Origin of the sequence: Virgibacillus salexigens (genome assembly GCF_000723585.1) — a bacterium.
Lineage (GTDB): Bacteria > Bacillota > Bacilli > Bacillales > Amphibacillaceae > Virgibacillus > Virgibacillus salexigens.
Genome location: NZ_CCDP010000001.1, coordinates 2363296 through 2420966, shown reverse-complemented (window position 1 = coordinate 2420966; position 57671 = coordinate 2363296). Strand labels below are relative to the sequence as shown.

Below are 57671 nucleotides of genomic sequence, written 5' to 3'. Positions count from 1 at the left end.
TAAACTATTAGGGTTTGCAATTAATCAAGAGATCGAAAATGAGCGAATGAAATCAATGCTAGAAGACCGTCAGTTCCCTCAAGAATATACAGAAGGATTATACAATATTCATGAGACGACAGCGAACCTTGATATTGACAGTCCTCAAACTGTATTCCCTGTAGAAAACCGTGAGTTATTTAAATCTGGTTTAACGACGATTGTTCCAATAATCGGTGGCGGGGAAAGATTAGGCACACTAGTGCTTGGACGTCTCACAGAAAGTTTCAGTGAAGATGATTTACTACTAGCAGAATATGGTGCAACGGTAGTTGGTATGGAAATTCTTCATGAAAAGACGGAAGAAATTGAAATGGAAGCTAGAAGCAAAGCTGTTGTACAAATGGCAATTAGCTCCTTGTCATACAGTGAACTAGAAGCAATTGACCATATTTTTGAAGAATTGAATGGCAATGAAGGATTACTAGTGGCAAGTAAAATCGCTGATCGTGTTGGTATCACAAGATCAGTTATCGTAAATGCATTAAGAAAACTGGAAAGCGCAGGAGTAATTGAGTCTCGTTCTTTAGGTATGAAAGGTACGTACATTAAAGTACTTAACAACAATTTCCTAGTAGAATTAGAAAAATTACGTTCAAGATAAGTTGTAAAATTACATTTAATTTTAGCCAGAGCATAGAATGCTCTGGCTTTTTTGTCGTTCATAATTTTAGTGTCGAATTTATGAATATTTCAGGACTTTTTATATAAGGGATTTCTGTTACATATGAACTAGCAAACAAAAAGAAAATCAATTTTTCTTTCGTTTTTAACATAAAAAAGGCAATTTCACTTACACTTTAAAAGTGAATATTTAATGATTAGTAAAAAAAGGTAGATAAATAGTAAATATTACCTATTATAAATTAACCATATTTTGTTCTTTCTGAGGAAAATGTCGAAAAGTAATAGACTTTGTTAAATATATGACTTAAACTGTTCGTAGATAATTGATTTTTTTTGGCTGTTGTTAACAATTTGAAACAGGTACATTTTGGGAGGTTATGTTATGAGTTTATTTAGTGGAACAATACATACACTAGAAAATTCGTTAAATTACGCTACAGCAAAGAATCGAGTGATTGCACAGAATCTTGCAAACATCGATACGCCTAATTACAAAGCAAAAGATGTAGCATTCAAGAAAGTTTTGTCGGATGCATTAGATTCACCATTGCAAGCAAGACAAACAAATTCAAAGCACATACCGTTTAACCAAGAATCTACTAGCGTATACCAAACAGTTACTAATTCTGCTACATCTTATAACCATAATGGCAATAGCGTTGATGTAGATAAAGAAATGTCGGAGCTTGCTGAGAATCAAATTTATTACCAGGCGTTAACCGATCGGATTAATGGGAAATTTAATAGTTTACAAACAGCGTTAAGAGGAGGAAGCTAAGATGTCCATATTCCACGCACTCGAATCTAGTGCAAGCGCACTAACTGCTCAAAGACTACGAATGGATGTCATTTCCTCGAATATTGCTAATGCTCAATCTACGAGAGCAACGGTAAATGAAAATGGGGATTATGAACCATATCGAAGAAAAATGGTTACAATGCAGTCTGAATCAGCCAACTTTAAGTCTTTGTTAAACCGTGCGAAGAATTCTGGACAGCCAGGAGGAGTAAAGGTAACAGATATAACGGAAGACGAGACGCCGTTTAAATTCGTTTATAATCCTTCACATCCAGATGCGAACGAGAATGGATACGTTCAATTACCAAATGTCGAGCCTTTAAAAGAAATGGTAGATTTAATGAGTGCCACAAGATCGTATGAAGCGAATATTACGGCATTAAATGCGAGTAAATCAATGTTAATGAAGGCGTTGGAAATAGGAAAATAATCGAAAGGAGTATTCGTAATGATTCAGTCTATTAATAATCAAATACCGCAGCAAGCAGTACATAATAATGGGTTAGAAGCTCAGGCAACGGTGGGAGAAGCACAAGCTAATTTTGCGTCTATGTTGAAAACGGCCATTGATGGAGTGAACCAAACACAAGTCGCCTCTGACCAGCAAACAAAAGCTTTAGCTAATGGCAGTGTAGACGATTTACATAATGTGATGATAGCAGCACAAAAATCTAGTATAACATTAGAAGCGACCGTACAAATCCAGAAGAAGGTAGTAGATGCCTATAAAGAAATGATGAGCATGCAAGTTTAGTTGTTCACAAACAGTCAGAAAGGGTATTTACACTTAGCACGTTAGTGGGGGAAGTCATGAACGAGAAAATAAAAAAATTCAAAAACACTACTACGGCTTTCTGGACCGATCGTACCAAAAGTCAGAAGCGGATTTTTATAGGAACTATGATCATTATTGTACTACTTATTACGGCAATTTTATTATTTGCCTTTCATTCTAAGTTCGTACCGTTATACAACAACTTATCCGTTCAAGAAGCAGGGCAGATTAAAGCGGAATTAGATACACGAGGTGTTCCTTATGAATTACAAGAGAATGGAACAACAATACTGGTTCCTGATGAACAAGTAGATAGCTTGCTAGTTGATTTAGCAGGTCAAGGGATCCCTAATAGCGGCAATATTGATTATTCATTCTTTAGTGAGAATGCTTCATGGGGTGTTACCGAGAATGAATTTAATGTGATGAAGCTGGATGCAATGCAAACAGAATTAGCAAATTTAATGAAGGGAATTGACGGTATAAATGATGCTCAAGTGATGATCAATATGCCAGAGGAAGCGGTTTTTGTTAATGATACACAACAAAATGCAAGTGCTTCGATTGTATTGAATACAAAGCCTGGTTATCAATTTCAAGAAGGGCAAATTAATGGTTTGTATCATATGGTATCCAAAGCAGTACCAAATTTACCAATAGAAAATATAGCGATAACAAATCAATATTTTGAGAGTTTTGAACCTGGTAACACGACTGGAAATGTACAAGACACTTATACATATCAACAGCAGGTTAAGCAAGATATTGAGCAGGATATTCAAAAACGTCTACAACAAATGTTAGGTGCCATGGTGGGACTAGAAAATGTGATCGTGTCGGTTACTTCTGATATTGATTTTACGCAAGAGAATCGTACAGAAGAAATTGTCGATCCTGTAGATTTAGAAAATATGGAAGGTCTTCCTGTAAGTATTGAAACCATCCAAGAAACATATACAGGTGACGGTGCGGCTGCAGCTGGAAACGTTGGTACAAGCGATCAAGACACAGCAGGATATCAAGGTACAGACGAAGAGGATAATGGCGAGTATGAGATGGTGAAAGAGACGATCAACAATGAGTTCAATCGAATTCGAAAGAATATTGTTGAGAGTCCATACAAAGTAAGAGACTTAGGAATACAAGTGGCTGTGAACGCTGTGAAAAATGAGAATGGCAGTGAAGTAGAGTACTTAACACAACAAGAGGAAGCGACGGTGGAAGAAGGAATGAATTCCATTATGAATTCCATTATTACTACTTCTATCGATAGAGAATATGTAGAAAATATAGAACCTGAAGAGAAAGTATCGATTGTTTTTCAAGAATTCACAGGTAAGCAAACGGCATCATCAGCTACAACACCAGTTATTCCTGCGTGGGTTTATATCGTAGGAGGAATTGTACTTCTAGCAATCATTATTCTTGTGATTAAATTACTTCGCAACAGAAAAGCAGAAGAGGTTGAGGAAGAAATTGACAGCGAGGAACCAATTAATGTTCCAAATATACCAGAAAAAGAAGAATCTGAGTCAATGGTTAGAAAAAGACAATTAGAAAAAGTTGCAAAAGAAAAACCGGAAGATTTTGCGAAACTATTAAGAAGCTGGATCGGAGAAGATTAGGAGGTAGTTGATATGGTAAGACAGAGAGGCGTATTAACAGGAAAACAAAAAGCAGCAATACTTTTAATCTCCCTGGGTCCAGATGTTTCCGCACAAGTCTATAAGTATTTATCAGAGGAGGAAATTGAGAAATTAAGCCTAGAAATTTCCTCCGTAAAGAAAGTAGATAATGAATTAAAAGATGAAGTATTAGACCAATTTCATCAAATTGCTGTAGCACAGGATTACATATCGCAAGGCGGGATAGGTTATGCCAAGACGGTTTTAGAAAAAGCTTTTGGTAAACAGGAAGCTTCTAATATTATTAATCGGCTAACATCTTCCTTGCAAGTGCGTCCATTTGATTTTGCTAGAAAGGCGGATCCTCACCAGGTTTTAAATTTTATTCAAGGTGAGCATCCACAAACCATTGCATTAGTACTTTCTTATTTAGATGCTGAGCAATCCGGGCAAATATTATCTTCATTGCCACAGGAAATGCAAGCGGATATCGCGAAGCGAATTGCTACGATGAGCTCTACATCACCGGAGATTATTTCTCAAGTTGAAGAAGTCTTAGAAAAGAACTTATCTACCTCCCTGACGGAAGATTATACACAAACTGGTGGTATCCAAGCCGTTGTTGAAGTATTGAATGGTGTAGATAGGAGTACGGAAAGAACCATTTTGGATGCATTAGAAATTCAAGATCCGGAGTTAGCTGAGGAAATCAAGAAACGAATGTTCGTGTTTGAAGATATTGTTATATTGGATAACCGAGCCATTCAGCGGGTTATCCGTGAGGTGGAAAATGAAGACTTACGGTTATCATTAAAGGTTGCAAGTGATGAAGTAAAGGATATTGTATTTAAAAATATGTCTCAACGAATGGCGGAAACATTTAAAGAGGAAATGGAATATATGGGGCCAGTACGTCTTCGTGATGTAGAGGAGGCACAAACAAGGATTGTTGGGATTATCCGAAGGTTGGAGGATGTTGGCGAAATTGTAATTGCTAGAGGTGGAGGTGACGATATTATTGTCTAACGATACGAACCAATCAACTAGGCAAATTAAAATCAAGCCGGTCCATTTACTAACAAATCAAACATCAACCACGGATGAATTAGCGAGAATGCAGACAGATGTTAACGAGGAAGTTCATAAAGCCCAAGCACAATTAGAACACATAAAGGTAGAAAGTGAAGAGTTACTGAGGCAAGCTCGGGAACAAATTAATAAAGAAAAAGAATTGTGGCAGCATGAACGTCAGTCCTATATAGAAGAAGCGAAGAAACTAGGATATGAAGAAGGGTTCTCTACTGGTGAAAAGGAGAGTAGAAGCAAGTATCAAACTGATTTAGAGAAAGCAAATCAAATTATTACAGCAGCCAGAAGAGACTACCACTCGTTGATTGATGAAAATGAAGAAGCCATTTTAACACTTGCGATACATACAGCTGAAAAAATAATGAAGCAAATGATTAACCAACATCCCACATCATTCCTTCCTATTATTAAGTCAGCAATCAAAGAGCTAAAAGATCAATCCATTATTTCCATCTACCTTCATCCCAATCAATTTGAATTTGTACTTCAACATAAAGATGAATTGAAATCTATTCTTGAGAATGATGCAAAGCTATCCTTTTATGTGAATGAAGAATTGGATGAGTATGGATGTAAAATAAAACATCCATTCGGACAAATGGATGCAGGTATTGATACACAACTGCAAGAGCTTCGACAAGTGCTATATGAAATTGTGGGTGAAAAGAATCAATGAACGTGTCGACATATTTAGATGCTATTGATATGGCTGACCCATACAAGCGTTATGGGAAAGTTTTACGTGTGGTGGGAATTATGATCGAATCCAAGGGACCAGCTGCTAATGTAGGAGAAGTTTGCTATATTCATCCAGCCAAAAACCGTAATTCCCCAATCATCTCAGAAGTTGTCGGTTTCAATAATGAAAAAATTCTATTAATGCCATACTCTGAAGTTTCAGAAATTGGACCGGGCTGTCTTGTAGAATCTACCAAAAAACCATTAACTGTAAAAATTGGCAGAGGTTTGATTGGAAAGGTAGTTGATTCTTTAGGAAATGCTTTAGATGAAACGCCGTTACCAAAAGGATTGACTCATTATTTGACTGAACAATCTCCGCCAAACCCAATGCTTCGGCCGCCTATTGAGAAGCCGATACAAGTAGGTGTAAAGGCAATTGATTCGTTATTAACGGTTGGAGAAGGCCAACGAATTGGGATCTTTGCTGGAAGCGGCGTTGGTAAGAGTACATTATTAGGGATGATAGCTCGTAATAGCAGCGCCGATATAAATGTCATTGCATTAATTGGGGAAAGAGGTAGGGAAGTAAGGGAATTTATTGAAAAAGACCTCGGAGAACAGGGATTACAAAAATCAATTGTCGTTGTTGCAACATCTGATCAACCAGCGTTAATGCGAATCAAAGGTGCCTATACTGCTACAGCAATCAGTGAGTACTTTCGCGATCAGGGATATCGGGTGAATTTAATGATGGACTCGGTAACAAGGGTTGCTATGGCACAACGAGAGGTAGGGCTGGCTACAGGGGAACCACCAACTACTAAAGGGTATACTCCTTCTGTATTTGCTACATTACCAAAGTTACTAGAACGTACGGGAACTAATGAAAAAGGAACGATAACTGCCTTTTATACCGTATTAGTTGATGGCGATGATATGAATGAACCGATTGCTGATACAGTTAGAGGGATTCTTGATGGTCATTTTGTCATGGACCGTAAATTAGCAGAGCGTGGTCATTACCCGGCAATTAATATCTTAAAATCGATTAGTCGAGTAATGAATCAAGTTATTAATAGCACACATAAACAAACAGCTAATGAAGTACGGTCTCTAATTGCAGCATATGAAGAAAATAGGGAACTGATTCAAATTGGTGCTTACAAACGAGGTACAGATAAGGAAATAGATCGAGCCATTTCTTATTATCCAAAGATACAGTCGTTTCTCAACCAAGATATCTATGACAAAAGTTCGCTATCGGAGTCTATTGAACAAATGATGGATGTACTAAACGGGAGGTAAACATGAATGGCAGAAACCGTGGTTCTAAATAAACTATTACATGTCCGAGAAAGGGAAAAAATCGCTGCTCAAAAAGTATATCAGCAATCGATTGATTTCTTTGAAGCAATTGGAACACAACTATACGAGTTATTAAAAAAGAAAGAAGCAGCAGAGGCGTCTTATGAAGCATCACTTTCGGATATGACAACACTTGAAAAGTTAAGAGAACAGGTTAGATATATTGAAGAATTAAATCATCATATTGTCCGCTTGCAGGAAGAGGTTAATCAAGCAAGAAATAATATGGAGTCAAAACAAGAGCAGTTAACGAATGCGCATATCGAGATGAAGAAGTTTGAGAAACTGATTGAAACGAGAGAAAAGAATGAAATAGAAATACAGCAAAGAAAAGAAAAAGCATCAATGGATGAATTATCGATTTATCAATTCTTAAATCATAAAAATAGGTGAAGTGCATGGTCAAAAAATACGATACGGATAAGAAAAAAATGAATCCTGTTCTTTGGTTTTTATTTGCAATTGTCATTCCGATTACTGTCACAATTACACTTGTATTAATCATATTAAGTGTCGCTGGAATTGATGTAACAGGATGGATGAAGGAAAAAGCGAATGGGATTCCGGTTGTTTCGAATGTAATTGACACAGAAGATGAAGCAACGATACAGCATGAACAAGAACGCATCCAGAACCAATTAGACAAAAAAGATGCAGAAATGAAGCAACTTAAATCAGATCTTAATGATAAAGAAGCTGCGGTCGAACAATTAGAGCAAGAAATTCTTAAACTGGAAAATAGTCAGAAAGAAAATAAAGAATCAGAAACTGCTCAAGGTGAAGAAGAAATAAGTTCTGTTAAAACAATGGCTAATTCGTTTAAAGATATGGATAAAGAGCAAGCTGCATCAATTATTCAAAATTTAGATAATGAGATTGCCTTAGCCATATTAAAAGAAGTATCCAATGAAGTACGTGGAGAAATCCTTGAGGCAATGGATTCCAAGGCAGCTGCTGCATTAACGCAGCAATTTATTCAAAGTGAAAATTAACTTTTGATGAAGGTGAAAGGAGGTGAAGGCATGAACAATGGGGCTGCTCACATATTTCAGCAATTACAATCGTCACCGAAGTTGATGAATCCATCAAAAAACAGTCAATTATCGAATGAAGCGCGGCCATTTCTGTTTCAACAAATTCTAGGTAAACATCATGCTTCTGATGATACGCTAACAAAACAAGCATTTGCTAAGGGCGAAGCACCGCAGCAAGTTATGGGTGAATTACCCTTAATGATAACTGCGAAACAATGGGAGGATATCCAATCAGAAAGTTCTAAACAGGTTAATAAGAATCTGACTTTGGAAATGGAAAGTGCTTCTGAACAAGTCGAATGGATGGGACATGTCAATGGGTCGTCTGAAAAATGGAAGCATATCCAATCAGATAATGTATTTATGCAATTATTTGCTGAGGTGAAGGAAATACTTGGGTCTTTAACAACGATACAAGAAACTTCCAAAGTTGCTCCAAAAGTACTTCAGCTTTTACAGAAATGGACAAATGAAGTAAATAAAAATGGGGCCCACATTTCAAAAGACCAAATACCTTTGCTGTCTAAAACAAACTCCAAAGAAGCAGCTATTTGGCAAAATTTCGTCCAAGCTTTTGCAAAACGAAACCAATTAGTCCAAAAACAGCAATATAATAGCGACGCAAAAGTGACGGTTCAAGATGTGGCAAAGTGGTTATCGAATACGTTAGAACAACAAGGAATGAAGGATACTGTTGGAGGATTAGCTTATTCATCAACGGTTCCTAGTGCGAAAATTGAACAACATGCAATTTATATCAATCCGACTCAACAGAGCTCAAACAGCACGGGAAAACAATTCATGGAACAGTTTCAACATATTATTAAGTCCAGTCGATTTATGGCTATGCCTAATGGTACGAATCAACTCAATATATCGATAAGACCTCAGAACTTAGGGGAAATGATCATCCGTTTAACGCAAGTTGAGGGAGAAATGACGGTTCGAATACTTGTAAGTTCACAAGCAACGAAAGACATGCTTGAATCAAATATGCAGCAATTGCGCCATATGTTTTCTCCACAGCAAGTTGTTGTCGAGAAACAGGACTTCCAGTCGCAACAACCATCACAACATATGCAAAAACAGCCTGATACGAATTCAGAACAATATTCAGATCAAGACCAGCCAAAGGAAAACCTGGAACAGGAACAACAGGAACATCCATTTAATGATGATTTTGATACCCAATTGAAGGAATTACTAATAAACGAACAAGCATAGGAGGTGTAAGAAATGGCGAAAATTGATCCTTCATTATATTTAAACAACCAAGCAACTAGAACTCCTAGTCCCGATCTTGGGAAGGATGAGTTTCTTAAGATATTAATGACTCAATTACAAAACCAGGATCCAACCAATCCAATGGACGATCGTGAGTTTATTTCTCAAATGGCACAGTTTTCTTCGTTGGAACAGATGATGAATATGACGAATTCTATTGACACGCTCGTTCAAAGTCAGCTTGTCTCTCCAGTAATAAAGTACAGCCACATGATTGGTAAACAAATATCTTATCAAGCTTATGATGAGGAAACAGGAGAAAAACTTGATATTGAAACAGGTAAGGTAGTGGCTGTGAGTCAGCAAGATGGATGGGCGATATTAGAACTTGATAATGGAGAAAAAATCTATGCCGATGCTGCACTTGAAGTAAGAGATCCAACCGACTCTGAAAGCAATAATAATCAAGGTGATGAAGCAAATGAGTAATGTGGATCATCGGATTCACCAAATTTCAAAACATGCAATGCAACCTCTTTATAAAACAGATAAACGAACGGAGGGGGCAAGCTTTAAGGATATTCTTGCTTCACAGCAGCAAGAAATCAAAGGGCTGACTATTAGTAAGCATGCAACAGATCGATTACAGGAAAGAAATATTCAAATAACCGAAAAACAGTGGAGAATGATCGAAAACAAGGTAGCTGAAGCGAAGGAAAAAGGGATTACTGATTCTCTTGTTGTGCTGGAACAAGCATCTCTGCTAATTAGTACAAAGAATAATACAGTAGTCACCGCGATGGATCGAAATGATGCAATGAATAGAATCTTTACCAATATAAATGGAACAATCTTAATTGAAGAATAGGCTGGACCCTATTGGGAAGCCAATTAGCTGTTGACTGATGGATACAGTGTAGTTAAAAAATAACGAAAAGGGGTTACGAAGATGTTACGTTCAATGTATTCAGGTATTTCAGGTATGAAAGGATTTCAAACGAAGTTAGATGTGATTGGTAATAACATTGCCAATGTTAATACTTCCGGGTTTAAAAAAGGTAGAGTAACGTTTCAAGACATGATGAGTCAAACTACCGCAGGTGCTCAAGGACCGACAGCTGGTAGAGGAGGAGTAAATCCTTCACAAGTTGGTTTAGGCTCTCAGCTAGGGTCCATTGACAACATACACACACAAGGCTTCCGTCAAACAACAAATAACCCACTCGATCTAGCGTTAGAAGGTGATGGCATGTTCGTATTAGAGGGAAATGGAACGACTTATTATACACGTGCTGGAAATTTCTACTTAGATGATAATGGAGCTATTGTGAATGCAGATGGTTACTACCTTCAAGATATGAACAATGAAGCGATAACTATTCCAGAAGATGCGAAGAGTTTCAGTATCCAATCTGATGGTACCGTTAGTTATATTAATGCAGATGGGGAAAGTCAAGAAGCTGGTCAAATTGCTTTAGCAAATTTTTCGAACCCAGCCGGTCTTGAAAAAGCAGGAAGCAACCTTTTCTTAACGAGTGAAAATGCCGGCTATAATGGCATAACGACACCTGAAACAGAGGGTACTGCTTCGATCGTTAGTGGAGCTCTAGAAATGTCAAATGTTGACTTATCCGAAGAATTCACGGAAATGATTACTGCCCAACGTGGTTTTCAAGCAAATACGAGAATTATTACAACTTCTGATGAAATCCTTCAAGAATTAGTAAATCTAAAACGTTAGTAAGGGGGGAGGGGGTGTTTTAAAAGACACTCCCGCCTATAAGATGATTTCGTTAACACGTTTAAATGGAGAAGTTTTTACATTAAATGCAATTCTAATTGAACAAATTCAGGAATTTCCTGATACTACGATTACGTTAACAAATGGAAAGAAATTGGTTGTTAACAATAAACAAGATGAGGTACTCCAGTTAGTCAAGAATTACTATCAGCAAATCGGACTCGTAGTTACACAGAAGGAGGTCAATGACCAAAGTGAGTAGATTGGTGAAAACGATGATGATTTCAGTAGCTATATTAGCTATTGGCGGAATCGCTGCGTTCATGATCTTTTGGAATATGGATCCGAATAACCACAAAGGGAGTGCAGCATCTATAAAAAAAATAGAAGATTATGCTTATGAGACTCCCGAAATTACAACGGATCTTAATGATGACAGCTTTGTTCGCATTCAATTTCAAGTCATTACAGATAGCAAAGAAGCAAAGGAGGAGTTGGGTAACCGTGATTTTCAATTAAAAAATATACTGATCAAAGAACTAACTACAATGGAAGAGGAAGATTTCAAAACAGGTTTAACAAACTTAGAAGAAAAAGTAAAAACCAAAATTAATGAAGTAATGACGTCAGGGAAGGTCACAGATGTTTATACAATTAATAAAATCTTGCAATAAAATTACGTATTTGAACTCCATAATGGAGGTGAAATCAATTGGCAGATGAAGTTCTTTCTCAAAACGAGATTGATGCACTGTTATCCGCTCTTACATCAGGAGAAATGGACGCCGAAGAATTAAAGAAGGAAGATAAGGAAAGAAAAGTTCGAGTTTATGATTTCAAGCGTGCCTTACGGTTTTCTAAAGACCAAGTTCGAAGTATCTCGCGAATTCATGAGAATTATGCACGTTTACTGACCACTTTCTTATCTGCAAAATTAAGAACATATATTCATATTTCAGTTGCATCCGTTGATCAAATCCCTTATGAGGAATTCATTCGATCTATACCGAAAATGACGATTCTTAATACATATAGCGTTTATCCATTAGAAGGAAGACTAGTAATGGAAGTTAACCCTAATATAGCTTATGCCATGCTTGACCGCACACTTGGAGGAGCAGGAAGTGGTCTAAATAAAGTAGAGAACTTAACAGAAATTGAGACCATTTTAATGTCACAGCTGTTTGAAAAAGCAAGTGAAAAACTGAAAGAAGCCTGGGCATCTATTGTAGAGATTGATCCGGTCCTTGAAGAATTTGAAGTAAATCCGCAGTTTTTACAAATGGTATCTCCAAATGAAACAGTGGTTGTAGTCTCATTAAATACAACGATTGGAGAAGCTACAGGGATGATTAACATATGTATTCCTCATATTGTCTTAGAACCAATTATCTCTAAACTTTCTGTACATTATTGGATGCAAACATCTAGTAAGGACAGAGATGAGGCTGCATACGAGAAATTAACAAAGAATGTTCAGCAAGCAGCCATAGAATTAAAAGCTGTACTTGGTGAAACCGATATTTCGATAGAGGAATTTTTACAGCTAAATAAAGATGATGTGATTCGTTTAAATAATACGATAGAAAGTCCACTTACTTTAGCAGTAAACAACCAACCAAAATTCTTCGTACAACCAGGTACTTATAAAAATAGATTGTCTGTACAGATAATGGAAGAATTTAAAGAGGTGAACGAAGGTCATGAATGATGGAATGCTTTCTCAAGAAGAAATTGATGCACTATTGAAAGTTAGTGCAGAACAAGATAATGAATCTGACAATAAATCCGACACAGTGCAGTATTTAACGAGCATAGAAGAAGATACACTCGGTGAAATTGGAAATATTTCATTTGGTAGCTCTGCAACTACTTTATCAACGTTATTAAATCAAAAAGTTGAAATTACTACACCGAAAGTCTCTGTGATGGAGCAGCAAGAATTAGAAGCTTTTACATTTGAACCAGTTAGTATTCAAGTGAACTATGTGGAAGGCTTCACTGGGAAAAATGTGTTTGTAATTAAAGCCGAGGATGCTGCAGTTATTTCCGATATTATGCTTGGTGGTGATGGTACGAACCCCACAGATGAATTGAACGAAATTCATATTAGTGCGGTACAGGAAGCGATGAATCAAATGATGGGGGCCGCTGCTACGAGTATGTCTACGGTCTTTCAGAAAAAAGTAGATATCTCACCTCCAACCATTCATTTAGAAAATCCTGATAATCAATCGGAAATTGCCTTAGATGGAAACCCATTTGTTAAAGTATCGTTTCAATTAAAGGTTGGTAATTTAATAGATTCGAATATTATGCAACTAATGCCAGTCCAGTTTGCTAAGGAACTTGTTAATCAATTATTACATGAAGAACCAGCGGAGAAAGAATCTTCAGCTGCGTTGGAGCAAGTGGAGGTGCCTATGTTTAATCACGAACAAAGTCAATCACTTACATCCGAACAAAAAGATGAAACGCATGTTTTAGGGAATGCAACAACTTATCAACAATCGATCGAGCAAGCGAATTTTTCTGAATTTGAACCAATCCAATTATCTAATAAAACACAACGTAATCTAGACATGCTGTTAGATATTCCACTAAAAGTTACTGTCGAGTTAGGAAGAACCAAACGTTCTATTAAAGATATTTTAGAATTATCCTCTGGATCAATTATTGAACTAGACAAACTAGCCGGTGAGCCAGTAGATATTTTAGTAAATGAGAAATTAATTGCAACTGGTGAAGTTGTCGTTATTGATGAGAACTTTGGCGTGCGAGTTACGGATATTGCTAGTCCGACAGATCGAATAATGAAATTAAAATAATCAATGAATAGATTCATAGGAGGAAGTTAAAATGGCAAATCGTATTTTAATTGTAGATGATGCAGCTTTTATGCGAATGATGATTAAAGATATCTTAACAAAGAATGGATTTGAAGTAGTGGCTGAGGCGCAAGACGGAGGCGAAGCGGTAGAGAAGTTCGAGGATGTTTTACCTGATCTAGTCACCATGGATATTACCATGCCAGAGAAAGATGGAATAAGTGCTTTGAAAGAAATAAAAGCAAAACATCCAAACGCAAAAATCATTATGTGCTCAGCCATGGGACAACAGGCAATGGTCATTGATGCCATTCAAGCAGGAGCAAAAGATTTTATTGTTAAGCCATTCCAGGCAGAACGCGTGATTGAAGCAATTCAAAAGGCATTGCATGAATAAAGTGAGTGAAGAATATTGAGAAAATATATCTGTTTCTGTAGCATCATTTTATGTTTCTTTATTCTGATACTGACACCAAGAGAAATAGCTGCAGAAACAACATCTGTAAATGATTGTATTGAACAACAGAAAGATTGTGAACAAACAGAAGAAGCACCTACGTCGAATTCGGAAAATGAGAGTGAAGTGAAGACACAGACTGACCCATTATGGTTAAGTATGGTGAAGTTAGTATTTGCATTATTGCTCGTATTGGGACTGATTTATCTCCTGTTACGATTTATCAAAAAACGAAATGTTTTATTCAGTCAAGTGAAGACGTTGGAGAATCTTGGTGGTATATCACTTGGGCAGAATAAGTCCATACAAATTATTCGCGTAGGTAATAACTATTATTTAATCGGTGTAGGCGAAAATGTGGAGTTATTACGAGAAATTACAGACCAATCATTTATTGATGAATTAACTCGAAGAAATAGCTCCAATTCGGATGATGGATTCTTTTCATTGTTTCATAAAATAGGAGTAAATGGGAGACCCCATAGCTCAAAAGGAAAAGAAAGTTTTGATGGTCTTTTTGCAAAGGAACTGGATAAACTCAAGCAAAATCGAACTGACTTAATAAAACAATTCAACAAGCAAAAGGAAGATAAGCATGAATGAATTTATCGATATGTTTTCTGGTTCCGATCCGACAAATGTAGCAACTTCGGTTAAGCTTGTACTCTTACTCACAATTTTGTCACTTGCTCCGAGTATTTTAATTTTAATGACAAGTTTTACTAGAATCATTATTGTACTGTCATTTGTACGAACTTCTTTAGCAACGCAACAAATGCCACCGAATCAAGTGTTAATTGGCTTAGCTCTTTTCTTAACCTTTTTTATTATGGCTCCGGTGTTTAATGAGATTTACGACGAAGCCTTAGAACCATTATTTAAAGAAGAAATTTCGCTAGATGAAGCCTATGAAGGGGCTAGTTTACCCATTAAAGAATTTATGGCTGAACATACGAGACAAAAGGATTTGGCACTGTTTTTGAATTATGCTGAATTGGAGCAGCCAGAATCAGTACAAGCGATTCCACTTACTACGTTAGTACCGGCATTTGCCATTAGTGAATTAAAAACGGCGTTTCAAATGGGGTTTATGATATTTGTACCATTTTTAATTATAGATATGGCAGTAGCTAGTGTTTTGATGTCAATGGGAATGATGATGTTACCTCCTGTAATGATTTCATTACCATTTAAGATTTTATTATTTGTCTTAGTGGATGGCTGGTATTTAATTACGCATTCACTACTAGATGGTTTTTAAGAAAGCATTAAAGGGGGATCTATTCGATGAGCAGTGAGTTTGTTTTAAGTCTTGCTGAAAAAGGCGTATTTACAATCTTGTTAGTGACAGGTCCATTATTAATTTTAGCATTGGCGGTTGGATTGTTAGTGAGTATTTTCCAAGCGACAACACAAATACAAGAACAGACCTTGGCCTTTATCCCGAAAATTGTTGCTGTATTAGTTGGCCTGATTTTCTTTGGACCATGGATGCTGACGGAAATGGTAGAGTTTACTTCCGATTTATTTCAAAATATAAATCAGTTTGTAGGGTAATGTATGTTAGATGTTATTGATGTTAATAGTCTTCCAGTTTTTTTATTAATTTTAGTACGTGTTGTAGCCTTTTTTGCAACGATGCCATTATTCTCATATCGTACTATTCCTAGACCGTTTAAGCTTGGTCTTAGCTTCTTCTTGGCTTTCCTCATATTTTATACAGTAGATGGAGGAAGTATTGCCTTTGATGGGACCTATTTGTTTTTGATTATGAAAGAGGCGCTAGTGGGCCTTCTAATCGGTTTAATTGCCTATATCATTCTTTCCGCTGTACAAATTGCTGGTGGTTTTATTGATTTTCAGATGGGATTTGCAATTGCTAATGTAATTGATCCGCAAACAGGCGCTCAGAGTCCGTTAACCGGCCAGTATTTTTATATTATTGCTTTATTATTCTTATTATCGGTGAATGGCCATCACATATTAATAGATGGAATAGTAAATAGCTATCATTTTATACCTCTCGATAGGTTCATTCCTTTTCAAAACGAAAACATTGCTCAATTTGTAATAGAAACGTTTAATCAAATGTTTTTAATAGCTTTTCAAATAGCGATACCTATTGTGGGCTGCTTATTTCTTGTAGATGTAGCCCTGGGCATTGTGGCAAAAACTGTACCACAATTAAATGTATTTGTTGTTGGTCTCCCATTAAAGATATTCGTTAGTTTTGTAGCTTTATTGTTTTTTATGAGCTTATACGTTGTTTTAGTAAAGCATTTATTCGAAATACTATTCACTACTATTCGAGGTTTAATGCAATTATTCGGAGGTGGATAGCATGCAGCTAAAAATAGATTTACAGTTTTTTGCTGGGGAAAAGACTGAAAAGGCCACTCCAAAAAAGAGACAAGATGAACGTAAAAAGGGTAAGGTAGCTAAAAGCCAAGATGTAAATACCGCGATTTTATTATTATTTTCATTTATCGTTCTTTTTGTGTTTGGAAGCTCGATGAAGGATGGAATGACTTCCTTATTTGAACATACATTTACAGAATTCATTCATTGGGATGTTACAGAGGCAACGGTACATCAATTGTTTACTGGGGCTACTGTTGAAATTGCTAAAATCTTAGCGCCAATTATGCTGATTGCATTAATTGCAGGAATTGCCTCCAACTTTTTGCAAATCGGATTTCTGTTTACTACAGAATCGATAAAATTTGATTTAAAGAAAATTGACCCAATTCAGGGAGCGAAGCGGATTTTCTCCGTGCGCGCTTTAGTAGAATTACTAAAGTCATTATTAAAGATTGTTTGTATTGGTGCAGTTACGTTTGCGGTTATTTGGATTTACAAAGATGATATGATGATGCTTGCTTTTAAAACGCCCGATAGCGCCCTTGCTTTCTTTGGTCAGGTAACGATGGTGATGGGGATTACGGCTACAATTGTTCTACTAGTTCTATCTGTGCTTGATTATGTTTATCAGCGTTACGACTATGAAAAAAACCTGAGAATGTCAAAACAAGATATTAAAGACGAGTATAAAAATATTGAAGGGGATCCTTTAATTAAATCTAAAATAAAAGAAAAACAAAGGCAAATGGCAACTCGTAGAATGATGAGTGAAGTTCCGCAAGCTGATGTAGTTATAACAAACCCAACTCATTTTGCGATAGCGATTAAATACGATGAAGCAAAGGCAAGTGCACCTTATATTCTTGCTAAAGGTGCAGATGAAGTCGCCTGGAAGATTAAAGAAATAGCTAAGGCAAATGAGATTATTACTGTAGAAAACAAGCCGCTTGCCCGTTCCTTATATGGTTCGGTGGATATCGGTGAAGTGATTCCCGAAGAATTTTTTAAAGCTGTTGCAGAAATATTAGCTTATGTATACAAGCTGGAGAACAAAGTTTAGGCATTAAGGAGAGACCTCAATGAAAGCAAAAGACTTATCCGTCCTTTTAGGTGTTATTTTAATTATTATTATGTTAATTATTCCATTACCAGGATGGATGCTAAGTGTACTTATTCTATGTAATATTTCTTTGGCACTTATTGTAATTTTAGTATCAATGAATACACAAGAAGCTCTGCAGTTTTCTGTATTTCCAACACTTCTTTTGCTATTAACATTATTTCGTTTAGGTCTGAATGTTTCGACCACTCGATCCATTTTGTCGGAGGCAGATGCTGGAGGTGTTGTTGATACATTCGGTTCTTTTGTTATAGGTGGAAACCCCCTTGTTGGGTTCGTTGTTTTTGTTATTTTAGTGATTATTCAATTTCTTGTAATTACCAAAGGATCAGAGAGAGTTTCTGAAGTTGCTGCGCGTTTCACTTTAGATGCGATGCCAGGTAAACAGATGAGTATCGATGCTGATTTAAATGCAGGGTTAATCTCAGAACAACAAGCAAAGGAGCGCCGTGAAAAAATAGAGAAAGAAGCGGACTTTCATGGGTCCATGGATGGTGCCAGTAAGTTTGTTAAAGGGGATGCTATTGCAGGTATTATTATCGTTTTAATTAATATTATTTTTGGATTAATTATCGGTATGGTTCAAATGGATCTGTCATTTCAAGAAGCGATTAATACCTTTATGCGTTTGACCGTAGGGGATGGTTTAGTTAGTCAAATACCAGCACTTCTTATTTCTACTGCTACGGGTATTGTGGTGACCAGAACGGCTGGACAAGGCAATTTAGGTACGGATGTTACTGGACAGCTTATGCAATATCCTAAGTTATTATTTATTGCTGCGGGTACCGTCTTTTTACTAGGTTTAACGCCAATTAATTTCTTTTTAACAACGATCTTAGCTGGTTTACTCGCTTTAAGCGGATACATGTTATTAAAACAATCTGAAACAGTTATTCAACCTGATGTAGAGGAAGAGGATCAGACAGAGAGCTCTGCGATGAAGTCTCCAGAAAATGTCGTACATTTATTAAATATGGATCCAATTGAGTTTGAATTTGGCTATTCATTAATCCCGCTTGCAGATGCGAACCAGGGTGGAGATCTGCTTGATCGAATTGTCATGATTCGCAGGCAATTAGCAATTGAACTAGGAATTGTAATACCGGTCGTACGAATTAGAGATAATATTCAGTTAAATCCAAACGAATATCGTCTTAAAATTAAGGGCAATGAAGTCGCTCATGGTGAATTGCTACTTGATCATTATTTAGCCATGGCACCTGATATTGAAAATGATGACATGGAAGGGGTAAACACAACAGAACCAGCTTTTGGTCTTCCTGCAAAATGGATAAATGAAGAGGTAAAGGATGAAGCTGAATTATCGGGATACACCGTAGTAGACCCACCGTCCGTTGTATCGACTCATTTAACCGAGGTAATTAAACAACATGCGCATGAGCTACTAGGTAGACAAGAAACAAAACAGTTAATTGATCATTTAAAAGAATCTTTTCCAATTTTGGTAGAAGAAGTAACCCCAGAGCCCTTAGCAGTGGGCGAATTACAAAAAGTATTAAGCAAATTATTAAAAGAAAAAGTTTCCATAAGAAATTTACCTATCATTTTTGAAACACTTGCAGATTTTTCAAAGTTAACGAATGATACCGAATTACTAGCAGAGTATGTCAGGCAATCCTTATCTGCACAGATTACCAAGCAGTATACCGAAGCAGATAAAAGCCTAAAAGTAGTGACACTGTCAGCGCAGGCTGAAAAGGCAATCGCTGATAGTATTCAGCAAACAGAGCATGGCAGCTATTTATCAATGGAACCAGATATCCAACAGAAGTTGATTGAGCAGACACAAGGAGAGGTAGAAAAGCTAACGTTGCAAGAAGAAAATGCACTCCTCCTATGTTCACCAGCAGTACGTATGTATGTAAAACAATTAATCGAACGCTTTTTACCACAGGTGGTTGTCTTATCCTTTAATGAGTTAGAACCGAATGTACAAGTACAAAGTGTTGGGGTGGTGAATATTGCTTGAAGGTGAAAAAATATGTGGCTCATTCGATGCCGGAAGCTATGAAACAAATCAGAAAAGAGTTAGGTAAGGACGCAGTTATTCTACATTCTCGAGAGGTGAAGCGGGGGAGCCGTATCTTTGGGCTTGGCAAAAAAACGAAAATTGAAGTTGTAGCTGCGAAAGATTCTGACCCGCTGATTTATAACCAAACCCGTCAAGAAGGATTGACTGCAGAGAAACGGCAGGCGAAGGAACCAAAACAAGAATCTAACTCAAATGTATTAGAGGAATTACAACAAGTAAAAAAGCTTTTATTTCAATCTTCGCTTCAAGGTATCCAATACCCAGTTGATTTTCAAGTAGTATATAATCAATTACTTGAGCAAGAAGTTGAGGTTGAAATAGCAACCTCCATCATGGAAGCAGTTATCGAGCGAGAAAAAACAGCAAAGATCCATCATTCATCTTCTGAGCTTGCTGAAGAAGTGAATAAGGAGATTGAAAGGCGGTTGCAATCCACTCATTTTGAAGGTATATCAGAACAAAGTCAAATTATCTATTTTGTAGGGCCAACTGGTGTTGGCAAAACTACAACATTAGCAAAAATTGCTGCAACATCCAAATTACAGGAGCATAAAAGTATTGCCTTTATAACAACAGATACGTATCGAATCGCTGCTGTAGAACAATTAAAAACGTATGCTCAATTATTAAATGTACCTTTAGAAGTAGCGTATTCAAATGAAGAATTACAAAAAGCGATTATGAAATTCGCTGCCTATGATCTCATATTTGTTGATACTGCAGGTAGGAATTTTCGAAATGATCAAGATGTAATTAACTTCCAAGAAAGTTTACCAACGAACGAAGCATCCGAAGTATTTTTAGTATTATCCTTATCCGCTAAACCAAAGGACATTCTAGATATCTATGATCAATTCAGAAGTATCGCAATAAAAGCAGTTATTGCTACGAAAATGGATGAGACGAGACAATATGGAAGTTTATTAAATATTACTTTAGGAAGAAAAATAGGGATTGCCTATATTACGAACGGGCAAAATGTACCTGATGACATAACGCGACCTGATGCCAAAATGATCTCCAACTTTATCTTAGGTGAACATAATGAAACATGATCAAGCGGCGATACTTCGTCAAAAGATGCAAACGTTCAACCAACCGTATAACTCAAAAACGATAGCTGTACTAAGCGGAAAAGATGGAGTTGGAAAGTCGAATATAACCGTTAATTTCTCCTTGGCGCTAATAGAGAGCGGTAAAAAAGTTCTGGTTGTTGATATGGATATAGGAATGGGGAATATTGATATTTTATTGGGGTTGCAGGTAGAAAAAACAATGATTGATATGTTCGAGGATAATCTTTCTCTTTTTGAAATTATTCAGACCGGCCCCCGAAACCTTGACTATATCGCAGCAGGTTCAGGTTTATCTTCTATTTTTTCCATGAAGGATCATCATAAACAACTGTTTTTCAATCAATATGGCCAAGTTATAGGTCTTTATGATTACGTTATATTCGATATGGGGGCTGGAGTCACCCGGGATGCAATGTCTTTCGTGTTAGCATCAGACGAATGTTTTATTGTAACCACACCAGAACCAACAGCTATTACTGACGCATACAGTATGATAAAACATATTCTTCATTATAATCATACCATTCCTATACAGGTTATAATGAACCGCTCCCAATCAGGGAACAAAGGTTGGAAGCTGTTAGAACGGTTTACAAAGGTTGTCGATCAATTTCTTCATGTTCAAATTGGTGCATTAGGTGTACTTCCATATGATAAAACGGTAAATCAGGCAGTTATTAACCAGACACCGTTTTTCGTTGAAAAAGAAAGGTCTACTATTTCTAAAGCGATGAGGAAAATGGCAGGCGATTATCTTAAAACACAGAATAATAGACAGGATTTCACTTCCTCCTCTTTTTTACAGAAGTTAAAACAGATCGTGAAAGAAAGGTAATCTTATATGCACTTCATACGAGTTATTATTATTGATGATTCTGCGTTTATGCGTAAGGTCCTTACAGACATGTTACACAGCGATGATCGAATAGAAGTAGTTGGTACAGCTAGAAATGGAGAGGATGGGCTTAAAAAAGTAAAAGAGCTGCGCCCTGATGTTGTCACGCTGGATATTCAGATGCCAATTATGGATGGGATTACAACGCTAAAGGAGTTGATGAATCTATATCCAGTCCCTGTAGTTATGTTGTCCAGTGCTACGAATGATTCTACGAAACAAACAGTCCAAGCCATCTCAAGTGGCGCAGTAGATTTTATCGAAAAACCTTCTGGTCCAATATCTTTAGATATTGAGTCAATGAAACAAGATATTATTCAAAAAGTGGTTATGGCTTCAAGAATAACCTTTCCAGTCGGTGAACGAAGTAAAAACAATAGAATGACTGTTTCAAAATTAGAAGCATTCTCTACGAACTACAAAAAAAATATTGTAGCAATCGGAACTTCTACTGGCGGCCCGCGAGCGTTACAACAAATTATCGCTCGTTTACCAGCAACAATTAATGCTCCGATCCTTGTCGTACAACATATGCCTGCGGGGTTTACAAAGTCACTTGCCATACGATTAGATCAATCATCTGCACTGAAGGTAAAAGAGGCGATTCACGGTGAAGTTATAGTGAATGGCACCGTATATATAGCACCTGGTAATTTACATATGAAACTTAAAGTCGTTGGAGCAACTACCTCAATTGTTCTTACGAAAGAAGCGGTGGTAAATGGACATCGTCCCGCTGTTGATACGTTATTTCATTCGCTTGCTGAAATAGAAAGCGTGAATAAACTAGCGATTATTCTAACGGGAATGGGAAGTGATGGGACGAAAGGAATAAAAAAATTAAAGGAAACAGACGAAAACACGATGGTTATCGCGGAGTCTGAAGAGACGGCGATTGTACATGGAATGCCAAAAGCAGCGGTTCGGACAAATTTAGTTAATCAAGAATTGCCTTTACTAGAAATAAGTAGGTTAATTACCAAATTAGTATAAATGGAGGGGAAATAGGTGGATACAACGGAATACTTGGGTGTCTTTATTGATGAAAGTAACGAACACTTAGAAGTTTTGTATAATCAATTATTAGTGTTAGAAAAGAAACCGCAGGATAAATCGATTGTTGAAGAAATATTTCGTGCTGCTCATACATTAAAAGGGATGTCTGCCACGATGGGTTACAATGATCTAGCTAATTTAACACACAAGTTAGAAAATGTGTTTGATGCAATTAAAGAGGGCAACGTAGTCGTCAATGCCGAAGTAATTGATATTTTATTTGATGCAGTTGATCATCTGAATGCAATGGTAGAACATATTTCTACTGGGGGAGATGGATCCCGTAATGTAGAACAAATTGTTGATCAATTAAAGCGGATTGAAACAGATGAAGCAGTGACAATATCCAGTACAAGTAAAACATCAACCATTGAAAAAAAGAAGCAATATTTGCAGGAAGTAGATGAATTTGAGTTAACCATATTAAAAGAATCAGCTGATCGTGGATATACGAATTTTGAAATAACAGTAACATTAAGAGAAGACTGTTTATTAAAAGGTGCGAGAGTATTTATGGTCTTCGAGGTACTCGAAAAAATGGGAGAGATTATTAAATCGGAGCCTAGTGTTAATCAGTTAGAAGAAGAGGAATTCGATCAATCATTTACCGTTTTATTCATATCGGAACATTCAAAAGCGTATATTGCGAGCAGTATCAACAAAGTCTCGGAGATTGAAAAAGTGGATGTTTGTCCTTTCTCTGTTACAGCTTATGAAGAAAATCTGGAAAAGTCGAAGGAACTGAGAAATCAAGAGAAAGAGACAACCAAGGATATCACTGATGGGACAAAGAACCAGACGAAGACTGCTACGCATAAAACAGTCCGTGTAAATATTGAACGATTAGATATACTAATGAATTTATTTGAAGAACTTGTTGTGGATCGAGGAAGATTAGAGCAATTAGCAGTTGATTTAGAACATGCTGATTTACAAGAAACAGTAGAACATATGTCACGTGTATCGAATGATTTACAAAATATTATCCTAACGATGCGTATGGTGCCAATTGAACAAGTATTTAATCGATTCCCAAGAATGATAAGACAATTAGCAAGAGATTTACAGAAAGACGTGGACATAGAAATTATTGGTGCAGAAACAGAATTAGATCGAACCGTCATTGATGAGATTGGGGATCCTTTGGTTCATTTAATTCGAAATGCAATTGACCATGGTATTGAGAAGCCTGAAGAGCGACTAACAAAAGGGAAACAAGAAAAAGGAACCATAAAGCTAGAAGCATATCATAGTGGAAATCATGTATTTATTGAGATAAAAGATGACGGGGTCGGCATTAATAAGGAGAAAGTTTTATCAAAAGCATTGAAGAAGGGGATTATTACAGAAAATCAAGCTGAATTATTAACGGATCAACAGGTGTTTGAGTTAATTATGGCTAGCGGATTTTCTACAGCTGATACAGTTTCAGATATATCAGGAAGAGGTGTGGGGCTAGATGTGGTTAAGAATACGATTGAGTCATTAGGCGGTCGAATTCAAATCGATGCTAAGCAAAATCAAGGTTCGACATTCTCCATTCAGCTGCCATTAACACTCTCAATCATTTCCGTTTTACTGATTGAATTGCAACAAGAAAAATATGCGATACCACTATCCTCAATTATTGAAACGGCAATTATACATCGAGATGACATTATGCATGCACATAACACAAAAGTAATTGACTTTCGTGGGAAAGTCGTCCCGCTTTCTTTTCTTAATGATATTTTTGAGGTACCTACTACAGATGAAGAAGACCCGTACCTTTCTGTAGTAATTGTTAAAAAAGGGGAGAAGTTGACAGGGTTAATTGTCGATTCCTTTATTGGACAGCAAGAAGTTGTACTAAAATCATTAGGAAACTATTTATCCAATACATTCGCTATCTCAGGAGCAACCATTCTTGGAGATGGGGAAGTTGCTCTAATTATTGATAGTAACTCTTTAATTAAATAAGATGGAGGGATTAACATGGAAAATGAAGTAATGAGTAATCGAAAAGTAATTGTTTTTCAACTAGGAAATGAGGAATATGCAGTATCTGTATTACAAGTAGGATCAATAGAAAGAATGATTCCCATTACCAGAGTTCCGCAAACAGCAAATTTTGTGAAAGGTGTCATTAATTTAAGAGGAGTAGTCACGCCCATTATCGATTTGCGGTTGCGCTTTGGGATGGAGGAATCCGCTTTTAATGAATCTACACGAATTATTATTGTTTATGTAGATGACATGGAGGTTGGCTTAATCGTTGATGCAGCAAATGATGTGATCGATATTCCGGAAAGTGAAATAGAGCCAGCACCAGAAGTAATAGGGTCCGTTGATGCGGATTATATTGAAGGTGTAGCCAAACTAGAAACTCGTCTACTTATACTTCTTGATTTACAGAGTGTATTAACAGAAGATGAAATTCACGAATTAAAATCTGTTGAAGGATAGTAGAAATGGAAATATCAAACTTAACCATGTTACAAAAAGATGTTCTGCGTGAGATTGGTAATATTGGAGCAGGAAATGCGGCAACTTCTCTTTCTAAGTTAGTTAATAGAAGGATTGACATGCAAGCCCCGGTAATCAAAATGGTGAATTATGAAGAAATAATGGGTTTGATAGGCGGACCTGAAGAAATTATAACGGCAATTGTTTTTCGAATAGAAGGGGAGGCACCAGGAACAGTATATTTCATCTTATCGGTTAACGAAGCAGAAAACTTAATTCAAGAGATCATTCAAAAGCCAGAAGTGAAATTATCGGATTCGCCATCTAATACATTAGCCATTTCGGTCTTAGAAGAAGTAGGTAATATACTAACAGGTGCTTATATATCAGCTTTATCTGATTTGACACAGATCAATATGTACCCATCTGTCCCTTATTTTAGTTTAGATATGGCTGGAGCAATATTAACAGCAGGCTTAGTAGAGTTATCACAAATTACTGACTGCGCGATTATTATTGATACAAAAATGAACCCTTCTACTTTACAGGATGAAATTAACGGTAGCTTTCTATTTGTTCCCGATCCAGATGCATTCCATGAACTATTTCAGTCCTTAGGAATTAATGAACATGAATAAAACAGAGAATGTAATTAAAGTCGGCATTGCTGATTTACATGTTATAACAGTTCCGAATATAATACGCACTTCTGGTCTAGGTTCTTGTATTGGAGTAGTGATTTATGATGAGGGTATACAAGTGGCTGGCTTAGCGCATATCTTATTACCCAATTCAAAGCTTGCTAGACAAAGTAATGCCAACCCATATAAATACGCGGATACAGCTATTGAATCTTTAATTCATCAACTTGTGGCAAATGGTGCCCGAAAAGATTATTTAAAGGCAAAGATTGCTGGAGGAGCGCAAATGTTTCAGTTCTCTAAAGGGTCTAATTTAATGAGTATTGGTTCTAGGAATACAGAAGCTGTTCAAACACAATTAAGTGACCTTCATATTCCAATTATTTCTTCTGATGTAGGTGGTAACACTGGAAGAACGATAGAATTTGATCCAGCAACAAGTAAGTTGAAGATAAGAAAGGTAAATTGTGAGGCTGTCTATATATAATTGCTAAGTATATTGTAAGAGGAGTGAATGGAATGACCGTAAATGAAACTCTTCATGAACAGAAACTATGGGATTATTGGGTAAATGATCAAGATCAAAATGCTGCTAATATGCTAATTGATAAATATATGTATCTAGTAAGTTTCCATGTGGAGAGAATTGCAAGTCATTTGCCGAGTAATGTTCAAAAGTCAGATGTAAGGAGTTTTGGGTTAATTGGGCTATACGATGCATTAAAGAAATTCGATGTAAGCAGAGAACTGAAATTTGATACATATGCCTCTTTTCGAATTAAAGGCGCAATCATGGATGGATTGAGAAGGGAAGACTGGTTACCGCGATCATTACGGGATAAAACCAAAAGAATTGAACAAGTATCTCAACGATTAGAGCAGGAAAAAAATCACAATCCAAGCGTAGCAGAAATTGCAGAGGGAACAGGAATGTCAATTAAAGAAGTAGAAGCTGCTATTCGTGACTCACTTGTAGCGAATATCCTTTCAATTGAAGAAAAACCGAATGATCAGAAACTAAAATTAAAAGAAGGAATTGGTTACACGATCCCTGATGGCACAGCAACTACTCCTGAGGAAGAATTACTAAAAAATGAATTAAAAGAGGAATTAATGGAAGGAATTACTTCGTTGAATGACAATGAACAACTGGTTATTAGTCTTTTCTATCACGAAGAATTGACGTTGACGGAAATTGGACAAGTACTCGGATTAACCACGTCTCGAATCTCACAAATACACAAAAAATCGATCGTAAAGTTACGAGCGACTTTGCAAAAGATACAAGCCTTATCTTAATCGCTTGCGATAAATTTGTTTACACATAATAGTATAGAAATAAAGCTCAAAGGGAAGGATTTAATGACTTCATTCTTATTAATTATTAGTTTTCTGTTACATGGTATCTCTTTTATCACCATCTATTATTTGTTAAAGTTAAGTCGATCCCAACAAGTGAATGCCAATGAATTACAAACACTATTGGCATCTTATCTAGATGAAATTAAAACGGAAAATCAGCATCTAGAAAGACAGCTATCACAGGGAGTTACAAATGAGGCCAATTATTCGAAAGAGCAAATAGCTGCTAACCCGGATGCAGCAGGTGAACAATCAAATGAAGAAAATATAGACTTGCCTATAAGCGAAATGGATCAAGTAGAAGCCTCGCTACAAGCAAGAGTATTACAAATGTATTCAAATGGAAAATCAATTACTGAAATTGCTAGAGAGTTAAATTGTGGAAAAACAGAGGCAGAATTGATAATTAAATTTCAGTATCACCAATCCATTCGTTAAATAATGCCATTTATTACGAAAATTTGTCATTACTACTTGATAACCTTCATGCATTATGATATATTATTTTTTGGTGTGAATACTATGTTCATAGAAAGAACAAGTACGTAATTACACACGTTCAGTAATTTATAATTAGGGTGCCTTTGATTGAAAGGTCTGTTTATGAAGATGATCTGAACGGAGGATAAAAACCAATTAGGAGGAATTTTTAATGTCAGCAATTTCAATGAAACAGCTGCTTGAAGCTGGTGTGCATTTTGGACATCAGACACGTCGCTGGAATCCAAAGATGAAAAAGTACATCTTTACAGAACGTAACGGAATCTATATCATTGACCTACAAAAAACAGTGAAGAAGGTTGATGAAGCATACAATTATGTGAAGGAACTTGTTGCAGATGGCGGAACCATCTTGTTTGTTGGAACGAAGAAACAAGCGCAAGATTCTGTTCGCGACGAAGCAACGCGTTCTGGAATGTTCTTTGTGAATCAACGTTGGTTAGGTGGTACACTTACGAATTTCCAAACAATCCGTAAACGTATTAACCGTCTAAAAGACATTGAGCGTATGGAAGAGGACGGTACTTTTGAAGTACTACCGAAAAAAGAAGTCGTTGATTTGTTAAAAGAAAAAGATCGTTTAGTTAAATTCCTTGGTGGAATTAAAGAAATGAACAAATTACCTGATGCGTTGTTTGTTATTGATCCACGTAAAGAACGTATTGCGATTGCAGAAGCACATAAGTTAAACATTCCAATTATCGGAATTGTGGATACCAACTGTGATCCTGATGAAATTGATTATGTCATTCCAGCTAATGACGATGCAATTCGCGCAGTCAAGCTTTTGACTTCAAAAATGGCGGATGCTATTTTAGAAGTGAAACAAGGAGAAGAAACAGAAGTAGTTGAAGCTGAAGAAGAGCAAGTGGTAGCTACTGCTTCTGAAACTGAACAAGAGTAATTCAATTGAAAGGTGAGGGTGATAAGAGGATGAGAGCCTTTTATCACCCTTTTTAAAGAAAACATTGTCTATTTCTTAAGGAGGATTTTTGAATGGCTATTACTGCAAAATTAGTAAAAGAGTTACGTGAAAAAACTGGCGCAGGAATGATGGATTGTAAAAAAGCACTACAAGAAACAGATGGAAATATTGAAGCAGCCGTTGACTATTTACGTGAAAAAGGTATTTCTAAAGCTGCCAAAAAAGCAGATCGCATTGCTGCTGAAGGGGCTACCCACATCGCCGTTGATGGTAATGTTGCTGTATTACTTGAAGTAAACTGTGAAACGGATTTCGTAACAAAGAATGATCAGTTTAAACAATTGCTTCATGACTTAGGAAAACAATTGCTTAACAAACAGCCAAATACGGTTGAAGAAGCGATGCAACAAGAAATGGAAGGCAGCGGAGAAACTGTCGAAAACTTTATTAATTCTGCAGTTGCAAAAATTGGAGAAAAACTTTCCCTTCGTCGTTTCACTGTCTTAACGAAAACAGACAATGATGCCTTTGGTGGATACTTGCATATGGGTGGACGTATTGGCGTACTTACATTACTAGAGGGAACAACGGATGATCAAGTAGCTAAAGATGTTGCTATGCATGTAGCTGCAGTAAATCCTCGTTATGTTTCTCGTGATGAAGTATCTGAAGAAGAAGTCAATAAAGAACGTGAAGTACTGAAAACGCAAGCTTTAAATGAAGGTAAACCAGAAAAAATTGTTAAAAAAATGGTTGAAGGCCGTCTCGGCAAGTTCTTTGAAGAAATTTGTCTGCTCGATCAAAACTTTGTAAAAGACCCTGATCAAAAAGTGAAAACATACGTAGCGGATAAAGGTGCCTCTGTGAAGACCTTTACTCGTTATGAAGTTGGCGAAGGTATGGAGAAACGAGAAGAAAACTTCGCAGATGAAGTAATGAATCAAATCAAAAAGTAAATTATTGGTCAGGTAGGGAGCACATTTGTTTGTTGTTCCCTATTTCTCCATATATCCTCAAAACAATCAACTACAAAAAAATATTTTCTATGGAGGTTATTATGACAACAGCTCGTTACCGTAGAATCGTACTTAAATTAAGTGGAGAAGCTTTGAGTGGCGAAGAAGGGTATGGCATTGAGCCTAAAATAATTCAGTCCATCGCTAATCAAGTCAAAGAAGTCGCAGAACTAGGTGTAGAAACTGCTATTGTTGTAGGTGGTGGCAACATCTGGCGTGGCAAAGTTGGCAGTGAAATGGGTATGGATCGTGCTACTGCTGATTATATGGGAATGTTGGCAACAATCATGAATTCGCTCGCCCTTCAGGATGGACTTGAAAATATTGGCATTCCTACTAGAGTACAGACATCAATTGAAATGCGACAAGTAGCAGAGCCATACATACGAAGAAAAGCAATTCGTCATTTGGAGAAAAAGCGTGTTGTCATTTTTGCTGCTGGTACTGGAAATCCATTCTTTTCAACAGATACAACTGCAGCATTACGTGCTGCTGAGATAGAAGCAGAGGTTATTTTAATGGCTAAAAATAATGTGGATGGAGTTTACACCGACGATCCTAAGATTAATAAAGATGCAGAGAAGTATGAAAACCTATCTTACATGGAAATGCTTAATGAAGGGCTCGGTGTCATGGATTCTACTGCTTCCACATTATGTATGGATAATGATATCCCATTAGTTGTGTTCTCAATCATGGAAGAAGGAAATATTAAACGCGTGGTCCAAGGCGAAGTTATTGGAACCACAATAAGGGGGAAATAATGATGTCTGATGACATTATGAAGCAAATGAAAGACAAAATGGAACAAGCTGTTCAAGCTTTTTCAAAAAATTTAGCTACGGTTAGAGCAGGTCGAGCGAACCCGAATTTATTAGATAGTGTTTTTGTAGAGTACTACGGAATGAATACACCGCTAAATCAGTTGGCGTCTGTAACAGCTCCGGAGGCGAGATTACTTGTAATTACCCCATTTGATAAATCAGCGATTTCAGATATTGAAAAGGCGATACAAAAGGCTGACTTGGGAATTTCACCATCAAGTGATGGTAATATCATTCGGATTAATATCCCGACGTTAACGGAAGACCGTCGTAAAGATATAGTTAAAGTGGTAGGCAAGTATGCAGAAGAAGCAAAAGTACAGGTCCGAAATATTCGCCGAGAAGCAAATGATCAATTGAAAAAAGCGGATGGGCTTTCTGAGGACGATGTACGTGGTGCACAAGATAATGTACAAAAAGCAACAGACAACCACATAGCTAAAATAGATCAACTAGCTAAAGATAAAGAAAAAGAAATTATGGAAGTTTAGTCCAAGACCATGTAAAATAAGATGTATTAGCCCTCTTGTTTAAGGGGGCTTTTGTATTCTTACGCAAAAATCGTTATAATATTAAATGATTTGAGTGAATAACGATGATTTATCCAATGGATTTCATAGAATCAACATTTACGACATATAGATAATATGGTAGAAATGACATGGATAATCAACAGCATTCGGAGGACAAAAAATGTCAATAAGACTTCCTTTTATAAAAAATAAACAAAAAGAACTAAGTCAATTAACTACAATTGATAAAGAGAATACTCCAGATCATGTAGCTATCATCATGGATGGAAACGGAAGATGGGCAAAACAAAGATCTTTACCGAGAATTGCTGGGCATAAAGAAGGTGTTAATTCAGTTGTAAAGGTGGTAAGGGCAGCTCATCAATGCAATATAAAAGTGTTAACACTCTATGCATTCTCTACTGAAAATTGGAAAAGGCCAAAAAAAGAAATTGATTTCTTAATGAAATTGCCGAAGGAATTCCTGCATGTTCATTTACCGGAATTAATGGAGAAGAATGTGAGGATTCAAACAATAGGGGATTTTGAGGCTCTCCCCAAGCATACGAAGGACACCATTCAACATGCAATGAATAAAACGAAGAATAATGATGGATTATTGCTTAATTTTGCTTTAAACTATGGAAGTAGAGACGAAATCATGCATGCGATCAAGAAAATTATGGAAGATGTTAATGGAGCAAAAATTTCAATTGATTCCTTAGATGAACAAGTTTTTTCAAAGTATCTGTATACGCGAGGGCTTAGTGACCCTGATCTATTAATCCGTACGAGCGGAGAACAGCGGTTAAGTAATTTTCTGCTATGGCAGTTAGCTTATACAGAGTTTTGGTTCACAGATGTTCTATGGCCAGATTTTTCTGAGGAAGTATTTCAACAAGCAATTGAGGAATATCAACAACGTCAACGACGCTATGGCGGAATTTAGGTGAGAATCGTATGAAACAACGGATTATAACAGCTATCATAGCACTAATTTTGTTCGTACCCTTTGTCATCATTGGAGGGACGCCGTTTAATCTCTTTGTTTATGTAATGGCAACAATTGGTTTTTTGGAATTAATTAGAATGGGGAGTATTGCAAAGTACTCGATCCCTTCTTTATTAGGAATCGGTCTTTTATGGACCTTTTTATTAAGTGAACGTATAGACTTAGCTTGGTTAACAAAATCAGACATCCTTATGTTAATTGTACTTTTACTATTATCGTACACCGTCTTAGTTAAAAACAAGTTTACCTTTGATCATGCAGGTGTTGTCTTACTTTCTGCTATCTACCTAGGAATGGGTTTTTATTATTTAACTATTGCTAGAGGAGAAGGGATAGAGGGCTTAGCTACAATCTTATACATCTTTTTAATTATATGGGCAACAGATACAGGAGCTTATTTTTTTGGACGAGCTTTCGGTAAACATAAGCTATGGCCAAAAATAAGTCCAAATAAGACAGTAGAGGGTGCATTAGGTGGTGTAGCACTCGCAGTACTAGTCGGTGTTATTTTTCAGTTTATTTACCCAGTCGAGAACACATTCATTGGAATTATTTGTGTATCCATATTGGCATCGGTTTTTGGGCAAATTGGTGATTTAGTTGAATCTGCGTTTAAGCGGCATTATGGCGTGAAAGATTCCGGCAATGTTCTTCCTGGTCATGGAGGGATTTTAGACCGATTTGATAGCTTATTATTTGTGATGCCTATTTTACATTTCGTTGGATTTTTTAACTAAGCAATGACAAATATTTAGAGTTGCAAGGGAATATAATGAGAATGAAGCTATAAAAGATTAATACTTCTTTAAAGGAAGGTGCTCTATTTGACTACAGTTATCGCGTTTATATTGATGTTCGGGCTACTTGTATTTATTCATGAATGGGGCCATTTAATTTTTGCTAAACGCGCTGGAATGCTGGCTCGTGAATTTGCAATTGGATTTGGCCCGAAAATATTCTCGTTCACCAAAAATGAAACAGTATATACCATTCGTCTCCTTCCGATTGGTGGATACGTAAGAGTAGCTGGTGAGGATCCAGAAATTATAGACTTAAAGCCAGGTCATCATGTCGGTCTTGAGTTTAATGAATCTGGAAAAGTAGATAAGATAATCGTCAATCATAAATCAAAGCATCCAAATGCTCGAATTATTGAGATTGAAGAATCAGATTTAGATCATAAACTACAAATTAATGGTTATGATGTAGATGATCAAGAGGAAAGGTTATGTTTTGAAGTTGATCCAAAAGCATCATTTGTGATGGACGAAAGGGAAACACAAATAGCTCCTTATGACCGTCAATTTGCTTCTAAATCAGTTGGACAAAGGGCAATGCAGTTGTTTGCTGGTCCAATGATGAACTTTGTGCTTGCGATTGTTATCTTTTTAATCCTTGGTGTTATTCAAGGTGTCCCTGTTGAAGAAGCGAAAATGGGACAAATACAACCAGATAGCCCTGCACAAGAAGCAGGTATAAAAAGCGATGACGAGATAATTCAAATTGAAGATCAACCTATTTCAACATGGGAAGAATTCACTACGATTGTACGAGATAATCCTGGTGAAGAGTTAGATATAGTTGTTCAACGTGAAGGAGATGAAGTACCATTAACAGTAGTACCTAAAGAAGTACCAGCTACGGAAGGACAACCGGCATTTGGCCAAATTGGTGTTTACCAAGCGTTTGAAAAGTCACTTTTAGGTACGGTCACATATGGTTTTACACAAACTTTTGATACAACAAAACTAATCCTGACAAATCTAGGAATGTTAATTACTGGACAATTACCGATCGAGACGCTTTCTGGTCCCGTTGGAATCTACGATGCAACGGATCAGATAGTGCAAACTGGCTTTATGAACTTCCTGATGTGGACAGCGATGTTAAGCATTAACTTAGGAATCGTCAACCTAGTACCATTACCAGCGTTAGATGGTGGGCGCTTATTATTTGTTGGCCTGGAAGCGGTGCGGGGAAAACCCATTTCTCCCGAAAAAGAAGGTCTCTTTCACTTTGTGGGCTTTGCATTGTTAATGCTACTCATGATTATTGTAACTTGGAACGACATTCAACGATTATTTTTATAACAATTGAAACGAGAAAACCCTTGTCAAAGATGTGCAGGCAGGGGTTTTCCATCTTTATAATAGATGTGTTATTTTAAGACTAGAGAATCATTTGATTCGTTGACGGTACAGGAGGATGAAAATGAGTATTTCAAGGAACGAGAAAATGGATGTACTGTTAGAACAATTACAGATCTCAGATGATCATTTACCTTATTTCTCTGGCAGCTATTTAAATAAATTGGAAGTGTATAAACAGACGAAATCATGGCATTTTCATATTTATACAAAACAAGTACTTCCTTGGGAAGTGTATCAAGTTTTTAGTAGTAAATTAAAAGAGAGCTTTCAGCAAATAGCGGAAGTGGATTTATTTATTGAAGCAGAAGATAAAACATGTGATGTAGAAACAACTTCAAAGTACTGGCAGCATTTTATACAATCATTTACCAACCTTTCACCTGCCTACAAAGAAATGGTCCAGAACCAAACTCCTCGGGTTGAAAATAATAATATTATGTTAACTGCAAGAAATGAAGCCGAGGCTACGGCTTTAAAAAAACGTTTAGAGGAAACATTTAGGCAGTATTGCTCCAAGGCAGGCTTGTCCACGTATTCTTTACGAATTGAGGTCAAAACCGAAGAAGCAGATTTTCAAAAGTTTAAAGAGCAAAAAGCATTAGAAGATCAGCAACTCGTTCGTAAAACTGTTCAAGAGAAGGAAAAGCGTGATCAGAATAAAACGCAAAATGACAATAAGCCAGTTATGCTTGGCTATAAAATTCAAGATGAGCCGATTTCGATGGAAGAAATCCTTGAAGAAGAGCGTAGAATTACCGTGCAAGGCTATATATTTTCCGCTGAGATTCGAAAATTACGTTCAGGTCGTAGTCTACTAATTATAAAGGCTACAGACTATACGGATTCACTACAAATTAAAATGTTCTCTAAAGGCGATGAAGATGCTGAAAAATTTGAAGCTGTTAAGGAAGGCATGTGGGTTAAAGCAAGGGGCAGTATTCAAACAGATATGTACACAAATGAATTAGCCATGATGGCTAATGATATACATGAAGTAAAAGTAGCCCCCCGTAAGGATCTTGCTCCAGATGATGAAAAGAGAGTTGAGTTGCATGCTCATACGACAATGAGTCAAATGGATGCGGTAGTCTCACCAGCAAATTTAATTAGTCAAGCAGCGAAGTGGGGACATAAAGCAGTTGCCATTACGGATCATGGTGGAGTACAAGGATTTCCCGATGCATATGCAGCAGGTCAGAAACATGATATAAAAGTGCTGTATGGAGTAGAAGCAAACCTAGTCGATGATGGTGTACCTATCGCCTATAACGAAAGTGATTTGGATTTAGAAACAGGTACATATATTGTATTTGACGTAGAAACTACTGGATTATCTGCAGTGTATGACACTATTATTGAGCTTGCCGCAGTTAAAGTTCACCAAGGTGAAATCATAGATCGTTTCGAATCTTTTGCTAATCCACATCATCCACTATCACAAACGACGATAGACCTTACTGGGATTACAGATGATATGGTAGAGAATGCACCTGAAGTAGACGATGTAGTAAAAGACTTTCATGAGTGGATGGGTGATGGTATTCTCGTAGCACATAATGCTAGCTTTGATATGGGCTTCTTAAATCAAGGTTTTAAAAAAATAAATTATGAAAAAGCTAGCAATGCTGTTATTGATACATTGGAATTGGCAAGATTCTTATTCCCACAATTAAAAAATCATCGATTAAATACATTATGTAAGCATTTAGACATTGAACTTACCCAGCATCATCGAGCCATTTATGATGCTGAAGCAACGGGCTATTTATTGTGGAAACTAGTACAAGCATTGTTGAAAAAAGAAATTATAAATCATAATCAACTTAATAATCATATGGGAGAAGGAAATGCTTATCAACGATCCCGACCATTTCACTGTATTTTACTGGCTCAAACACAAGAAGGGCTTAAAAATATTTATAAATTAGTATCACATGCACATATTGATTATTTTTATCGCGTTCCACGAATCCCGAGGTCGTTAGTACAAAAAATGAGGAATGGGATTCTTATTGGATCAGCATGTGATCAAGGCGAAGTTTTCGAAACGATGATGCAAAAATCCGAAGAAGAAGCTGAAAGTGTTGCTGATTTCTATGATTATATTGAGATTCAGCCACCAGCAAACTATTCCCATTTGATTGAAAAAGACCTCGTACAAAATGAAGCACAAATCATGGATATTATTAAAAAACTAGTTAAATTAGGGGAACGCATAGAAAAACGTGTGGTAGCAACAGGTAATGTGCATTACCTTGATGATCATGATAAAGTCTACCGACAAATTTTAGTAGCTTCTCAAGCTGGAAATCCATTGAATCGAGTAACATTACCGGAAACACCGTTCCGAACAACAAATGAAATGGTAGAAGCTTTTCATTTTCTCGGTGCAGAGAAAGCGAAAGAAGTAGTTGTTACCAATACATCACTGATCGCGGAAGAAATTGAATCTGTTTCGCCAGTGAAAGATGGCTTGTACACACCTACGATTGAAGGTGCAGACCAAGAAATGCGTGATTTATGTTATGCGCGTGCGAAAAAAATTTATGGGGAACCTGTTCCCGAAATTGTTACGAATCGATTAGAAAAAGAATTAGAAAGTATTATCGGTCATGGATTTGCAGTAATCTACCTGATTTCCCATAAACTTGTTAAAAAATCGTTAGATGATGGCTACTTAGTAGGCTCACGTGGATCGGTTGGATCTTCTTTTGTAGCAACGATGACCGAGATTACAGAGGTGAACCCATTACCTCCACATTATGTATGTGAAACCTGCCATTATAATGAGTTTATTACGGACGGTTCAGTTGGTAGTGGATTTGATTTACCGGATAAAGAATGTCCTAACTGTCAAACACCACTTACAAAAGATGGTCAAGACATACCTTTTGAGACGTTTCTTGGATTTAAAGGGGATAAGGTTCCAGATATCGATTTGAATTTTTCTGGTACGTATCAACCCCGCGCCCATAATTATACAAAAGAGCTGTTTGGGGTGGAAAATGTTTACCGTGCAGGAACAATAGGTACAATAGCTGAGAAAACAGCATATGGCTATGTGAAAGGATATGCGTCCGATAAACAGCTCGTCTATAAAAATGCAGAGGTAGATCGACTAGTTCAAGGTTGTACTGGGGTGAAGCGAACGACTGGGCAGCACCCTGGTGGAATCATTGTGGTACCGGAAGACAAAGAAATTTTTGATTTTACACCAATTCAATTTCCTGCTGACGATCGTACAAGTGAATGGAGAACAACCCATTTTGATTTCCATTCGATTCATGACAATTTGTTAAAGCTAGATATTTTAGGACATGATGATCCAACCGTAATTAGGATGCTTCAAGATTTAAGCGGAATAGATCCTAAAACCATCCCCACAGATGATCCTGATGTCATGACGATTTTTTCGGGTCCAGAAGCACTTGGGCTAACTGCAGATCAAATTAATTGTAAAACAGGAACATTGGGTGTTCCTGAGTTTGGAACAAAATTCGTACGACAGATGTTAGAAGATACGAAACCAAATACATTTGCAGAATTAGTGATCATTTCCGGGTTGTCGCATGGTACAGATGTATGGCTAGGTAATGCGCAAGAGTTAATAAATGATGGGATATGTGAATTACCTGACGTTATCGGATGTCGTGATGATATAATGGTATATCTCATGCATAAAGGGTTGGACGCTTCATTAGCATTTAAAATTATGGAATTTGTACGAAAAGGGAAAGGCTTGCAGGATGAATGGATAACAGAAATGAAGAAACATGATGTACCAGATTGGTATATTGAATCTTGTAAGAAGATTAAATATATGTTCCCGAAAGCTCATGCTGCCGCCTATGTTTTAATGGCTGTACGAATTGCCTATTTCAAAGTACATCATCCGATTTTCTTTTATGCTGCATATTTTACTGTTCGTGCTGATGATTTTGAATTAGATACGATGATTAAGGGTTCTCAAGCTATTCGTAAGCGTATGGAAGGGATTACTGCTAAAGGAAACGATGCATCTCCAAAAGAAAAAAGTTTATTGACCGTTTTAGAAATTTCATTAGAAATGTGTGAAAGAGGCTTCTCCATCAGCAAAGTTGATTTATATAACTCTAGCGCTACAGAATTCATTGTTGATGGTGATAAACTAATTCCGCCATTTAATGCTGTAGATGGCTTAGGAACGAATGCTGCTATTAATATAGTAAAAGCAAGGGAAGAAGGAGAATTCTTATCAAAAGAAGATCTTCGTGAGCGTAGTAAAATATCTAAAACGGTATTAGAGTATCTAGATAATCATGGATGTTTAGAAGGAATGGCAGAACAAAATCAATTATCTCTTTTTTAAATAGGAAGCATAGATTAGTAGAAAAAATCATGTTTATTATAAACCGAACTTGGAAATAGTGATAATAGAGCTGATAAGCTTGCGTGGTTTGTAACCGTATGGTATACTTATTTTGGTAAGTAATGATACGAACTTTTTGAAAGAGTGGGTCTATGCCCACTCTTTCTTCATACCTCTTTTCAACTTTTGTTTATTGCCCCCTTGCCACAACTCTCGGCAGGGGTTTTATATTGAAATAAGGTTATGAAAATGAAAATACAAATAGTTGTCTATACTAGTATGTAAAAACAGCATAAAGGAGGATATGAGTTGAGTTCTCAAGTTATTAAAACAACTGAAGAATTAGTTCTTCCTATCCTGGAACAAAAGAATCTTGAGTTAGTTGATATTGAATATGTAAAAGAAGGTCAAAATCGTTTTCTCCGAGTTTATATTGATAAGGATGGTGGTGTCGATATTACAGAATGTGGAGAGGTATCTGAGGAACTAAGTGAGAAGTTAGATCAAGCAGACCCAATTACGAATGCTTATTTCCTAGAAGTATCTTCACCTGGTGTGGAACGACCGTTAAAAACGAAGGAAGACTTTGAAAAACATGTAAATCAAAATGTTTATGTTAAACTGTATGAGCCAATCGATGGCGAGAAAGTGTATGAAGGAATACTTAAGGATTTTCAAAACAATGTATTAACCATTGAATATAAATCAAAAACGCGTAAATTATCAGTAGAAATTCCATATGACAAGGTGGCTAAAGCCAGACTTGCTGTTACGTTCTAAAGGGGGAGAAAAAAGGTGAGCACGCAGTTGTTTGATGCAATTGATCATTTAGCAAAAGAAAAAGGTATTGATAAGGATATTCTATTGGAAGCGTTAGAAGCAGCTCTAATTTCTGCTTATAAAAAGAACTTTAAATCAGCGACTAATGTTCGTGTTGAGTTGAATGAAGAGACTGGTAAAATGGGTGTGTTTTCCAGAAAAACGGTTGTTGAAGAGGTAGATGACAATCAAGAAGAAATAACCGTTGATGAAGCAAAAGAAATAAATCCTAATTATGAAGTCGATGACGTTGTAGAAGTTGAAGTTACACCGAAAGACTTTGGGAGAATTGCTGCTCAAGCTGCTAAACAAGTAGTTACACAGCGAGTAAGAGAAGCTGAACGCGGTGTCATCTTCTCGGAATATTCAGATCGAGAAGAAGATGTAATGACTGGTATTATCCAGCGGAAAGATTCTCGATTTGTTTATGTGAACTTAGGAAAGATTGAAGCTAAACTTGCCGAAGCGGAACAAATGCCAACTGAAGAATATTATATACATGACCGAATTAAGGTATTTGTTACAAAAGTAGAAAACACGAGTAAAGGTCCACAAATTTATATTTCTAGGTCGCATCCAGGTCTATTAAAACGTCTATTTGAGATGGAAGTGCCTGAAATATATGATGGTATTGTTGAGATTAAATCTGTTGCAAGAGAAGCTGGAGACCGCTCAAAGATATCTGTGCATGCGCCAGATCCTGAAATAGACCCAGTTGGTTCTTGTGTTGGACAAAAAGGACAACGTGTACAAACGATTGTGAATGAATTAAAAGGCGAAAAAATAGATGTAGTCGAATGGTCAGAGGATCCGACCGTCTATGTATCAAATGCGCTAAGTCCGTCCAAAGTTGTTGAAGTATTAGTTGATGAAGAAGAAAAAGCAACAACCGTAATTGTTCCTGATTATCAACTATCATTAGCAATTGGGAAACGTGGTCAAAATGCGAGGCTTGCTGCTAAATTGACCGGCTGGAAAATTGATATTAAGAGTGAATCAGAAGCGCGTGAAGAGGGGCTTCTAAATGAAGAAGAAGCCTACTCTAATAACGAAGAAGACATTTTTGAATAAGGGGGATATGACGTGGCACAGAAAAGAAAAATCCCTACTCGGAAATGTGTAGTTACAAATGAATTGAAACCAAAAAAAGAATTAATACGCATTGTGCGTAACAAAGAAGGAGAAGTCTTTGTTGACCCAACAGGAAAGAAAAATGGGAGAGGCGCTTACCTATCTAAAGATATAGGCGTAATTGACAAAGCTGAAACTTCAAATATTCTTAGTAGACATCTCAATGCGGAAGTGGATGCTTCATTGTTTGATGAGTTACGAGAGTTTGTGAGTAATCAAAATGAATCAAAATAAATATTTAAATCTTATAGGTTTAGCTTTTCGTGCGGGTAAATGTTCAATTGGAGAAGACTCCATTCTTAAACATATCCGATCAAATCGTGCAAAGCTTGTCTTGATTGCAAATGATGTTGGTCCTCAAACAAAAAAGAAACTAACAGACAAATGCAAATCCTATAATGTTCCATTTGCCATAGTTGATGATAGAGATACACTGTCTAATGCTATTGGAAAAACCCATAGAGTAGCAATTGCCATTTTAGATGCAGGGTTTGCTGATAAGATAAGATCGTTACTTGGGTAATAAATTCGGGGGTGAACGTATGAGTAAAATGCGTGTATATGAATATGCAAAACAAAATAACATATCCAGTAAAGAGGTAGTATCCTTTTTAAAAGAGCAAGGCGAAGAAGTAACAAATCACATGTCAACGATATCTACAGAAGTGGTAACAAAATTAGATAATCAATTTAAGAAAGCTAAACAGCCAGAACAAAAGGAAGCGCCGAAACAACAAGATGCAAAACCGGCTGGTAAGAATGGTTTTCATAATACGCAGAACAAACAGAAACAGGCACCAAAAGATCAAAAGAAAAAACCAAATAAGCCAAATAAACATCAGCAAAAACCTCATGGGAAAAATCAAAAAGGTAAAAAAGGCAAAGGGAGTAATAAGCCTGCTGGTAAACAACAACAGCAGCAACCTGAAAAGAAAGAGACACCGAAGCAAATTACTTACCATGGTACGTTAACGGTAAGTGAATTAGCAGAGAAATTGAATAAAGAGGCTTCGGAAATAATTAAAAAATTAATGTTTCTAGGTGTAATGGCTACTAAAAACCAGGATCTTGATGATGATTCAATCGAACTTATATGCGATGAATTTGGGGTAGAAGTTGAGAAAGAAATTATTTTAGAAGATACTGATTTTGATAAATATATTAAAGAAGATAAGCCTGAGGATTTGGTAGAAAGACCAGCAGTTGTCACTATTATGGGGCATGTTGACCACGGGAAAACGACACTCTTGGATTCCATCCGTCATACAAAAGTAACTGCAGGGGAAGCTGGTGGAATCACACAGCATATCGGTGCCTATCAAGTAGATAATGATGGCAAAAAAATCACGTTTCTTGATACACCTGGTCATGCTGCCTTTACTAGCATGCGTTCACGTGGTGCGCAAGTAACAGACGTAGCAATTCTAGTAGTAGCCGCTGATGATGGTGTTATGCCGCAAACCGTTGAGGCGATCAACCATGCTAAGGCTGCAGAAGTACCGATTATCGTCGCTGTAAATAAAATGGATAAAGAAGGGGCTAACCCAGATCGTGTGATGCAGGAATTAACAGAATATGAACTGGTTCCCGAAGACTGGGGTGGAGATACTATTTTTGTGAACCTTTCAGCAATAAAAGGGGAAGGTATTGATGATTTACTAGAAATGATTGTACTTGTTTCAGAAGTAGAAGAATTAAAAGCCAATCCGAATACTACTGCATTTGGAACAGTTATTGATGCCCAACTTGATAAAGGGAGAGGCTCTGTTGCTACCCTACTTGTTCAAAACGGGACATTACATGTAAGTGATTCGATTGTTGTAGGAAATACGCATGGGCGTGTTCGAGCGATGGTAAACGAGCTTGGTAAACGTGTTACAGATGCTGGGCCATCGACACCAGTGGAGATCACTGGATTAAACGATGTTCCTCAAGCAGGTGATCAGTTCCTTGTCTTTAAAGATGAGAAAAAGGCGCGTCAAATTGGGGAGGCCCGTCAACAAAAACATATTCAAGAAAATCGAAGTGAACAATCGAAAGTTAGTCTAGATGATTTATTTGAACAAATTAAACAAGGTGATATGAAAGAAATTAATATCATTATTAAAGCAGACGTACAAGGTTCTGCAGAGGCGCTTGCTTCTTCTTTACGAAAAATTGAAGTAGAAGGCGTCAATATTAAGATTATTCATACTGGGGTCGGTGCAATTACGGAATCAGATATTATTCTTGCAGCTGCTTCAAATGCGGTCGTGATCGGATTTAACGTACGACCTGATGCAAATGCGAAGAAGGCTGCCGAATCTGAAAAAGTAGATGTAAGGCTTCACCGAGTTATATACAAAGCAATCGAAGAGATCGAAGCAGCGATGAAAGGTTTACTTGATCCAGAATATGAAGAAAAAGTAATTGGCCAAGCTGAGGTAAGAGAAACATTTAAAGTTTCGAAAATAGGTACGATTGCGGGTAGTTATATTACAGATGGAAAACTAACCAGAGATTCAGGTGTACGCCTCATTCGCAATGGTGTTGTGTTATTCGAAGGCGAAATCGCAGCATTAAAACGATTTAAAGATGACGTCAAAGAAGTAGCCCAAAATTACGAGTGTGGCGTAACAATCAAAAATTTCAATGATATTAAAGAAGGAGATGTCATTGAAGCATTTGTAATGGAAGAAATTGAGCGCAAATGATCCTATATGCTGAAGTAGAGTGCATGTTGTATGAGGGACGTTCTTTAAAGCAAAAGCGCTCCGTTATTAAACGGTTAATCTCGAAGTTAAAGCATGATTTTAATGTAGCTGTTACTGAATTGGATTATCATGACTTGTGGCAACGCACAAAGCTTGGCATTGTGACAATTTCTACCGAGCAGAAACATGCAGAACAAGTGATTCAGGGAGTATTACGCGTAATTGATTCATATACTGAACTTGAACGAACAATTACCGATGTGGAAAAAATCTAACTTACAGCTCCCTTGTTCTGTAAGGAGTTCAATGACGAGGTGATGGAAATGGCAGATTTACGTTCAAACAGAGTAGCTGAACAAATGAAAAAAGAGCTTGGTGAAATTTTAACTCGAAAGATCAAAGATCCACGCGTGGGATTTGTGACGGTAACTGATGTGGAAGTTACTGGTGACCTGCAGCAAGCTAAAATATTCATATCTGTATTAGGGGATGAAAAACAAAAGCAGGACACATTATTAGGCTTAGCAAAGGCAAAAGGGTTTATCCGCTCTGAAATAGGCCAACGGATTCGTTTGCGAAAGACACCAGAGTTAATGTTTGAATTTGACGAAGCTTACGAATATGGAAATCGAATTGAAACCATTCTTCGCGATTTAAATAAATAATGTCTTCAAAAAATCTGACCTATGATAGGTCAGATTTTTCCTTCATCCCAGTAAAGAAAATGGAGGTACTATAATAGATGAATGGAATATTGTCGTTATGGAAGCCGAAAGGATTAACTTCTCATGATTGTGTGGTTAAAGTAAGGAAATTATTCCAAACGAAAAAGGTTGGTCATACTGGCACATTGGATCCAGATGTAGAAGGTGTATTGCCAATATGTATTGGACAAGCTACTAAAATTGTACCCTTCTTAACAGACACCAGAAAAACATACACGGGTAAGTTAAAATTAGGCATATCAACCGAAACGGAAGATGCTTCTGGCGATATTGTAGATAAAAAAAAGGTAACTACGTTCCCAAGCTCAGGTCAAACAAAAGCGGTTTTTCAAGGATATACTGGTTCCATTAAACAAAAACCACCAATGTATTCTGCAGTAAAAGTAAAAGGCAAAAAATTATACGAATATGCTCGGGCAAATGAAGTTGTTGAACGGCCTGTGAGAGATGTAACTATATTCAAGTTAGAACTTATTCAGCAAGAAGAAGAAGAGAATTGCATATCTTTTCGGGTTGAATGTTCAAAAGGTACCTATATACGCACGCTTTGCGTTGATATTGGTAAATCAATTGGATATCCTGCTCATATGGTCTCATTAACAAGAGAAAAAACCGGTGCATTTTCAAAGAAAAATGCAGTTACATTTGCTACAATAGAAGAGGCAGTCGAACAACAGAAAGAATCTGAACTTTTATATCCCTTACAAAAAGGGCTTTCTCATCTTGATTGCCTTTATGTAAACCATGAGCTTATGGAAAAAGTACTTCATGGACAAAAACTAATCCGTACGAATGAAATGCATACGGATCCATTTACGGTAATGTATCAAGATAGGGTTCTAGCTATATACCAGGTTCATCCTGAAAAACCAGCGTATATAAAGCCAGTTCGGGTTTTCAGTAAATAATAAAAGTGCAGGTGAAACACGGTGCGAACATTTGAATTAAAATACCCGCATTCTTTAGCTTTGGCAGATCTACCAGAGACTGTAACAGCAATTGGTTTCTTCGATGGCATACACAAAGGACATCAACATGTTATCCGAACTGCTGTCTCAAAAGCAAAAGAAAAAGGTATGGAAAGTGCTGTTATTACATTTTATCCGCATCCCACTGTCGTATTAAAAAAAGATGTACAGCACGTCAGATACATAACTCCCTTGCGTGAGAAAAAGGAAATTCTTAAAAGGCTGGGTGTCGATCGACTTTATATCATTAATTTTAATCATGACTTAGCAGCTTTATCACCACAGGATTTCGTTGATCATTTTATTAAAGGCCTTCACATCAAACATGTTGTAGCTGGGTTTGATTTTTCCTATGGTCATAAAGGGAAAGGAAACATGGATACAATTGCAGAACACGCTGCGAATGCGTTTACAACTACCACAATTAGTAAAGTAGAATTAGATGATAAAAAAGTCAGCTCTACAAGAATTCGTGAGTTGTTAAGCATAGGAAATGTTAAAAAGGCGAATGAATTGCTTGGTCGCCCACTGACAGTGGATGGTATCGTTGTTAAAGGGGAACAGCGGGGAAAAGAAATGGGGTATCCAACTGCGAATATTGATACAAATACAGAAGCGTTGCTACCCAAACCAGGAATATATGCGGTAAAAGTTATATATAAGAATGAAAAATATGAAGGAATGGCAAGCCTTGGATTCAACCCTACCTTTGATACCGGTTTAACCGAACCTGTACTCGAAGTGAATATTTTTGATTACAATAATGACTTATATGGTGATGAATTGTTTGTAGAGTTTCATAAATTCATACGTGATGAAGAAAAATTTGCTAGCATAGAGCAATTGATCACAGAATTAGATCAGGATGAAGTAATAAGTCGTAGTTTTTTTTCCAAGCCGCATTAACGAAATTACTTGCATTTTTGCTAAAAAAATTGTACGATAAGGTACGTGGAACCATCGCTTGGCAAAACGTAACTCCGACGTTTGCTAGGGGAATGGGGATAAAAATAATATTAGGAGGTGAGCCAGATGGCTATTACACAAGAACGTAAAAATGAAATTATTAATGAATACAAAATTCATGATACGGACACTGGTTCTCCAGAGGTACAAATTGCTGTACTTACTGAAGAAATTACCAAATTAAACGAACATTTACGTGTTCATAAGAAAGATCATCATTCACGTCGTGGTCTTTTGAAAATGGTTGGTAAACGTCGTAATTTATTAAATTATTTACGTAATAAAGATGTTACACGTTACCGTGAACTAATTAAAAATCTTGGCCTACGCCGATAGATGTAAAAAGCAGGAGAGATCCTGCTTTTTTTATACATTAAGAACATTCTCTATCTAACCCGCTTTTGTCTTAAAACATGTTTAGATCGTTGGTAAGAAATTAGATGGCAGATAGTTACTGTGTAAGCTTTTTTACATGAAAATTGACATTTTATCGTATGGATCTTATCCTTTTCTTTTACTTTCTTGCACCTATTTGTATAAAATAGTGCATGGGTGATTGTTTAAAAGGTGTGTAATCATAAAAATAGTTAATTATCTACATAAAATTTACAATCATGCTTATAAACTATAGAATGAAGGTTAGAATGGTTAATTGAAAGGAGTACTTAAACTAATGGCAGAAGAAAAACACCTATTTTCTACCGAAATTGCCGGTGAAAAATTTACCGTCGAGATAGGCGAGTTAGCAAAACAAGCAAATGGCGCTTGTATGGTACATTATGGTGATACGTCTGTATTGTCTGTAGCAACTGCGTCAAACGAACCAAAGGACCTGCCCTTCTTCCCGTTAACGGTAAATTATGAAGAACGGCTATATGCAGTTGGCAAGATCCCAGGAGGGTTTATTAAACGAGAAGGAAGACCAAGTGAGAAAGCTATTTTGTCATCACGATTAATTGATCGTCCGATTCGTCCATTATTTCCAGATGGCTTCCGAAATGAAGTACAAGTAATTAGCACCGTTATGAGTGTAGATCAGGATTGTCCATCTGAAATGGCAGCGATGATTGGATCATCGATTGCATTAAGCGTTTCTGATATCCCTTTTGCGGAACCAATTGCTGGCGTAAACGTTGGTCGTGTTAATGGTGAATTTGTAATTAATCCTACCATCGAACAAGAAGAACAAAGTGATATTGAACTAACCGTTGCTGGTACGAAGGATGCCATCAATATGGTAGAGGCAGGAGCTAACGAAGTACCTGAAGAGGTAATGTTAGAAGCAATTATGTTTGGTCATCAAGAAATTGCTCGTTTAGTTTCCTTCCAAGAAGAAATTGTACAAGCCGTTGGAGCAGCTAAAAAAGAAGTTATTTTATTTGAAGTTGATGATGAGCTGGCTACAAAAGTTGAAGCTGAAGCTTCCACAAAACTGCTCAATGCAATTCAGGTGAAAGAGAAGCATGCGCGTGAAGAGGCAATCAGTGCGGTGAAAGACGAAATTCTCGAAGCTTATGATGAAGAAGACAAGGAACAATATACACAAGTCAAGGCTGTTCTTGACAAAATCGTTAAGGAAGAAGTACGCAGACTAATAACGAAAGAAAAAATTCGCCCTGATGGACGTAAAATTGATGAAATTCGTCCATTGTCTTCACGAATTAATGTATTACCAAGAACACATGGATCTGGATTATTTACAAGAGGGCAAACCCAAGCGTTGAGTGTTTGTACATTAGGCGCTCTCGGAGATGTTCAGATATTAGATGGGCTTGATTTAGAAGAGTCTAAACGATTTATGCATCACTATAACTTCCCTCAATACAGTGTAGGTGAAACAGGACCGATTCGAGGACCAGGTCGTAGAGAAATTGGTCATGGTGCATTAGGTGAACGTGCTTTAGAGAAAGTCATTCCTTCTGATAAAGACTTCCCTTATACTATTCGTCTTGTTTCTGAAGTGTTAGAATCAAACGGTTCGACATCACAGGCTAGTATTTGTGCATCTACGTTAGCGATGATGGATGCTGGAGTTCCAATCAAAGCACCTGTTGCAGGTATAGCTATGGGGTTAGTTAAATCAGGAGACGATTACACAATTTTAACTGATATTCAAGGAATGGAAGATGCCTTAGGAGACATGGACTTTAAAGTAGCTGGAACTGCTAAGGGTGTTACTGCATTACAAATGGATATTAAGATTGAAGGTCTTTCTAAACAAATATTAGAAGAAGCATTAACTCAAGCAAAACACGGACGTATGCAAATCCTTGATTCCATGCTTGCAACGATTAAAGAACCAAAAAATGAACTATCTGAATACGCTCCTAAGATTTTAACGATGAAAATTAATCCAGATAAGATTCGTGATGTTATTGGCCCAAGTGGTAAACAAATAAACCAAATCATTGATGAAACTGGTGTTAAAATTGATATTGAACAAGATGGCAGTGTGTTCATTTCATCTACAGATGCAACGATGAACGATAAGGCGAAAAAGATTATCGAAGATCTTGTACGAGAAGTAGAAGTTGGACAAATGTATCTTGGAAAAGTGAAGCGTATTGAGAAATTTGGAGCATTTGTTGAATTATTTAAAGGAAAAGATGGGCTCGTCCATATTTCAGAATTGGCCGAGGAGCGAACAAATAAAGTGGAAGATGTCGTTTCAATTGGCGATGAAATAATGGTTAAAGTCAAAGAAATTGATAATCAAGGCCGGGTTAACCTTTCTCGAAAAGCTGTGTTAAAAGAAGAGCGGGAAAGAAAAGAAGCTGCAGAATCTCAATCCTAATAATGAACGAAAACAAGAAGCTGGCCGCCCAGTTTCTTTTTATTTTTTAAAAATGGAGATGCATACAAACGCTACAAAGTTAATCATACCTTGTCCCTCTTACTCATATATATGAGTCAAGGGAGGGATATGGATGTACAGATATCGGCAATTGATTCATTTTTTTGTATTTATCATTTTAGTCGGATTAACGTTTGATTTAGGGACAACTCCTGTTGCAAATATAAAAGAAACACCAGAAATAATGGAAGCCGTGAAAACAGAAGATGTGTTATATAAGGAAATTGAAGCAAAGGCGAGGGAATTTGAAGAAGCGCCCCAAAATGCTTATATTGATAGAGTTTGGAAAAAAACACCTGGAAGAAATGGTTTACAAGTCAATATTGAAAAGTCCTATGATAAGATGAAAGATAAAGGGGAATTCGATAAGTCATTATTGGTGTTTGATCAAGTTACTCCTGAAAAAAATTTAGAGGAATTACCTGCATCGCCTATTTATCGTGGTCATCCAGAAAAACAAATGGTGGCATTTTTAATTAATGTCTCTTGGGGAGAGGAATATGTACCTGAAATTTTATCTGTATTAAAAGATAATAATGTAAAAGCTACGTTTTTTATTGAAGGAAAATGGGCAAAGAATAATGCTGAGTTAGTAAAAATGATTCATGAACAAGGGCATGTCATTGGGAATCATGCATATAATCATCCAGATATGTCTAGAATGACAAATCAGCAAATTTTGGATCAAATCGTTCAAACGAATGATATTATTAAAGCAATAATTGGTAAAAGCCCAAAGTGGTTTGCACCGCCAAGTGGCAGCTTTAATGAACATGTGGTTCAAGTTAGTCATGAATTAAACATGCAGACGATACTATGGACCGTCGATACAATTGATTGGAAGAACCCATCCGTTTCTGTTATGATTAACCGAGTTAATACTAAAATCCATCCAGGTGCAACGGTGTTAATGCATCCTACAGAAGCTACAGAACGAGGTCTTGATTCGCTTATTAAGGCAATTAAAGCGAAAGATTTTAAAATCAATACGATTGAGAAGCTTATAGAATCCCAACGATAACATCTAGCTAATCACTTAGGAGGAAAAATCTTGATAGAAAAACATTCGTGTAAAAACGGTTTACGTGTCGTATTAGAACGTGTACCAGCAGTTCGTTCAGTAACCATTGGTATATGGGTGTTAACTGGATCTAGAAATGAAACAGAAGATAATAATGGCATCTCTCATTTTTTAGAGCATATGTTCTTTAAAGGAACTAAGAATCGTTCCCCTCAAGATATCGCAGAAGAGTTTGACGCAATTGGTGGACAAGTAAACGCCTTCACGTCTAAAGAATATACATGCTTTTATGCAAAAGTTTTGGATACACATAAAGATGCTGCATTAGAAATCCTTGCAGATATGTTTTTTAATTCCACATTCGATGAAGATGAAATGGAAAAAGAAAAGAAAGTAGTATATGAAGAGATTAAAATGTACGAAGATACACCAGATGATATTGTACATGACTATTTAGCAAAAGCGTCATATGGTAGCCATCCTTTAGGGTATCCAATCCTAGGGACAGAAGGGCATTTAAAGTCATTTACACCAGAAAAGCTAAGAAATTATATGAATAAACGATATACACCAAAGAATATTGTGGTTTCAGTAGCTGGAAATGTTGATTCTTCATTTATACAGTCCATCGAATCATTTTTTGGCAGTTATCAAACCTCGAATCAACCTACGGAAATTACAAAACCAACATTTATCAGTGGGAAAATCGAGCGTCAAAAAGATACGGAACAAGCACATCTGTGTATGGGATATGATGGTCTAGCTGTTGATGATGAAAATATTTATAGTTTAATTATTATGAATAATGTCTTGGGAGGTAGTATGAGCTCAAGGCTATTTCAAGATGTAAGAGAAAAACAAGGATTGGCGTATTCCGTTTTTTCTTACCATTCCTCTTTCATAGATAATGGCTTATTAACGATTTACGCAGGAACAGGGAACGATCAATTAGAACGTTTAACCGACGTCATAAATAAAACAATCGAAACATTTATTTCAAATGGGTTAACCGATAAAGAATTACAAAATAGTAAAGAACAATTAAAAGGGAGTTTATTATTAAGTTTGGAAAGCACAAACAGCCGCATGAGTAGGAATGGGAAGAATGAATTAATCTTACATGAACATCGTACATTGGACGAGATGGTACAGGTTATCGATGCGGTAAATCATAGCTCCATACAGCAAGTAATGGAAACGTTATTTAAACAAGATCCCTCCATCGCTTTAATTGCTCCAAGTCGATAAAAATAACCTATATCAACATAGGTTGATTTTTTTTGCATATACTTGGTAATAACCACGTTAAGAAGGGGTGAAGAGCGGTTTGCGGTATAAAGATATAAGTGGCAAAGAAATTGTTAATGTAAATGAAGGATCACGATTAGGTGTTTTAGGACAAACTGACCTAGAAATAAATGAAAATACCGGTCAAATCGAAGCATTCATTATTCCGAATTATAAATGGTTTGGTTTGAAAAAAGAAGGAGAAGAAACAAAGATTCGCTGGAATGCAATTAAAAAAGTTGGCGAAGACATGATTATTATTGATACGGAGAAAATAAACTAAAAAAGAATGAGAAAAACATAAAATCTTTTATAGGCTGGTGTCCCGACAGGGGATACTAGCCTTTTTTCTTGTCCATATACGAAAACCTAATCACTAACATGCTTCAGGCACATAAGCTATAAAGAAATATGAATTAAAATTGTACGTTTGGAGGGTGTTCACAAGAATGAGTCAAACAATTGCAGTTATTGGTGGAGATGCCCGTTATCTAGAATTAATTCGGCAGCTTCAAGCCTTGACTGAAACCACAATTGTGCTTGTTGGTTTTGATAAATTAGAACAAGGGTTTACTGGTCTTAAACAATTAGATATATATGATGTCGAACCAAGTAAGCTAGATGCTGTTGTGTTACCAATAACTGGTATTGATCAGGCAGGGCGTGTAGAAGCTGTTTTTTCTGAAAAACCAATTTATTTAACATCTGACTGGTTTCAACAATTGCAAGAGTCAACGCTCGTATTTACTGGGATTACGAATAGCTATTTAACCGAAGCAGCAGAAAAAGCTTCCATTCAATTGATACCATTATTAGATCGAGATGATGTTGCTATTTATAATTCGATACCTACAGCAGAAGGTACCATAATGATGGCAATTGAGCATACTGATTTTACCATCCATTCCTCTCGGGTAATGGTTGTCGGTTTTGGAAGAGTTGGCAACACCGTAGCTAATAAATTTTCTTCTTTAGGTGCAAAAGTATCTGTAAGCGCAACAAGGATTAAAGATTTAGCACGTATTACAGAAATGGGGTTAACAGCAGTACCATTAGAAGCATTAGCTGATCATATGCAGGAATGTGATTTATTAATTAACACGATTCCTGCTCCAGTCGTTGAAAAAGATGCAATGAAGCATTTACCATCCCATGCTGTCATTATTGACTTGGCATCAAAACCTGGTGGTACAGATTTTCAATATGCAAATCAACGTGGGATAAAAGCAATATTGGCTAAAAGCTTACCGGGTATTGTTGCTCCAAAAACCTCAGGGAAAATTCTAGCAGATGTTATCAAACAATTTATAACGAAATAAGAGTTAAATTGCTTTTTAAAAACATAATAACGAACATTCAGAAAGGCTGTATTAAAGCCATTCTGAATGAAGTTTTATGTCACTCACACTAGATGAATGATAAACCTTTTGGGAGGCGATTAGATGGATTTAGCAGGTAAAAGAATTGGATTTGGTTTAACAGGATCGCATTGCACATATGATCAAGTTTTTCCGCAGATTGAACGATTAGTAAAGCAAAAGGCAGAAGTTGTACCGATTGTAACGTATACTGTGCGTACTACTGATACAAAGTTTGGCGAAGCAGCAGACCATATCGAAAAAATTGAATCAATTACTGGTAAACGTGTGATTACTACAATGCCTGAAGCAGAACCATTGGGGCCGCAATATCCGTTAGATTGTATGGTTATTGCACCTCTAACAGGTAATTCTTTAAGTAAAATGGCAAATGCATTAACGGATAGTCCCGTACTCATGGCCGCTAAAGCAACGATGAGAAACCAACAACCAGTTGTGTTGGGGATATCTACCAATGATGCACTTGGATTAAATGGAGTTAATTTAATGCGTCTAATGGCAAGTAAATTTATTTATTTTGTTCCTTACGGGCAAGATGATCCATATAAAAAACCAAATTCACTTGTAGCTAAAATGGATCTATTATCTGAAACAATTGAATCTGCATTGGAATTTAAACAACTTCAGCCGGTTATTGTTCCTCATAACAGCTGATCTATGATAAAATGATAAGCTAGAAGTCTATTAAACTTGTATTTGAAGGGAGCAATAGGAGAGATGCCACAAAAATCAGCATATAATGTAGCGGTAGTAGGAGCAACAGGTGCAGTTGGGCAAAAAATAATCCAATTATTAGAAGAGAAGGATTTTCCAATAAATGAATTAAAGCTGTTGTCTTCCAAACGTTCAGCAGGATTAAAACAATTATTTAAACAAACCGAAATTACAGTCGAAGAGGCTACTCCTGAAAGTTTTGCTGGGGTGGATATTGCGTTATTTTCAGCTGGAGGCTCTGTATCTAAGAAATTAGCACCGGAAGCGGTGAAACATGGAGCTGTCGTTGTTGATAATACGAGTGCCTTTCGCATGGATGAAGATGTGCCATTAGTAGTACCTGAGGTGAATAAAGATGATCTCCTTAAGCACCAAGGGATTATTGCTAATCCAAATTGTTCAACCATTCAAATGGTAGCAGCTCTAAAACCATTGCAGGATGCATTTGGCCTTAAACGTGTTATCGTTTCTACTTATCAAGCTGTTTCAGGAGCAGGTAATGAAGCAAATAACGAGTTAGCACAGCAATCAAAAGATTATCTTGATGGCAATGAGACAGAAGCGAATATTCTTCCGGTTAAAGGTGATGAAAAGCATTTTCAAATTGCGTTTAATGCATTACCACAAATTGATGTGTTTCAAGATAATGGATATACCTTTGAAGAAATGAAAATGATTAATGAAACCAAAAAAATCTTACATTCGAAAGAATTGCCTGTAGCAGCTACTTGTGTACGTCTGCCATTCTTCACCTCGCATGCGGAAAGTGTTTATATTGAAGTAGATAAGCAAGGATTAACTGTTCCTAAAATATGGAAAGAGCTTGAAAATGCAGATGGTGTGGTTGTAGAAGATGATCCGACTTCACAGGTCTATCCAACGCCTTTAAGTGCGACGGATAAGGAAGATGTATTTGTCGGCCGTGTTCGAAAAGATCCAGACCAAGAAAATGGGTTCCATCTTTGGGTTGTATCCGATAATTTATTGAAGGGTGCAGCATGGAATACGGTTCAAATTGCTCAAACATTAATTGAAAATAATTGGCTGCAACGATAGAGGTGTTACCATGGGAATATTAGTCCAAAAATTCGGCGGTACTTCCGTACAATCAGAAGAAAATCGCGAACATGTCATTAAACATATAAAAGATGCATTAATGAAAGAATATAAACTGGTGGTTGTTGTTTCAGCATTAGGGAGAAAACCTGATCCTTATGCTACGGATACGCTATTAGGTTTAGTTGACTTTCCAGCAAATAAGAATTCAACTCGTGAATTAGATATGCTCATGTCTTGTGGAGAGATTATTTCATCTGTCGTATTATCAAATGAATTGCAAAAGCATCATATAACTGCCACAGCATTAACTGGTGCTCATGCAGGCTTTGTTACGACAGATGATCATACCCAGGCAAAAATAAAAGAGGTTCAGCCGGATCGAATTTTAAGAGAGTTAGAATCACATGATGTTGTCGTTGTTGCTGGTTTTCAGGGAATTACTCCCGAAGGTGATATCACAACCATTGGAAGAGGAGGTAGTGATACAACAGCAGCTGCGCTTGGAGTTGCATTAGATGCAGAACGTATTGAAATTTTCACTGATGTAAATGGAATTATGACCGCAGATCCACGTGTAGTGGAATCAGCTAGGCCACTCGATATCGTAACCTATACGGAGATCTGTAACTTAGCTTATCAAGGAGCGAAAGTAATTCATCCAAGAGCGGTTGAAATAGCGATGCAAGCAAAGATACCGATGCGTGTTCGTTCAACTTATTCACAAGAGGAAGGGACGTTAGTAACTTCATCACGAGTAGATGGGATGGATGTTATTGATCGATTAATAACTGGGATCGCTCATATTTCCTCTATCACGCAAATACGTGTGCAGACAAAAGAAGAAGCGTATGGGATGCAATCAGATGTATTTAAAGCAATGGCAGAAGCTGGAATATCTGTTGATTTCATTACGATTTCTCCTACAGGGGTAATATATACAGTACCTAATGCTTTTACTGAAAAAGCAGTCCATATATTAGAAACGCTTGGTTTTCACCCAGAGATAACAGAGAACTGTGCGAAAGTTTCTGCCGTAGGTGCAGGAATGACTGGAGTACCGGGTGTTGCTGCTAAGATTGTGCAAGCATTAACGGATGCAAATGTCCAAATTCTTCAATCCGCAGATAGTCATACTACCATTTGGGTATTAGTACAAGATAAAGATTTGAAGACAGCAGTTAATGCGTTACATGATGTTTTTGAATTAAGTGATGCAGGCAGTCCTGCTAATTAACTGAAAAAAGGTGATAAGAATGAACTTTGGTCAGGTACTAACAGCGATGGTTACACCATTTGATGCTAATGGAAATATCGATTATGACCAAACAACGGTGCTTATTGAATATTTGCTAAGTAATGGCACAGATGGTTTAGTAATTGCAGGTACAACAGGAGAATCACCAACTTTAACAGCGGATGAAAAGATCAACCTGTATAACCATGTTGTAAAAACAGTTAATAAACGTGTACCTGTTATTGCCGGGACTGGAGGTAACAATACAAAAGCTTCGATTGAATTATCGAAAGAAGCACAACAATGTGGTGTCGATGCAGTAATGTTAGTGACACCATATTATAATAAACCAAATCAACTTGGTTTATATCAACATTTTCGTACGATTGCCGAGCAAACTGAATTACCGATCATGCTTTATAATATTCCAGGTAGATCGATCATTAACCTAACTGCAGAAACGACAATTGCATTAAGTAAACTGAGTAATATCGTTTCTATTAAAGAATCGAGTGGAGATTTAGATCAGGTCTCGGAAATCATAGAAGGTACAGAACATGATTTTAGTGTTTATAGTGGTGATGACAGTATGACATTGCCAATGCTTTCTATCGGTGGTTCAGGTATTATTTCTGTTGCTTCACATATTATCGGAAAAGAAATGCAAGAAATGGTAACATTTTTTAAAGAAGGTAATGTAAGAAAAGCAGCACGCCTGCATCGAAAATTGTTACCGATAATGAAGGGCTTATTTTCAGCTCCTTCGCCTTCGCCAGTAAAAGCAGCATTGCGCCTGAAGGGGATTGAAACTGGCGGCTTAAGGTTACCGCTAGTCGAGCTTTCTGATCAAGAAATACAACAATTAAAAATGGTAATAAAAAATACCGACTAATATTAGTCGGTATTTTTCTGTCTACACTACATAGGAATAATACTTTCTGGAATTTAAATGCATGCAGGTTGTTATTTACGCTCATACTAATGGAAGTTATAACAATTAAGGAGTGTGCATAAATGAATAAAGAACCGGAAAAGAAAGATGACCAAAATCAAGAGAATAATTCTTCTGCCTTGGTTCAAAAGATTCAACAATTAGGACAATCCAATGTACCTCAAGCTCCAGATTCCAATATCCATGTATTATCGATTATTGGACAAGTAGAAGGTCATGTACAATTGCCACCTCAAAATAAAACAACCAAATACGAACACTTATTGCCTCAACTCGTTGCCATTGAACAAAATCCTAAGATTGAAGGGGTAATTATCTTACTTAACACAGTTGGTGGGGATGTAGAAGCGGGATTGGCATTATCTGAAATGATTGCTTCCATTTCTAAACCGACAGTATCTATCGTACTGGGAGGCGGTCATTCTATCGGGGTGCCAATAGCTGTAGCAACGAATTACTCATTTATTGCTCCAACAGCAACAATGACGATTCACCCTGTCCGATTGACAGGTTTGGTAATTGGTGTACCGCAAACGTTTGAGTACCTTGATGAAATGCAGAATCGTGTTGTCGATTTTGTAGTAAACCATTCTAATATTAAAGAAGAGAAATTCAAAGATTTAATGTTTGCTAAAGGGAACTTAACAAGGGATATTGGTACAAATGTAGTAGGAAAAGATGCAGTTGAGTATGGATTAATTGATGGTGTCGGTGGGGTAAAAGAAGCAATGGAAAAAGTAAATGAACTTATTAAAGAAAATGGAAATGGTAACCAAGAAGCACAGGTGATTCAATGATTTTATATACACCACTTGCAAATGAGGATGTTTTTCCACCGGCTAATGATAATAGTAATCGGCTTACGATTGCTTATGAAGGCAGACATATGTATTGTGAACAAAAGACGGATGGATCTTATGAAGTATTACAATTGCTTTCTACCGATCCACAAGATTTTTTAAACGAAAAATATCAACCTGGAACAATTTTATCGTAAATCACGATATCCAATATTTTCATACAGCTGTTTTATGATATAATCAAAAGTAAATGCTGTGTAGGACCCTTGCCATTTTTTGGGCAGGGGTTTATTCTTCTTGTATAGTTGCCAAGATAGATTGAGGTGAGATAATGGCAAAAAAACGCAAGAAACGCAAAACCAAATTTAAAAAACAGCTGAAACTAGAGTTGATTGGTTTAGTGTTTATTTTTTTGGGAATATTTGGTAGTGGAGCCAGTGCGATCAGTGATGGCGCAATACCTGGAGGGCTAGAACATTTATTTC

Annotated in this window: 64 protein-coding genes (2 of these 64 only partly in view); all 64 read left to right on the top strand. The window is 36.8% G+C overall.

All coding sequences use genetic code 11. The annotated features are described in order from the left end of the window. Positions 1 to 643, top strand: partial view of a GTP-sensing pleiotropic transcriptional regulator CodY gene (codY, locus tag BN990_RS11625; RefSeq protein ID WP_021291584.1) — the 3' portion only. 137 nt of this gene lie to the left of the window's left edge; 643 of the gene's 780 nt are visible here — the last part of the coding sequence; the start codon falls outside the window, past its left edge; its stop codon occupies positions 641 to 643. Between the two features lie 405 nt (positions 644 to 1048). Continuing rightward, entirely contained in the window at positions 1049 to 1444 is a 396-nt protein-coding gene (gene flgB, locus BN990_RS11620) for a flagellar basal body rod protein FlgB (RefSeq protein WP_021291583.1), read from the top strand. A gap of 1 nt (position 1445) precedes the next feature. Continuing rightward, on the top strand, positions 1446 to 1895 hold the full coding sequence (gene flgC, locus BN990_RS11615; protein ID WP_038244326.1) for a flagellar basal body rod protein FlgC: 450 nt from the start codon (positions 1446 to 1448) through the stop codon (positions 1893 to 1895). 18 nt (positions 1896 to 1913) lie between these two features. Continuing rightward, complete coding sequence (fliE, locus tag BN990_RS11610) at positions 1914 to 2219, top strand: flagellar hook-basal body complex protein FliE (RefSeq protein ID WP_038244324.1); 306 nt, start codon at positions 1914 to 1916, stop codon at positions 2217 to 2219. A 56-nt stretch (positions 2220 to 2275) separates the two neighbouring features. Then, positions 2276 to 3865, top strand: a complete 1590-nt coding sequence (gene fliF, locus BN990_RS11605; RefSeq protein WP_038244321.1) for a flagellar basal-body MS-ring/collar protein FliF — start codon at positions 2276 to 2278, stop codon at positions 3863 to 3865. Positions 3866 to 3877: 12 nt separating this feature from the next. Further along, positions 3878 to 4891, top strand: a complete 1014-nt coding sequence (gene fliG, locus BN990_RS11600) for a flagellar motor switch protein FliG (RefSeq protein WP_021291579.1) — start codon at positions 3878 to 3880, stop codon at positions 4889 to 4891. After that, positions 4884 to 5630, top strand: a complete 747-nt coding sequence (gene fliH, locus BN990_RS11595) for a flagellar assembly protein FliH (RefSeq protein WP_038244318.1) — start codon at positions 4884 to 4886, stop codon at positions 5628 to 5630. The genes fliG and fliH overlap by 8 nt, the downstream gene beginning before the upstream one ends. Then, complete coding sequence (gene fliI, locus BN990_RS11590; protein ID WP_021291577.1) at positions 5627 to 6940, top strand: flagellar protein export ATPase FliI; 1314 nt, start codon at positions 5627 to 5629, stop codon at positions 6938 to 6940. The genes fliH and fliI overlap by 4 nt, the downstream gene beginning before the upstream one ends. 6 nt (positions 6941 to 6946) lie before the next feature. Beyond that, complete coding sequence (gene fliJ, locus BN990_RS11585) at positions 6947 to 7393, top strand: flagellar export protein FliJ (protein ID WP_021291576.1); 447 nt, start codon at positions 6947 to 6949, stop codon at positions 7391 to 7393. 5 nt (positions 7394 to 7398) lie between these two features. After that, the gene (locus tag BN990_RS11580; RefSeq protein WP_021291575.1) at positions 7399 to 7992 is read left to right on the top strand and encodes a MotE family protein; all 594 of its coding nucleotides are present in this window, start codon (positions 7399 to 7401) and stop codon (positions 7990 to 7992) included. Positions 7993 to 8022: 30 nt separating this feature from the next. Beyond that, on the top strand, positions 8023 to 9258 hold the full coding sequence (locus BN990_RS11575) for a flagellar hook-length control protein FliK (RefSeq protein ID WP_038244304.1): 1236 nt from the start codon (positions 8023 to 8025) through the stop codon (positions 9256 to 9258). Positions 9259 to 9270: 12 nt separating this feature from the next. After that, positions 9271 to 9747 (top strand): flagellar hook assembly protein FlgD, encoded by a 477-nt coding sequence (gene flgD / locus BN990_RS11570; RefSeq protein ID WP_038244301.1) that lies wholly within the window; start codon positions 9271 to 9273, stop codon positions 9745 to 9747. Next, positions 9740 to 10126 carry a TIGR02530 family flagellar biosynthesis protein gene (locus BN990_RS11565; protein ID WP_021291572.1) on the top strand — a complete coding sequence of 129 codons (387 nt, stop codon included), beginning with the start codon at positions 9740 to 9742 and terminating at the stop codon, positions 10124 to 10126. The genes flgD and BN990_RS11565 overlap by 8 nt, the downstream gene beginning before the upstream one ends. A gap of 81 nt (positions 10127 to 10207) precedes the next feature. After that, positions 10208 to 10999, top strand: a complete 792-nt coding sequence (gene flgG / locus BN990_RS11560; RefSeq protein WP_021291571.1) for a flagellar basal body rod protein FlgG — start codon at positions 10208 to 10210, stop codon at positions 10997 to 10999. 43 nt (positions 11000 to 11042) lie between these two features. After that, the gene (locus BN990_RS11555; RefSeq protein ID WP_021291570.1) at positions 11043 to 11261 is read left to right on the top strand and encodes a flagellar FlbD family protein; all 219 of its coding nucleotides are present in this window, start codon (positions 11043 to 11045) and stop codon (positions 11259 to 11261) included. Beyond that, complete coding sequence (gene fliL / locus BN990_RS11550; RefSeq protein WP_038245219.1) at positions 11254 to 11673, top strand: flagellar basal body-associated protein FliL; 420 nt, start codon at positions 11254 to 11256, stop codon at positions 11671 to 11673. Before BN990_RS11555 ends, fliL begins: the two co-directional genes overlap by 8 nt. A gap of 38 nt (positions 11674 to 11711) precedes the next feature. After that, the gene (fliM, locus tag BN990_RS11545; protein WP_021291568.1) at positions 11712 to 12710 is read left to right on the top strand and encodes a flagellar motor switch protein FliM; all 999 of its coding nucleotides are present in this window, start codon (positions 11712 to 11714) and stop codon (positions 12708 to 12710) included. Next, complete coding sequence (fliY, locus tag BN990_RS11540; RefSeq protein WP_021291567.1) at positions 12703 to 13827, top strand: flagellar motor switch phosphatase FliY; 1125 nt, start codon at positions 12703 to 12705, stop codon at positions 13825 to 13827. The genes fliM and fliY overlap by 8 nt, the downstream gene beginning before the upstream one ends. 31 nt (positions 13828 to 13858) lie before the next feature. Further along, on the top strand, positions 13859 to 14224 hold the full coding sequence (locus tag BN990_RS11535; RefSeq protein ID WP_021291566.1) for a response regulator: 366 nt from the start codon (positions 13859 to 13861) through the stop codon (positions 14222 to 14224). Positions 14225 to 14239: 15 nt separating this feature from the next. Further along, positions 14240 to 14887: a flagellar biosynthetic protein FliO gene (locus BN990_RS11530; RefSeq protein WP_021291565.1), complete on the top strand. Its 648-nt coding sequence runs from the start codon at positions 14240 to 14242 to the stop codon at positions 14885 to 14887. Further along, positions 14880 to 15545, top strand: a complete 666-nt coding sequence (gene fliP / locus BN990_RS11525; protein WP_021291564.1) for a flagellar type III secretion system pore protein FliP — start codon at positions 14880 to 14882, stop codon at positions 15543 to 15545. The genes BN990_RS11530 and fliP overlap by 8 nt, the downstream gene beginning before the upstream one ends. A gap of 26 nt (positions 15546 to 15571) precedes the next feature. Next, positions 15572 to 15841, top strand: coding sequence for a flagellar biosynthesis protein FliQ (fliQ, locus tag BN990_RS11520; RefSeq protein WP_021291563.1), 270 nt, complete (start codon positions 15572 to 15574; stop codon positions 15839 to 15841). Positions 15842 to 15844: 3 nt separating this feature from the next. After that, positions 15845 to 16624, top strand: coding sequence for a flagellar biosynthetic protein FliR (gene fliR / locus BN990_RS11515; RefSeq protein WP_038244294.1), 780 nt, complete (start codon positions 15845 to 15847; stop codon positions 16622 to 16624). 1 nt (position 16625) lies between these two features. Continuing rightward, a complete protein-coding gene (gene flhB, locus BN990_RS11510) occupies positions 16626 to 17705 on the top strand; it encodes a flagellar biosynthesis protein FlhB (protein WP_038244290.1) in 1080 nt (359 codons plus the stop codon). A gap of 19 nt (positions 17706 to 17724) precedes the next feature. Beyond that, complete coding sequence (gene flhA, locus BN990_RS11505; protein ID WP_021291560.1) at positions 17725 to 19758, top strand: flagellar biosynthesis protein FlhA; 2034 nt, start codon at positions 17725 to 17727, stop codon at positions 19756 to 19758. A 2-nt stretch (positions 19759 to 19760) separates the two neighbouring features. After that, positions 19761 to 20876, top strand: coding sequence for a flagellar biosynthesis protein FlhF (gene flhF, locus BN990_RS11500; RefSeq protein WP_232620909.1), 1116 nt, complete (start codon positions 19761 to 19763; stop codon positions 20874 to 20876). After that, a complete protein-coding gene (locus tag BN990_RS11495) occupies positions 20866 to 21732 on the top strand; it encodes a MinD/ParA family protein (RefSeq protein WP_038244279.1) in 867 nt (288 codons plus the stop codon). The genes flhF and BN990_RS11495 overlap by 11 nt, the downstream gene beginning before the upstream one ends. A 6-nt stretch (positions 21733 to 21738) precedes the next feature. Continuing rightward, the gene (locus BN990_RS11490; RefSeq protein WP_021291557.1) at positions 21739 to 22785 is read left to right on the top strand and encodes a protein-glutamate methylesterase/protein-glutamine glutaminase; all 1047 of its coding nucleotides are present in this window, start codon (positions 21739 to 21741) and stop codon (positions 22783 to 22785) included. A 15-nt stretch (positions 22786 to 22800) separates the two neighbouring features. Further along, entirely contained in the window at positions 22801 to 24807 is a 2007-nt protein-coding gene (locus tag BN990_RS11485) for a chemotaxis protein CheA (protein WP_038244276.1), read from the top strand. A gap of 15 nt (positions 24808 to 24822) precedes the next feature. After that, positions 24823 to 25293, top strand: a complete 471-nt coding sequence (locus BN990_RS11480; protein ID WP_021291555.1) for a chemotaxis protein CheW — start codon at positions 24823 to 24825, stop codon at positions 25291 to 25293. Between the two features lie 5 nt (positions 25294 to 25298). Beyond that, positions 25299 to 25931, top strand: coding sequence for a chemotaxis protein CheC (locus BN990_RS11475; protein WP_021291554.1), 633 nt, complete (start codon positions 25299 to 25301; stop codon positions 25929 to 25931). Beyond that, the gene (locus tag BN990_RS11470; RefSeq protein ID WP_021291553.1) at positions 25924 to 26421 is read left to right on the top strand and encodes a chemotaxis protein CheD; all 498 of its coding nucleotides are present in this window, start codon (positions 25924 to 25926) and stop codon (positions 26419 to 26421) included. The genes BN990_RS11475 and BN990_RS11470 overlap by 8 nt, the downstream gene beginning before the upstream one ends. A gap of 32 nt (positions 26422 to 26453) precedes the next feature. Continuing rightward, positions 26454 to 27233 (top strand): FliA/WhiG family RNA polymerase sigma factor, encoded by a 780-nt coding sequence (locus BN990_RS11465; RefSeq protein WP_021291552.1) that lies wholly within the window; start codon positions 26454 to 26456, stop codon positions 27231 to 27233. 63 nt (positions 27234 to 27296) lie between these two features. Beyond that, the gene (locus tag BN990_RS11460) at positions 27297 to 27734 is read left to right on the top strand and encodes a DUF6115 domain-containing protein (RefSeq protein WP_021291551.1); all 438 of its coding nucleotides are present in this window, start codon (positions 27297 to 27299) and stop codon (positions 27732 to 27734) included. Positions 27735 to 27948: 214 nt separating this feature from the next. Further along, the gene (gene rpsB / locus BN990_RS11455) at positions 27949 to 28701 is read left to right on the top strand and encodes a 30S ribosomal protein S2 (protein ID WP_021291550.1); all 753 of its coding nucleotides are present in this window, start codon (positions 27949 to 27951) and stop codon (positions 28699 to 28701) included. A 92-nt stretch (positions 28702 to 28793) separates the two neighbouring features. Beyond that, positions 28794 to 29678 (top strand): translation elongation factor Ts, encoded by an 885-nt coding sequence (tsf, locus tag BN990_RS11450; RefSeq protein WP_038244261.1) that lies wholly within the window; start codon positions 28794 to 28796, stop codon positions 29676 to 29678. Positions 29679 to 29779: 101 nt separating this feature from the next. Next, entirely contained in the window at positions 29780 to 30502 is a 723-nt protein-coding gene (gene pyrH / locus BN990_RS11445; protein ID WP_021291548.1) for a UMP kinase, read from the top strand. 2 nt (positions 30503 to 30504) lie between these two features. Continuing rightward, the gene (gene frr, locus BN990_RS11440) at positions 30505 to 31053 is read left to right on the top strand and encodes a ribosome recycling factor (RefSeq protein WP_038244258.1); all 549 of its coding nucleotides are present in this window, start codon (positions 30505 to 30507) and stop codon (positions 31051 to 31053) included. 202 nt (positions 31054 to 31255) lie between these two features. After that, a complete protein-coding gene (locus BN990_RS11435; RefSeq protein ID WP_021291546.1) occupies positions 31256 to 32023 on the top strand; it encodes an isoprenyl transferase in 768 nt (255 codons plus the stop codon). Positions 32024 to 32034: 11 nt separating this feature from the next. Beyond that, positions 32035 to 32823 carry a phosphatidate cytidylyltransferase gene (locus BN990_RS11430; protein ID WP_021291545.1) on the top strand — a complete coding sequence of 263 codons (789 nt, stop codon included), beginning with the start codon at positions 32035 to 32037 and terminating at the stop codon, positions 32821 to 32823. Between the two features lie 87 nt (positions 32824 to 32910). Then, positions 32911 to 34176 (top strand): RIP metalloprotease RseP, encoded by a 1266-nt coding sequence (rseP, locus tag BN990_RS11425; protein ID WP_021291544.1) that lies wholly within the window; start codon positions 32911 to 32913, stop codon positions 34174 to 34176. A 121-nt stretch (positions 34177 to 34297) separates the two neighbouring features. Beyond that, positions 34298 to 38584 (top strand): PolC-type DNA polymerase III, encoded by a 4287-nt coding sequence (locus BN990_RS11420; RefSeq protein WP_038244255.1) that lies wholly within the window; start codon positions 34298 to 34300, stop codon positions 38582 to 38584. 309 nt (positions 38585 to 38893) lie between these two features. Beyond that, positions 38894 to 39364 carry a ribosome maturation factor RimP gene (gene rimP / locus BN990_RS11415; RefSeq protein ID WP_038244251.1) on the top strand — a complete coding sequence of 157 codons (471 nt, stop codon included), beginning with the start codon at positions 38894 to 38896 and terminating at the stop codon, positions 39362 to 39364. 15 nt (positions 39365 to 39379) lie between these two features. Next, a complete protein-coding gene (gene nusA, locus BN990_RS11410; protein ID WP_021291541.1) occupies positions 39380 to 40474 on the top strand; it encodes a transcription termination factor NusA in 1095 nt (364 codons plus the stop codon). 12 nt (positions 40475 to 40486) lie between these two features. Further along, positions 40487 to 40768 (top strand): RNase P modulator RnpM, encoded by a 282-nt coding sequence (rnpM, locus tag BN990_RS11405; RefSeq protein WP_038244245.1) that lies wholly within the window; start codon positions 40487 to 40489, stop codon positions 40766 to 40768. Next, positions 40755 to 41057 (top strand): L7Ae/L30e/S12e/Gadd45 family ribosomal protein, encoded by a 303-nt coding sequence (locus tag BN990_RS11400; RefSeq protein WP_021291539.1) that lies wholly within the window; start codon positions 40755 to 40757, stop codon positions 41055 to 41057. The genes rnpM and BN990_RS11400 overlap by 14 nt, the downstream gene beginning before the upstream one ends. 19 nt (positions 41058 to 41076) lie before the next feature. Continuing rightward, positions 41077 to 43227: a translation initiation factor IF-2 gene (gene infB / locus BN990_RS11395; RefSeq protein WP_038244239.1), complete on the top strand. Its 2151-nt coding sequence runs from the start codon at positions 41077 to 41079 to the stop codon at positions 43225 to 43227. Then, positions 43224 to 43502 carry a DUF503 domain-containing protein gene (locus tag BN990_RS11390; protein WP_021291537.1) on the top strand — a complete coding sequence of 93 codons (279 nt, stop codon included), beginning with the start codon at positions 43224 to 43226 and terminating at the stop codon, positions 43500 to 43502. The genes infB and BN990_RS11390 overlap by 4 nt, the downstream gene beginning before the upstream one ends. 48 nt (positions 43503 to 43550) lie before the next feature. Continuing rightward, the gene (gene rbfA, locus BN990_RS11385; protein WP_031335584.1) at positions 43551 to 43892 is read left to right on the top strand and encodes a 30S ribosome-binding factor RbfA; all 342 of its coding nucleotides are present in this window, start codon (positions 43551 to 43553) and stop codon (positions 43890 to 43892) included. 77 nt (positions 43893 to 43969) lie between these two features. Then, complete coding sequence (truB, locus tag BN990_RS11380; protein ID WP_038244235.1) at positions 43970 to 44860, top strand: tRNA pseudouridine(55) synthase TruB; 891 nt, start codon at positions 43970 to 43972, stop codon at positions 44858 to 44860. A gap of 21 nt (positions 44861 to 44881) precedes the next feature. Further along, positions 44882 to 45826: a bifunctional riboflavin kinase/FAD synthetase gene (locus BN990_RS11375; RefSeq protein ID WP_038244229.1), complete on the top strand. Its 945-nt coding sequence runs from the start codon at positions 44882 to 44884 to the stop codon at positions 45824 to 45826. Between the two features lie 126 nt (positions 45827 to 45952). Beyond that, entirely contained in the window at positions 45953 to 46222 is a 270-nt protein-coding gene (gene rpsO, locus BN990_RS11370) for a 30S ribosomal protein S15 (RefSeq protein ID WP_021291533.1), read from the top strand. Between the two features lie 337 nt (positions 46223 to 46559). Continuing rightward, positions 46560 to 48680 carry a polyribonucleotide nucleotidyltransferase gene (gene pnp, locus BN990_RS11365; protein ID WP_021291532.1) on the top strand — a complete coding sequence of 707 codons (2121 nt, stop codon included), beginning with the start codon at positions 46560 to 46562 and terminating at the stop codon, positions 48678 to 48680. Between the two features lie 133 nt (positions 48681 to 48813). Beyond that, entirely contained in the window at positions 48814 to 49761 is a 948-nt protein-coding gene (locus BN990_RS11360; RefSeq protein ID WP_038244224.1) for a polysaccharide deacetylase family protein, read from the top strand. A gap of 30 nt (positions 49762 to 49791) precedes the next feature. Further along, a complete protein-coding gene (locus BN990_RS11355; protein ID WP_038244210.1) occupies positions 49792 to 51009 on the top strand; it encodes a M16 family metallopeptidase in 1218 nt (405 codons plus the stop codon). 79 nt (positions 51010 to 51088) lie between these two features. Next, entirely contained in the window at positions 51089 to 51331 is a 243-nt protein-coding gene (locus BN990_RS11350; protein ID WP_021291529.1) for a YlmC/YmxH family sporulation protein, read from the top strand. Between the two features lie 166 nt (positions 51332 to 51497). Continuing rightward, positions 51498 to 52367, top strand: coding sequence for a dipicolinic acid synthetase subunit A (gene dpaA / locus BN990_RS11345; protein WP_021291528.1), 870 nt, complete (start codon positions 51498 to 51500; stop codon positions 52365 to 52367). 123 nt (positions 52368 to 52490) lie between these two features. Next, complete coding sequence (dpaB, locus tag BN990_RS11340; RefSeq protein ID WP_021291527.1) at positions 52491 to 53081, top strand: dipicolinate synthase subunit B; 591 nt, start codon at positions 52491 to 52493, stop codon at positions 53079 to 53081. 63 nt (positions 53082 to 53144) lie between these two features. After that, on the top strand, positions 53145 to 54197 hold the full coding sequence (locus tag BN990_RS11335; RefSeq protein ID WP_021291526.1) for an aspartate-semialdehyde dehydrogenase: 1053 nt from the start codon (positions 53145 to 53147) through the stop codon (positions 54195 to 54197). A 10-nt stretch (positions 54198 to 54207) separates the two neighbouring features. Then, positions 54208 to 55434 carry an aspartate kinase gene (gene dapG / locus BN990_RS11330; RefSeq protein ID WP_021291525.1) on the top strand — a complete coding sequence of 409 codons (1227 nt, stop codon included), beginning with the start codon at positions 54208 to 54210 and terminating at the stop codon, positions 55432 to 55434. Positions 55435 to 55453: 19 nt separating this feature from the next. Beyond that, complete coding sequence (dapA, locus tag BN990_RS11325; protein WP_038244208.1) at positions 55454 to 56326, top strand: 4-hydroxy-tetrahydrodipicolinate synthase; 873 nt, start codon at positions 55454 to 55456, stop codon at positions 56324 to 56326. A 122-nt stretch (positions 56327 to 56448) separates the two neighbouring features. After that, complete coding sequence (locus BN990_RS11320; protein ID WP_021291523.1) at positions 56449 to 57183, top strand: ClpP family protease; 735 nt, start codon at positions 56449 to 56451, stop codon at positions 57181 to 57183. Continuing rightward, positions 57180 to 57383, top strand: a complete 204-nt coding sequence (locus BN990_RS11315; RefSeq protein WP_021291522.1) for a YlzJ-like family protein — start codon at positions 57180 to 57182, stop codon at positions 57381 to 57383. The genes BN990_RS11320 and BN990_RS11315 overlap by 4 nt, the downstream gene beginning before the upstream one ends. 134 nt (positions 57384 to 57517) lie before the next feature. Further along, on the top strand, positions 57518 to 57671 hold the 5' end (the start) of the coding sequence (locus BN990_RS11310; RefSeq protein WP_021291521.1) for an FtsK/SpoIIIE family DNA translocase. Its footprint extends 2126 nt past the window's final position; only the first 154 of its 2280 coding nucleotides appear in the window; it begins with the start codon at positions 57518 to 57520; the stop codon falls past the right edge of the window.

Excerpts from the sequence above, each read along its gene's own strand:
- flgC (WP_038244326.1), top strand. The coding sequence starts at position 1,446 with ATGTCCATATTCCACGCACTCGAATCTAGTGCAAGCGCACTAACTGCT.
- BN990_RS11470 (WP_021291553.1), top strand. The coding sequence starts at position 25,924 with ATGAATAAAACAGAGAATGTAATTAAAGTCGGCATTGCTGATTTACAT.
- pyrH (WP_021291548.1), top strand. The coding sequence starts at position 29,780 with ATGACAACAGCTCGTTACCGTAGAATCGTACTTAAATTAAGTGGAGAA.
- BN990_RS11535 (WP_021291566.1), top strand. The coding sequence starts at position 13,859 with ATGGCAAATCGTATTTTAATTGTAGATGATGCAGCTTTTATGCGAATG.
- flgB (WP_021291583.1), top strand. The coding sequence starts at position 1,049 with ATGAGTTTATTTAGTGGAACAATACATACACTAGAAAATTCGTTAAAT.
- fliY (WP_021291567.1), top strand. The coding sequence starts at position 12,703 with ATGAATGATGGAATGCTTTCTCAAGAAGAAATTGATGCACTATTGAAA.
- BN990_RS11575 (WP_038244304.1), top strand. The coding sequence starts at position 8,023 with ATGAACAATGGGGCTGCTCACATATTTCAGCAATTACAATCGTCACCG.
- BN990_RS11555 (WP_021291570.1), top strand. The coding sequence starts at position 11,043 with ATGATTTCGTTAACACGTTTAAATGGAGAAGTTTTTACATTAAATGCA.
- fliE (WP_038244324.1), top strand. The coding sequence starts at position 1,914 with ATGATTCAGTCTATTAATAATCAAATACCGCAGCAAGCAGTACATAAT.
- BN990_RS11335 (WP_021291526.1), top strand. The coding sequence starts at position 53,145 with ATGCCACAAAAATCAGCATATAATGTAGCGGTAGTAGGAGCAACAGGT.
- BN990_RS11320 (WP_021291523.1), top strand. The coding sequence starts at position 56,449 with ATGAATAAAGAACCGGAAAAGAAAGATGACCAAAATCAAGAGAATAAT.
- infB (WP_038244239.1), top strand. The coding sequence starts at position 41,077 with ATGAGTAAAATGCGTGTATATGAATATGCAAAACAAAATAACATATCC.
- dapA (WP_038244208.1), top strand. The coding sequence starts at position 55,454 with ATGAACTTTGGTCAGGTACTAACAGCGATGGTTACACCATTTGATGCT.
- BN990_RS11430 (WP_021291545.1), top strand. The coding sequence starts at position 32,035 with ATGAAACAACGGATTATAACAGCTATCATAGCACTAATTTTGTTCGTA.
- flhA (WP_021291560.1), top strand. The coding sequence starts at position 17,725 with ATGAAAGCAAAAGACTTATCCGTCCTTTTAGGTGTTATTTTAATTATT.
- dpaB (WP_021291527.1), top strand. The coding sequence starts at position 52,491 with ATGGATTTAGCAGGTAAAAGAATTGGATTTGGTTTAACAGGATCGCAT.
- fliI (WP_021291577.1), top strand. The coding sequence starts at position 5,627 with ATGAACGTGTCGACATATTTAGATGCTATTGATATGGCTGACCCATAC.
- flgD (WP_038244301.1), top strand. The coding sequence starts at position 9,271 with ATGGCGAAAATTGATCCTTCATTATATTTAAACAACCAAGCAACTAGA.
- fliQ (WP_021291563.1), top strand. The coding sequence starts at position 15,572 with ATGAGCAGTGAGTTTGTTTTAAGTCTTGCTGAAAAAGGCGTATTTACA.
- BN990_RS11435 (WP_021291546.1), top strand. The coding sequence starts at position 31,256 with ATGTCAATAAGACTTCCTTTTATAAAAAATAAACAAAAAGAACTAAGT.
- BN990_RS11580 (WP_021291575.1), top strand. The coding sequence starts at position 7,399 with ATGGTCAAAAAATACGATACGGATAAGAAAAAAATGAATCCTGTTCTT.
- flgG (WP_021291571.1), top strand. The coding sequence starts at position 10,208 with ATGTTACGTTCAATGTATTCAGGTATTTCAGGTATGAAAGGATTTCAA.
- BN990_RS11460 (WP_021291551.1), top strand. The coding sequence starts at position 27,297 with ATGACTTCATTCTTATTAATTATTAGTTTTCTGTTACATGGTATCTCT.
- rpsB (WP_021291550.1), top strand. The coding sequence starts at position 27,949 with ATGTCAGCAATTTCAATGAAACAGCTGCTTGAAGCTGGTGTGCATTTT.
- BN990_RS11480 (WP_021291555.1), top strand. The coding sequence starts at position 24,823 with ATGGAAAATGAAGTAATGAGTAATCGAAAAGTAATTGTTTTTCAACTA.
- BN990_RS11490 (WP_021291557.1), top strand. The coding sequence starts at position 21,739 with ATGCACTTCATACGAGTTATTATTATTGATGATTCTGCGTTTATGCGT.
- tsf (WP_038244261.1), top strand. The coding sequence starts at position 28,794 with ATGGCTATTACTGCAAAATTAGTAAAAGAGTTACGTGAAAAAACTGGC.
- BN990_RS11475 (WP_021291554.1), top strand. The coding sequence starts at position 25,299 with ATGGAAATATCAAACTTAACCATGTTACAAAAAGATGTTCTGCGTGAG.
- BN990_RS11390 (WP_021291537.1), top strand. The coding sequence starts at position 43,224 with ATGATCCTATATGCTGAAGTAGAGTGCATGTTGTATGAGGGACGTTCT.
- BN990_RS11565 (WP_021291572.1), top strand. The coding sequence starts at position 9,740 with ATGAGTAATGTGGATCATCGGATTCACCAAATTTCAAAACATGCAATG.
- BN990_RS11495 (WP_038244279.1), top strand. The coding sequence starts at position 20,866 with ATGAAACATGATCAAGCGGCGATACTTCGTCAAAAGATGCAAACGTTC.
- pnp (WP_021291532.1), top strand. The coding sequence starts at position 46,560 with ATGGCAGAAGAAAAACACCTATTTTCTACCGAAATTGCCGGTGAAAAA.
- flhB (WP_038244290.1), top strand. The coding sequence starts at position 16,626 with ATGCAGCTAAAAATAGATTTACAGTTTTTTGCTGGGGAAAAGACTGAA.
- dpaA (WP_021291528.1), top strand. The coding sequence starts at position 51,498 with ATGAGTCAAACAATTGCAGTTATTGGTGGAGATGCCCGTTATCTAGAA.
- fliG (WP_021291579.1), top strand. The coding sequence starts at position 3,878 with ATGGTAAGACAGAGAGGCGTATTAACAGGAAAACAAAAAGCAGCAATA.
- frr (WP_038244258.1), top strand. The coding sequence starts at position 30,505 with ATGTCTGATGACATTATGAAGCAAATGAAAGACAAAATGGAACAAGCT.
- BN990_RS11420 (WP_038244255.1), top strand. The coding sequence starts at position 34,298 with ATGAGTATTTCAAGGAACGAGAAAATGGATGTACTGTTAGAACAATTA.
- BN990_RS11360 (WP_038244224.1), top strand. The coding sequence starts at position 48,814 with ATGTACAGATATCGGCAATTGATTCATTTTTTTGTATTTATCATTTTA.
- BN990_RS11315 (WP_021291522.1), top strand. The coding sequence starts at position 57,180 with ATGATTTTATATACACCACTTGCAAATGAGGATGTTTTTCCACCGGCT.
- BN990_RS11465 (WP_021291552.1), top strand. The coding sequence starts at position 26,454 with ATGACCGTAAATGAAACTCTTCATGAACAGAAACTATGGGATTATTGG.
- rbfA (WP_031335584.1), top strand. The coding sequence starts at position 43,551 with ATGGCAGATTTACGTTCAAACAGAGTAGCTGAACAAATGAAAAAAGAG.
- fliF (WP_038244321.1), top strand. The coding sequence starts at position 2,276 with ATGAACGAGAAAATAAAAAAATTCAAAAACACTACTACGGCTTTCTGG.
- fliP (WP_021291564.1), top strand. The coding sequence starts at position 14,880 with ATGAATGAATTTATCGATATGTTTTCTGGTTCCGATCCGACAAATGTA.
- fliJ (WP_021291576.1), top strand. The coding sequence starts at position 6,947 with ATGGCAGAAACCGTGGTTCTAAATAAACTATTACATGTCCGAGAAAGG.
- BN990_RS11400 (WP_021291539.1), top strand. The coding sequence starts at position 40,755 with ATGAATCAAAATAAATATTTAAATCTTATAGGTTTAGCTTTTCGTGCG.
- fliR (WP_038244294.1), top strand. The coding sequence starts at position 15,845 with ATGTTAGATGTTATTGATGTTAATAGTCTTCCAGTTTTTTTATTAATT.
- rpsO (WP_021291533.1), top strand. The coding sequence starts at position 45,953 with ATGGCTATTACACAAGAACGTAAAAATGAAATTATTAATGAATACAAA.
- truB (WP_038244235.1), top strand. The coding sequence starts at position 43,970 with ATGAATGGAATATTGTCGTTATGGAAGCCGAAAGGATTAACTTCTCAT.
- dapG (WP_021291525.1), top strand. The coding sequence starts at position 54,208 with ATGGGAATATTAGTCCAAAAATTCGGCGGTACTTCCGTACAATCAGAA.